The following is a 42,562-nucleotide window of genomic DNA, read 5'->3' on the forward strand; positions in this document are numbered from 1 at the left end:
GCGCCGTGCGGCCCATGTCGGGGCGCGACCGGGCGGCGCGCGTGCGCGAGCTGCTCGAGGCCGTCGAGCTGCCCGCCTCGTACGCGAGCCGCTTCCCGCACGAGCTGTCCGGCGGTCAGCGTCAGCGCATCGGCCTGGCCCGCGCGATCGCGCTCGAACCGGAGCTCATCATCGCCGACGAGCCGACCTCGGCGCTCGACGTCTCGGTGCAGGCCGCGGTGCTGAAGGTGCTCCGCGAGCTGCAGGAGCGCATGGACTTCGCCTGCCTCTTCATCAGCCACGACCTCGCCGTCGTGCACGAGTTCTCGCACCGCGTCGCGGTCATGCACGAGGGCCGCATCGTCGAGCTCGGCGCGACCGACGACGTGCTGCTGCGCCCGCAGCACCCGTACTCGCAGCGGCTGCTCGCCTCGGTGCCGGTGCCCGACCCGGTGGCGCAGCGCGAGCGCCGTATCGCCCGCCTCGCCGCCCGGAGCGCCGCATGAGCGCGGGGAACGCGGGGAACGCGGTCACGCTCGAGCTCATCGCCCAGGATGCCGCGGCGGTCCGCGTCGCGGCGTCGATCGGCGCCGCCCGGGTGGAACTCTGCCAGGCGCTCGCGCTCGGCGGGCTGACGCCCTCGCTCGGCACGATCGAGGCGGCGGTGCAGGCGGCGGCCGAAGCACCTGCGTCGTCCGAGGCATCCGCGTCGTCCGAGGCATCCGCGTCGTCCGGCGCCGACCGCGTCGGCGTGCACGTGCTCATCCGCCCGCGCGGCGGCGGCTTCCAGTACACGGCCGACGAGGTCGCCGTGATGGCGGCCGACGTGCGCGCCGCGGTGGCGGCGGGCGCGGCGGGCGTCGTCATCGGCTGCCTCGACGAGGCGGGCCGCTTCGACCTCGACGGCATGCGCCGACTGCGGGATGCCGCGGGCTCGGCCGGCGTCGCGGCGCACCGCGCGATCGACGTCTCGGCCGACCCGCTCGCGGCGCTCGACGCCCTCATCGGGCTCGGCGTCGAGCGGGTGCTCACCTCCGGCGCCGCGCCGACCGCGCTCGCGGGAGCCGACACCTTGCGCGCCTTCGTCGAGCGTGCCGAGGGCCGCATCGTCGTGATGGCCGGCGGCGGGGTCACCGCGGCGGATGCGGCCGGCATCCTCGCGTCCGGCGTACGCGATCTGCACTTCTCGGCCAAGCGCACGATCGCGGGCGATGCCGGCGGCGTGAGCATGGGCTCCGCCGGGAGCGGGGTCGGCGACTACGAGGTCGCGGATGCCGCGATCGCCCGCGAGATCGCCGAGGCCGCGCACGCGGCGGCGGCCTCCTTCGGCTCGACCACTGGCGGTGCCGCTCGATGATCGGCTCCACCGTGCTCGGGCTGGATGTCGGCGGCTCGAGCGTGAAGTACCGGCTTGCCTCGGCCGGCCAGGCGGACGGGATGCCGGACGCCGTCGCGGCGGGCGTCGCCCCCGCCCTCGCGGAAGAGCTGCCGGCGACCCTCGCCGAGCTCGCCCGCACCGTCTCCGCCGGGCACCGCCTCGCGGCCGTCGCGGTCGCGATCCCCGGGCTCGTGGACGAGGCGACGGGCACCGTCATCCGCTCCTCGAACGTGCCCGCCCTCGACGGCCGCGCCCTCGGCCCCGAGCTGTCGGCCCTCCTCGGAGTGCCGGTGACGATCCTGAACGACGGCCGCGCGGCGGCCGTCGCCGAGGCCCGCTGGGGTGCGGGCGCCGGCGAGCGCGACGTGTTCACGCTCGCGCTCGGCACGGGCATCGCCGGCTCGCACCTCGTCGACGGCGTGATCGCGGACGGCGCGCACGGCTCGGCCGGCGAACTCGGGCACGTCGTCGTCGAGCCCGGCGGGCGACGCTGCTCCTGCGGGCAGCGTGGATGCCTGGAGACCCTCCTCGGCGCGCCGGCGCTCCGCCGCGCGTGGAACGCTGCCGGCGGCGAGGGCTCGGCCCGCGAGCTGCTGGCCGCCTACGACGAGGGCGACCCCCGCGCCGTGCCGATCGTGCGCTCTGCGGCGCGGCACCTCGCCGACGCCGTGCTGACGCTACTCGCCCTCGTCGACCCCGGGGTCGTCATCGTCGGCGGCGGGCTCGCGAGCGCGCCGCACCGGCTGGTCGAGCTCGCGGCCGGGTACGTGGCCGAGCAGGCGACGTTCCACCGGGTGCCGCCGATCGTTCCCGCCGAGCTCGGCCGCTGGGCCGGGGCCGTGGGAACCGCCGCGGAGGCCCGGGCGCTCGCCGCCCGCGTGGTCGCCGCCTGAGCCGGCGGAGCGGCGCCGGGTGCCCACACACGCCCGGCGCCGCTTCCGTCTTCCCTCCGGCCTGCCTGCGCCGCCTGCGCGCCCGCGCCACTTCGCCCCGCCCTCCGGCCCCACCCCACGCGCCCGCGCCACTTCGCCCCGCCCTCCGGCCCCACCCCACGCGCCCGCGCCACTTCGCCCCGCCCTCCGGCCCCACCCCACGCGCCCGCGCCACTTCGCCCTCGTTGCGCCAGCAAAGATGGCGCGTTCGCGTGCAAGTGGCGCGGGCGCTGCCGCGTTCGGCGCCGGCTCGATCCCGCCACGAACGGAATGGTGCGCGCCACTTCCGCGTTGCCACCTGGCACGGGGCGCCGTGCGGGCGCCGGCATCGACGGGGAGGCGCATATGTCAGCACAGGGCGAGGGTCGGGTCAGGCAGCTTCGGCTCGTGGCATCCGTCCCCGAGGGCGAGGACTTCGAGGCGACGCTCGCCTTCTACCGCGACGTGCTCGGGATGCCGGTGCAGGAGTCGTACGAGGCCGAGGGCGACGCCCGGGTCGTGATCCTGGATGCCGGGCGCGCGACGCTCGAGCTGTCGAACGCCGCCCAGGTGCGCTTCATCGACCGGGTCGAGGCCGAGGGCAAGCCGAGCGCCGCGCTCCGGGTCGCCCTCGAGGTCGACGACTCCGTCGCTGCGACCGACGACGCGGTCGCGGGCGGCGCCGAGCTCGTCGCCGAGGCCCGCGAGACGCCCTGGCGCTCGATGAACGCTCGGTTGAACGGCCCGGCCGGTCTGCAGCTCACCCTGTTCCAGGAGCTGGGCGAGCCCGGCGAGGCGTAGCGCCGAGCGCGACCTCGCGCATCACGGGCGTGGCGCCGCGGAAGTCGCCGTGCCTCGCCCAGTCCAGCTCGACGCGCACGAGCACGACCGTGCCGGCCTCGAAGGAGCCCGCGAACTCGGGGAAGGCCGCGAGGTACTCCGCCGTGCAGCGCTCGAGCTCCGCCCCGGTCGGCAGCTCGGCGCGCCCCTCGGCCTGCAGCGTGGTGCCGTCGGCGCCGCCGACGACGACGGCGACCCGGCCGTCGCGGCCGAGGTTCGCGATCTTCCGCGAGTCCGGCTTCGCGTCGAACAGCAGCTCACCCCGGTCGCTCGCGGTGATCGCGAGATAGGCGGCCTGCGGCGAGGCATCCGGCCCGAGGGTCGAGACGACGCCCGCCCGCTGTACCCGGACGTACGCGATCAGCTCAGCCAGCTCCATCGCGCCAGCGTATCGGGCGCGATCCCGGCCGGCGCCTCAGCGCGACAGTTCCCGCGCCGGCGGCACGACCTCGCGGCCGGCGTCCCAGGGCTCGGCCCAGCCGAGTTCGTCGAACATGCGCGAGAGGATCAACGCCGTCACGCCCCACACCAGCCGCTCGCCCACCGTGAAGGCCGGCGAACGATGCACGAAGCCGTCGCGGCGCAGCACCGTCATCGCCCGGTTGGCGGGCGCGAGCAGCTCCGCGACGGGCACGCGGAACACGTCGACCGACTCGTCGTGGTCGACCGCGGCGACGCGCGACTCGTGCGTCCACCAGGCGGGCACGGGCGTCACGAGGTGGCGGCTGAGCGGCACCGGCATGGGCGGCAGCTCGCCGAGCGGCTCGATGCCGCCGGTCTCGACGCCGGTCTCCTCGCGCGCCTCGCGGAGCGCGGCGGCCACCGCGCCGGCATCGGATGCCTCGAGCCGCCCGCCGGGGAACGCGATCTGCCCGGCGTGCGTGCCGAGCGTCGCCGCCCGGCGCAGGAGCAGCACGTCGAGGTCGCGCGGCACGACGGTGGCCGCGGCATCCGCCGGCTCCGCCGGCACCTGGTCGAGCACGCCGAACAGCACGAGCACGGCGGCGGGCCGGAGCTCGGCGGGGTCGGGCATCGCGAGGCCCGGGATCCGGGTGGTCGGCGCATCCGGCCCCGAGAACCAGTCGAGACCGCGCTCGCAGAGCGCGAGAAGATCGGCACGGGCGTCCACGGCCCCAGCGTAGCGAAGCGACGCGTACCGTTCACCGGAATGCGGCGCAACCCTCAGCCGTCGTCCACGAAACCCCGCGTACGCTGTGGAGAATGCTGATCATCAGCTACAACCTGCGGAAGCACCGCGCGATCTCCGAGCTCGCGGCGCTCGACGAGCGCTACTCGCCCGACGCCATCTGCCTGCAAGAGGTCGACACGGCGGGCCTCGCCGAGGACATCGGGCGGATGCAGCTCGCGCACTCGACCACGGGCAACCGGCTCGGGCTCGCGATGTACTACCGGCCCGACCGGCTGCTCCCCCGCGACGTGCGCGCCTTCGCGCTGAAGAAGTCGCTGCACGACCGGGTGCTGCGCCCCGCGCACGAGCGGCTGCTCGCGGTGCGCTTCGACGACCTCGAGCACGACCGCGAGCTCACGATCGCCTCGTTCCACGCAGCCCCGCTCACCGCCCTGAACTCGCTGCGGCGCGCGCAGATCAACGCCGCCCTCGGCGAGCTGCAGCTGCTCGGCCCGAACCTCCCGGCACTCATGGTGGGCGACTACAACTACCCGGTCTTCAAGGACAACCTCGCCGAGAAGATCCGCGAGGCGGGCTACGAGCTGACCCTGAGCGACCGGCACACATACACCCGCTACCGCTACTTCCGTGGGCACTTCGACTTCGCCACCTCGGCGGGCCTCGACCTGCGCAGCATCGAGACGCTGCCTCGCGGCGAGTCCGACCACCTGCCGATCCTCGTCGACGCGCACTACACGGGCGCCGAGATCGAGTCCGATATCGACGTCGTCATCTAGACGACGCCCGCGCCGTCCGGCGCAGGGCGCGGATGCCTCGGCCCGCCCGTCGCCGGACGCCTCTTGCGTTATCGGCACCTATCTTCCTATAGTGGCGCCATGCCACGACGACGACCAGGCGCACTGCTCCCGCTCGAGCTCGACATCCTCGACGCGGGTTCGACCCTGCAGGCGGCCGAGGGATCCTTCTTCGGTTTCAGCCTCGCCCGAGCCATTGCCGACCGTGACGGCTCGACCCTGCTCGCCCACGGCACGCTCTATAAGGCGTTGACGCGGATGGCGACGGCAGGCCTCCTCGAATCCGAGTGGGAGGCGCCAGAGCCAGCCGAGGCCGAGGGCCGCCCGCGGCGGCGCCTCTACCGAGTCACGGCCGCGGGTGCGACGGCGCTCGAAATGGCGCGGCTCGAGGCATCCGCCCGCGCCGCCGCCGCGGCCGCCGCGAGCCGCGCGACCCGGCCGGTGACCGCATGAGCGGGGTGCTGCGCTCGGCCGAGTACCGCCTGGCCGCGCGCCACGTACTCCGCTGGACCGCGTGGTACACCCGTGGCCTCGACCCGGCCGTCGCCGGCGCCAGGCAAGACGAAATCGCCTCCGACCTGTACGAGCACGCACGCTGGGCCGAGGAGGCCGGGGTCGACGCCGACGAGCTCGCCCGCTCCATCCGGGGGCGAGCACTTCGCGGCGTCCCCGCCGACCTCGCCTGGCGCGCGGGCGCGCTGCAGCGCGTCGACCCGCGACTCCGCTCGGCGCGGCGCGCCGAGGCGTCGCTCCGCTCGCTCGTCGCGACGATCGGGATCGTGGATGCCGCCCTCGGCGCCTTCGTCGCCGTGCGAGTGGTGAGGGCCCTCCTCATCGGCGACGTCGCCCAGGTGCCCGGCCCCGCGATCGGGGCGATCGCCCTCGGGACGATCGCCCTCATCGCGACCTTCGCGCTCTCCGGCCCACGCCAGCGCGGTTGGGCCGCGCTGCTGCTCGCCGTGCCGACGACCCTGATCTTCGCCCAGACCGCGCTGGCGCTCTACTTCCTCAGCGCCACCGCGGTGCTGCTCGTCAACCGCGTGAGCTGGTGGCAGCCGGCCGCGCTCGCAGTCGGCCTCGCGCTCGCCGCCGTGTGCGTCACCGCCGCGGTGCACTGGCTCCGCCCGACCCGCGGCGCGGCGCGCGACATCCGCGCCGACGCATCCACACCGAACGAAGGAGTGCCGCATGCCTGAGCCCGAGTATGAGCCGCGCCGCGCCCGACGCGCCAAGATCGCACTCGCGGTCGCCGGAGCGCTGACCATCGCCGCCGTCGGCGGCGGCGCCGCGTTCGCAATGACCTCCGCGGCCGTCGTCGCCGAGCACGAGGCGGAGGCGGCGCAGCTCGTCGAGCTTCCCCCGGTGACGGCGGCCCCGCCGACCGAGGTCCCGCCGACGGATGGCGTCGAGGCCCCTGCCGGCGCGGGTGTGTCGGATGCGAGCTCGGACGCCGAGTTCCCCGTCTACGACGCCGACACCGACATCGCGACGATCCCGCGCCCCGCCGACGATCCGGATCCCGCGAACACCGAGATCTGGCTGACCCAGCAGCGCATCATCGCGCAGTGCATGCGGGAGCAGGGCTTCGAACATCGGTATGCGGCGTATTGGCTCGCTTCTGGCGATCCGGTCCTCATCCGGGATGCCCTCGGCAACCCGTCCAGCGACGAGTACCTGCTCGCCCTGTGGGGCGACACCGGAGCAGGCGACGACTATCACTGGGAGGAGGCGGGCTGTCACGGCTACGCGGTCCACGTCACCGGCATGGACGACGCGAACTAGCGGGGGTCAGCCGCCGAACGACCCGTCGAGCGCGCTGCCGACCGCACCCGCGAGCGCGCCGAGCACCACCGCCACGACCATGACGCCCATCGCCGCCGCCAACGGACGCCGACTGGGCCCGCGCCTGGCGAGCCGCACGATCGAGACGACCATGCCGACGATGAGCGCGACCGCCGTCGTGAGCATCGCGAACCAGCTGCCGGAGCGCTTCACGATGGCGCAGACTTCGCCGGCGCACCCCATCGCGTCCACGCCGACGAGGGCGCCCGCGATGAGCGCCGCCCCGGCGACCACGAACATCAGGATGAGCACGAAGACCGTGAGCAGCACGTTCGTCAGCTGATCGGTGGCGGGTCCGTCGTCGCGAGAGCTCATGCTCAGGAGCCTACGGGGGCGCCATCCGGGCCGACGACGCACGCCCCTCGCACGGGGGCGTGCCGCTCCTCCCGCTCGGCGCTACGCTGGCGCCGTTCGCGGGCAGCATTGCCGCGGCGCATCCGGTTCCACCCTACGAGGAGCACGATGATGACGACCACTGCGACGACCGACGCCGCCCTCGACCGCCCGCTGTACGGGGCGACGTTCGGGCAGGCGATCTCCCGCTTCTTCAAGAAGTACGCCACCTTCTCGGGCCGCGCGAGCCGCAGCGAGTTCTGGTGGTGGTACCTCGCCAGCGCGATCGTGAGCGGCGCGCTCTCGCTCGCCATGTCGCTCTCCGGCGGCTGGATGTACGACGCCGCGACGAACACGATGACCGCCCCGAGCGGCGGCTACGTGTTCTTCGCCTCCGTGCTCGGGCTCTGGGGGCTCGCGACGTTCATCCCCTGGGTCGCCCTCAGCTGGCGTCGCCTGCACGACTCGAACCGGCCGGGCCCCTGGTGGTTCATCGGCTTCATCCCGATCATCGGCGGCATCATCCTGCTGGTGTTCTTCCTGATGCCGAGCGATCCCGCCGGCGCGCGCTTCGACCGCTGAGCGCGGTCGGGCGCTGAGCGCGACGCTCAGCGCCCGAGCAGCCGGTTCAGCCAGCCCGGCCCCGCGATGAGCGCGGCCGGGTCGAGCCTCGCGCGCAGGCCCCGGTCGGCGGTGACGACGAGCGGTCGCAGGGATGCCTCGGCCGCGGCGAGCTCGACGATGGTCGTGTCGCCGTCGGCCGGTGCGGCCACGACGAGGATGCCGTCGGGCCCAGCGGCACCGCGCGCCGCGCCCTCGACGACGGCGGTGACCGCGTCGAGGCGGAGCAGCGCGCCCGCGGCCCGTCCGCCCGCCTCCGGTCCGCCCGCCTCCGGCGCTTCGACCTCGGCCCCGAGGAGCGCGGGGAGCCCGGCGATCAGCCGCGTCGCGGCGCCGCGCCGGTCGCGCCACCACCCGTCGGGGCGCGAGCCCATGACGTTCGCGACGTCGACGATGAGGCGGACGGGTTCGGCGGTCATGTTCCGATTCTGCACCCGCGCCTGTGGAGGGCGAACGCCGCTCGCCCGGTCCGCGCCGTAGGCTCCCCGGGAGGAGGCCCACTTATGCCGCAGGAGTACCGCTACGACATCGACCTCGTGCGCCTAATGTACGACTACACGGACTCGGTGGTATGGTTCCCCGACCCCGTCGACTACGACGCGAGCGCACTCAGCGCCGAGCTCGTCGCCGAGCTGCGCGCGTGGGGCGAACTCCACGAGAAGGGCCTCGACGAGGACTTCAACTGGCGCTCCCCCGACTATCCCGACCGAATCGACCGTGAGCGGCAGCAACTCGCGCATCGCCTCGGCGACGAACTCGGCGAGGCGTTCGAGGTGGAGTTCGACGTTCCGCACCGCGTGTGGTTCGGTCCGCGCACGGCCCACTACCGGTCGAACACTCCGGCGACGAACCCAGCGGCAGCAGCGTACTTCGCGAGCCTTGCGGTGGCTGCGGCGGAGGAGCGGGCGTCCTGGCAGGCGCAGGCGGCAGCCGGCCCCTGGTTCGCACATCAGCCGCTCAGCGGCGAGCTCTTCCTGCCCGACGACGGCGTTAACCCGGTGACACGCGAGCCAGCGGAGCGTATCGTCGCGAACGCCGGGGCATCCGCGTCGGCGGCATCAGCCGGGAGGGAGCGTGCCGGAATGGCACAGGGAGAGGTCGTGACCCGTTCGAACCGCGGACAGTGGGAGAACGAGGTCGAGGGCGAACCGGAGCGTTCGCAGAGCTTCGCCAGCCGCGAGGAGGCGATCACCGCAGGCCGGGAGCTCGCCGCCCTGCTCGGCACGAGCCACACCGTCATCGAGTCGGAGCCGACAGGCGTCATTACCGACGAGGGGCCCGAGGACTAGCCGCCTAGCCGGGCGGATCAGTCCAGCTCGTCGAACAGGATGGCGCGCGGTTCGATACCCGCCCGTCGGGCGATCTGCTGACGGGCCCGCCCTTCGGCAGCAGCAGCGCTCAGCCCCAGCACGCGGACGCCATGCTCGGGCGCGTCGAGGATGACGAGCGGACCCGAGCGCGATGTCCGCACCCGTACGAGCTCCGGGTCGAGGTCGGAGAGCGCGTAGGCGACCTTGTCGTCGGCGAAGCCCGCCGCCCGCAGGCCCGCCTCGACCCGGTCGGCCCGCGGCCGAGGTGCGGCCCGCCGCACCTCTGTCCGCGATCCGCGGAGCTCGAGCCAGCCCATCGTCGCCGCGAACGCGAAGACGAGGCCGAGCACCACGAGCCCGACGACGTTCATGCCCTCAGGCTAGGCGAATCCGCGGCGCTCCGGGCGGATGCGTTGTCCACAGCTCGGGCGCGCCCCCGGCCCGCGCAGTCGCTGGATCGCCAACAATCTGGGCGCACCGAGGACGCACAACGACGAGGGTCTTCGACAGCCGGAATCACTGAGAAGGCAACGCCTCCTACGCAGCGAATCCGGCTTGCGAGTGCAGCTCTGGCCTCGCCGCGACGGCCACCCCAACCCCATTGCGATCGCGAGGCCGAATAGCATCGCGTTGACATTCTCAGGAGCGATCCGCGCGCTCCACGAGTTTGCCGAGCTATCGCGTCTACGGGATGCCACGAATTCGGAGTGAGAAGCCTTTAAGAGTAGAGCACGAGCGTGCGAATCTCACGTCCTCACTTTGACTGACTGCGTTTGGTATACCAATGTGTTTGGCTCACTTCTTCAAGGCGGTGGTACATCACCGCAGTACGGAGAGGATCAACAATGAGAAAGAAGATCGCCGCGCTCATGACCGCGTCGCTCCTTGGCGCCGGCCTAGTTGTGGGCGCAGGCGCCCCATCGGCCGCTGAGGCGGCATCGGTCGAGCCGACACCCGCACAGGAAGCAGATCTGCGGAACCTCTTCACGCGGTTCTCCGTGCCAATGTCTCAGCAGGACTCTCTCATCGAGTCCGCTTCCGAAGGAACACCCTGGGACGTATACGACGCCACCGAAGCCCCCGCGACCGAGGAAACCGCGGTCATCGACGGCGTGAGATACACAATCCGACGCTACGCGGACGGTTCGTTTACGGCATCTGGGATGGAAATCCCGACGGTCCCCACAAGCGTTCAACCGCAGGGCATCAGCCAATGCTCGTACTCAACGGGAAGCGGATACTCGAATGCCACCGGTTGCCAAATCGACGGCGTCTGGGGTTCGGTGATTCTCGGACCGACAAACGTGAACTACACACTGGTGCAAGGCGGGCCTGATCGAATCACCAAATCTGGGATCGGCTTTCAACGTTGTGTTTGGCCAACCTCCTGCTCAACTCCAACGCTCGTGTACTCGAGCCTGACCGAGGGCACATTCCTCGCTCAAATCATGTGGCAAGGTGATGTCACCGCCAGCTGGGGCTCCTGGAACGCATGGGTGAGGCTGTTCGTCGGCAATGACACTGCCTACACCACAACCTCCTAGGCAGAATGAACACCGATCCGGTCATCCCGCTGTGGTTCAGCGGATACTCCACGCTCGTCGCCGTGCTCGCGGTCGCACTGCTGGTCGGAGCGTTCGTCAGTGTGCTGAGGTCGCCCGGTCTCAGCGCGGCGGCACGTGTCGTGTGGATCGTCGCGATCTGGCTCGTGCCGGTCCTCGGCCCGATCGCCTGGTTCGCGTGGCGCTGGTGGCGCCGCCGCGCCGACCCATCGAACCATCAACCGCCAGCACCCTCGCCGTAGACCCCCGCACACACGGAACGCCCGGCCCTCCGCGGAGGGCCGGGCGTTCCGGTCGATGGGGTTACGCGGCCTGCGGCATCCCGGTGGCGGGAACCGCGGATGCCACGACAGTGAAACTCAGCTTCGACCCCGAGGCGGACGCGGCGTACCTCACGCTCGGCGACGCCATCGCCCCCGGCTCGATCAGCCACACGGCCGAATTCGAGTCCCCGGCTGAGGGCACGATGCTGCTCGCCGACGTCGATGCGAACGGGCGCATCCTCGGCTTCGAGTTCATCGGCGCGCACCTCCTGCTCGACCCGACGCTCCACCGCAACGCGCCCCCGCCATGATCGAGCGCACGCTCGAGGCCGAGCACCACGAGCCCGACGACGTTCATGCCCTCCGGCTAGGCGAATCCGCGGCGCTACGGAGCCGCGGAACGGCTCGCTTCAGCGATCAACGCGCGCAGGACACTCGCGCTCTCGAGCGCACCGAGCACTCGGGCTGCGATGCGTCCTTCCTCGTCGAGAATGAGCGTCGATGGCACGGCATTGGGCGCGACCTCCCCGGCGAATGCCAGCTGCGCGGCCCCTGAATCGCGGTCGAGGATCGAGGGATAGGTGATTCCGTAGTCCCGCTCGAACGAAGCGACGTTCTCGGCCGAATCGCGCACATTGATCCCCACAAAGACCACTTCAGGCAACTCGGCTTGTACCTCGGCCAGGATCGGCGCTTCCGTGCGGCATGGCGCGCACGCAGCGAACCAGAAATTGACGACTGCAACTCGACCCGCAGTGTCGGCGGATGTGAAGGCGCCGCTCGCCGTCTCGCCCCCGAACTCCACCGGACTGGCGCGTTCCGCGAGCGGGAACTCGGTGATCGTCCCGTCGCCCGAGACGTACCCCTTCGGTTCTGAATCCGCGAGCCGCTCCGCCAGGGGCTCGGCAGCGCAGCCGACCAGCGACACGGCGATCGTCGCCGCAGAGATGATCACGAGACCCTGGCGGTATGGAACTTTGGGATGCCAAGAGTTCGCCATGCGTCAAATCTACCCCAGCACCCCGCCTGCCCCCAAGCGATAGGGCGCACCTCGCATCAGCCATTTGTACCCATGGGCCCATTCACCCCCACATGGCGGCGCCGTAGAAACGAGTCAATGCGCCGCCAACCTCGCGCAGAACACCCTCACCTCTGATGGACAGGAGAAGATGATGCGCAAGCTATCAAAGGGAATGGTCATCGTTGCGGTGGCCGCCGCCGTTCTAGCCGGAACCCCCGCTGGCCCGGCGGCCGCATACGGCTACGCGAGCGGGACTCGCGCCTGCCCAGCTTCATGGTACGGCTGGATCACCGTCACGGCCAAGGGGTCGGTGCGCGTCTATGCGCCAGGCGACCGCTCGACATATGGTGAGACAATGAACTCTACTGGATACCAGACTGCTACGTTCCGGGGGGCCCGCGGCGGTGGCCTTTGGGCTGTTGATGCGCTGGACTCGGCAGCGGACATCTCAAGTCAGACCACATTCTGTGCATAGCCCGCATGTCGAAACCCGTGCCCGGGTCAGAGCCCGTCCGCACACGCTTTGCGCTCGCGGTAATCTCGCCGCGTCGTTTGCTACGAGATTCCGTGCAGCTTGCCCTCGTACCCAACGGGGCAGTCCCGACCGGTTCGTTTGACTCCATCGCGCAGTTTGAAGCTGAGGCGAGAGCTTGCGCACCCGCAGTTCTCGTCGTCGACCTCGAGACCAACCATCAGCTCGACAACTCACTGGTGGTTGAGGCGCTCATCAAGTCATCCCAAGAGGCGGTCGTTGGACTTGCGACAGCTCGGTGCACGAGCGCTGAGATGCGATTCCGACAGGCCGCACTGAGACTGCAGCGTCGCCGCTGGCGTGTTGCAAATGGGGAAGCAGGCTTCGAAGAGCTGCGCTCCATCGTCAACTCGATCGTGCGATCGAAAGGAAACACTGGACCGATCCTGACCGACCGCCAACAGCAGGTTCTCCACCTCGTTGCTTCAGGAATGTCCAACTCTGAAATCGCCGAGCGCCTAGCGATCACCAACGGTACCGTCAAACGGCATGTTCACGACTGTCTCCAGAGGCTAGGGGCCCGCACTCGGCTGGAACTCATTGTCCGAGCCCACCGTCTCAGTATCGTTCAGACAATCCCTGAGTTCACGCAGCAGGAGATCTAGCTGCAACTGCGGAACGCCAGGCCCTCCGCGGAGGGCCTGGCGTTCCGGTCGATGGGGTTACGCGGCTTGCGGCATCCCGGTGGCGGGAACCGCGGATGCCACGACGAGCTCGTCGCCCGAGGCATCCACCCGCACGAGTCCGCCGTCGCCGAGCTCGCCGGAGACGAGCAGGTCGGAGATGCGGTCGTCGACCTCGCGCTGGATCAGCCGGCGCAGCGGCCGGGCCCCGAACTCGGGCTCGTAGCCGTGCTCGGCCATCCACGCGACGGCCGCGTCGGTCACCTCGAGGCCGATCTCGCGCGCGCCGAGGCGGGCGCGGGTGGCGCCGAGCATGAGCGACACGATCTCGGCGATCTCATCCTGCGTGAGCTTCTTGAACAGCACGATCTCGTCGATGCGGTTCAGGAACTCGGGACGCATCGCCTCGCGCAGCTTGCCCATGACGCGGTCGCGCAGGTCCTTCTCCGAGGAGAAGCCGCTGGCCGAGGCATCCGCCGACGCGACGAAGCCGAGCGCCCCCGAACGCGACGCGAGGAACTCCGAACCGAGGTTCGAGGTCATCACGACGACCGTGTTGCGGAAGTCGACCGTGCGGCCCTGCCCGTCGGTGAGGCGCCCGTCGTCGAGCACCTGCAACAGCAGGTTGAACACGTCGGGGTGCGCCTTCTCGATCTCGTCGAACAGCACGATCGAGTACGGGTTGCGACGCACGCGCTCGGTGAGCTGGCCCGCCTCGTCGTACCCGACGTACCCGGGAGGGGCGCCGACGAGCCGCGACACGGTGTGCCGCTCGCCGAACTCCGACATGTCGAAGCGGATGACGTTCTCGTTCGCTGAGCCCGTCGAAGCGCTCCCGGAGGGGAACAGCTGTGCGGCGAGCGCGCGGGCGAGCTCGGTCTTGCCGACGCCCGTCGGTCCGAGGAACAGGAACGACCCGACCGGCCGCTTCGCGTCGCCCATGCCGGTGCGGTTGCGGCGCACGGCCTTCGCGACGGCGGTGACCGCGTCGTCCTGCCCGATCACGCGGGCGTGCAGCTCGTCCTCGAGGGTCGCGAGGCGCTCGCGCTCCCCCTCGGTGAGGCGATTGACGGGGATGCCGGTGGCGCGCGAGATCACCGCGGCGATCTGCGCCTCATCCACGATGGCTCCCTGAGCCTGTCGAAGGGACTCCACGCTGGTCCCCTGAGCCTCAGTGGTTCCCTGAGCCTGTCGAAGGGAACTCGCCCCCACCTCATCCAGCTTCCCCTGCACCTTCGCGATCTCGTCGCGGATGCGGGATGCCTCCTCGTAGTGCTCCCCAGCAACGGCCGCGTTCTTCTCGGACTCGAGCTCGGCGAGCCGCGCCATGAGCGCGGGCACGTCGGTCTTCACGCCGAGGCGGAGGCGCAGGCGCGCACCGGCCTGGTCGATGAGGTCGATCGCCTTGTCGGGCAGCACCCGGTCGGGCAGGTAGCGGCTGCCGAGTTCGACGGCGGCGCGCAGCGCGTCGTCGGTGTACTCGTGCTCCTCGTAGGCGGGCTTGAGGCCCTGGAGGATGCGCACGGCGTCCTCGATCGACGGCTCGCCGACGCGCACCGGCTGGAAGCGGCGCTCGAGGGCGGGGTCCTTCTCGATCTGGCGGTACTCCTTGAGCGTGGTCGCCCCGATGAGGTGCAGCTCGCCGCGCGCGAGGCGCGGCTTCAGGATGTTGCCCGCGTCCATACCGCCGTCGCCCGCGCCTCCGGCGCCGACGACGGTGTGCACCTCGTCGATGAAGACGATCAGCTCGCCGCGGTGGGCGGCGATCTCCTCCATCGTCTTGGTGAGGCGCTCCTCGAAGTCGCCGCGGTAGCGGGTGCCGGCGAGCATGCCGGGCAGGTCGAGCGCGATGACGCGCTTGCCGAGCAGGGCTTCGGGCACCTGCTCGTCGACGATGGCCTGTGCGAGGCCCTCGACGATCGCGGTCTTGCCGACGCCCGCCTCGCCGACCAGCACGGGGTTGTTCTTCGTGCGGCGGGAGAGGATCTCGATGGTCTGCTCGATCTCGTCGGCGCGGCCGATCACGGGGTCGAGTTCGCCGTTGCGGGCGCGCTCGGTGAGGTCCATGCCGAACTTGTCGAGCGTCGGGGTCGTGGTCCCCTGAGCCTGTCGAAGGGAGTCCCCCTCGCCGGTTCCCTGAGCCTGTCGAAGGGATTCCTCATCGCTGGCCCCCTGAGCGTGTCCAAGGGCCTCATCCACCCCGTCCCGCATCGTCTGCGTCAGGGCCTCGGCGGTGACGCCCGCGCGGGCGAGCACCTGTCCGGCCGGGGCATCCTGACCCAGCACGAGCGCGAAGAAGAGGTGCTCGGGGTCGATGTACGTCGCGCCCGAGGAGCGCGCCACCTGGTAGCTGTGGAACAGCGCGCGGGATGCCGAGGGCGTGATGGTCGCGGCGTCGCGTCGCTCACCGAGCTCGTCGAAGGGCACGTCGCCGGATGCCGGCAGGCGCGCCTCGGTCGCGGTGATGATGTGCTCGGGGCTCGCGCCGACGCGGCGGATCGCCGCCTGCACGCTCTCGTCCTCGACGATGACGCGCAGGATGTGCAGCGCGTCGAGCTCGGTCTGGCCGCGCTCGAGGGCGAAGCGTCCCGCCTGCTGAAGAATGCTCTGGGTGCGGGCCGTCAGGAACCGGCTGAGGTCGATCGACCGCGCCTGACGGGCCTGCTCACCCGCGAGGTATCGGGCGAGGAACTCGTCGAACGAGCTCGCGCCGGCCTCGTTGAAGTCGTTGGGCACCTGGCCTCCTGGTTGAAGTTGAGTGTGGTTCGCTCAAGTTCAACGCAGCGGGGTGGGTAGTATTCCCACATTGCGGGATCTCGCAAGCCGCACACGATCCAGCCTGGCCGTGTTCACGGAGACCTGACCAGCCGCCGCCGCCGACCTCCGAACACCAAACAAACTGTCGGCAAATCCGAGGTCGCGACGCCGTATCGCCCCCCCTCGTGAGGATGACGATGCGCAATGAGAGCGTCAACCAGGGCACCGTCCCTCCTGATTGGGGGTTCTTGCACGGGCGCGCGATTGGCTAGCTTGAACGGGACCATGGAGGAAATTTGAGTCGTGACGTTGTGATTAACGCGTTCCTGCCGTCGGCTGGAATTGAGGATCCGCACCGGTTTGCCGGCCGGCGGAGCCAGATCAGGGATCTAACGAATGCTCTCTACTCAGAGGGCAGCGTTCCCCTGATTCTCGGGCAGCGCGGGCTCGGGAAATCAAGTCTCGCTCTCCAGATGAGCCGAATCGCCAAAGGAGATGTTGAACTCCTGGATGAGCTTGAACTGGCCCGGCTCGCCCTAGGGTCCGAGCGTCAATTCATGACGTTTTTCGTGTCTTGCACGGACGCGACCAAGAATCTGACCGGCTTGCTCCAATTGATGATCAACGCTGTCGAGGCCCAGAAATTTGAGCTCGCGAAAGAGCACCAAGACAAGTTTGCGCTGATCGACAAGACCACTCGGCGGAAGCTATCCCTGAAGCTGTTCACGTCCGAGACGACGAAGAAATTCGAAGTCGCCATGACTGAACTGAACACGAAGAAGTTCTCGAACACCGAGAAGCTTGTGCATCTGACGGAAACGCTGACCGACGTCTACGGACAGCCCGTGCTCTTCATCATTGATGAGATAGACCGCATCGCGCCGATCAAGGGACTCGCAAGTTTTCTAAAGTCACACTCGAGTTCGATACTAAAATTCGCGCTCGTGGGCATTGGGGCCAACCAAGGCGAATTGATAGCCGACCACGCCTCGATTCATCGCCAGCTAATGACCGTGATGGTAAAGCCTATGTCGCAGGAGGAACTCGAGAGCATCGTCGAGCGCACTGAAGAGTACCTCGCTGAGAACGACGAGCCCTTCGAGTTCTCTGCCGACGCGCGAACACGACTCGCGCGAGTTGCATCAGGATTCCCCTGGTTTGTGCACGTCATTGGGCAATCCGCGCTCTTGCTGGCAGACGAGCTAGGGACGCGGGATGTTGTGACGAAGACAATCAATGAGGCAATCATTGAGCTCGCATCCAACCGATTCGCGCGCATGTACTACGACCTGTATCAGCAAGCTGTTCGAGACTCACCGCAGCGTGAATACGTGCTACGGCTTTGTGCACTCTGGAGCGACGAAGACATCCCCACAAGCGAGATTTACCCCCGAGCCAAACGGCTGGGAGTGGCCGCACCGTCCAACTACTTGGGCCACCTAACTCAGGCGAATTGCGGAACTATATTAGTGCGATCTCACCAGCAGTCGCGAGCGCTCTATCGATTCAAGGACGACATGTTCAAGGTCTACGTCCGCGCGCGCCCGTCGCTCTACGAGGGTTTCAAGGAAGAGACTGAAGCCGCGATGCGCGCGTAGAAGGTTGCCGATTCCGCCACCCCAGTAACGTTCAACAGGATGCCGCCGGACGCCCCAACCGTGAATCGCACCTGTTCCATGACGGGTAGGACCGCGGGCCCGGGCATTCAACTCGCCGGCAGCTCCACCGACACGTATCCGCCGACCTGTTCGTCGCCGCCCGCGGCATCCGGTTCGAGCGTGGCGCGAAGGCCGGACGCGATCGTGACCTCGACCGGCGGCAGGGTGGAGCACCCGGTCGACCAGTCGTCATCGCTCGCGACGACCGTCAGGCAAACAGCGCTTCCCTGCGGGTCGTTCGCCTCCGAGGCGAAGTACTTCGTTCCGATCGAGTCCTCGCCGATGTAGCGAACGGTGTCCCGATAGATCGTGTCGGGAAGGTTGTCGAGCGAGGGCGGCAGGTCTGACGCCTGCTGCTCGCGGTCGAAGATCGCGAGGTCGAGCGGCGACAAGGAACATCCCGCCAGAACCGCGACGACCGAGAGCGCCGCGGCGGCACCGATGATCACGCGAACCGGGTGCAGAACGCACGTTCTCGACGACTGGGACATGCGAACCTCGCGCTCACAAACGGACGATGTTCAGCGATTCTGCTGGATCATCGACGCGGCCACAAGAGGCATCCCAGGTCCGAGCCAGGCAGCCGTGGCCACGTGAACCAACTTGGAAAATCAGTCACGCCTTGAAAGGCCCTGGAATCCCTACACGCTGCCACGCCCCGCCACCACCGCCCACACCCCCTCCAACACCACCTGCAGCGCCGGCGAGTCCGCCTGACTCCGCCGGTGCACGGCCGACACCCCCCTGGTCGACGCGGGCTGTGCCGTCGGGATCGCGACGAGCTCCGGATGCAGCTCCGGCCGCCCCATCCGCGGCACCAGCGCGACCCCGAGGCCGGCGCGCACGAGCTCCAGATGGTTCTCGAACTCCATCGACTCGTGGACGATGCGGGGCGCGTTCGAGACGCCGTCGAAGAGCCGCCGCAGCCACTGGCGGCAGATGGTCGAGTCGAAGGTCGCGATCCAGTCCTCGTCGGCGAGGTCGGCAGGAGTCAACGAAGAGGCGCCGGACAGCGCGAGTGGGTGGTCGCGGCGCAGGATCACGTCCGCGACATCCGTGAACAGCGGCGTCTCGACCAGGTGATCAGGCATCGCGAGCGCGACGCCGCCCCAGCGATGCACGATGCCGAGGTCGCGCTGCCCCGACGCGACGAGCGCGATCGTCTCCCACGGCTCGCTCTCGCGCAGCGGCACGCGCAGCTCGGGATGTTCCGCCCGCAGCTTCGGCAGCACGTCGACGAGCAGGCCGCGCACCGCGGTCGAGAACACGCCGATGCGCACCTCGCCGACGACGGGTCCACGATCGGCGGCGGGACCGCCCGCGAGGTGCAGGTCGGCTTCGATCCGCTCCAGCTCGGCGAGCACCGTCGCCGACGAGGTCACGAGCTGGCGACCGGCATCCGTCAGCACCACGCCGCGCCCCGCACGCTCGAGCAGGGCGACGCGCGTGCCGCGCTCGAGCCGCTTGATCTGCTGCGACACCGCGGACGGCGTGAAACCGAGCGCGTCCGCCGCCGCCGCGACGCTGCCGTTGGTGGCCACGGCGCGCAGCGCGACCACGGCTTCGAGATCGATCATGCACGGATGCTACCGAATCATCCGGCCGACCCGTCATCACCGCTTCCGATCACTGATGGAAGAGATGCGTTCCTTCACTGATGAATGGAACACTTTCGTTCCACGTCGGCCCGTTTCACGGTAATATGGAAGGAATTCGTTCCAACCATCCGCATGGGCTGAATTCGTTCCATAGGGAGGGACATGCTGGTCACCGACCTCGCCGAGCTCGGCGAACTCATCCGCCGCCGGCGCACCGAGCTCGGCCTGTCTCAAACCGCGCTCGCCGAACAGGTCGGCAGTACCCGGCAATGGGTCTCCCGGCTCGAGCTCGGCAAGAACGACATCAGCACGGCCCGACTCTTCGCCGTGCTCGACGCCCTCGAGCTGAACCTCGACCTTCGGCCACCGCGCGCGATGCATTCGATGCCGGGCTCGAGCACCTCGATGCGCTCGATCATCCCCGCAGAGAGCCTGAACGCGATCGCGCGATCGGTCTCGCAGCTCAAGCGGCCCGACCGAGACCAGATGCTCAAGAGCCTCACAGCGGTGGTGCAATCGATCACCCTTCCCGACCGCAGCGAGATGCTCAAGAACATGGAGGCGACGATCGAAGGCCTCCGCGCGAGCCAGCAGTTCGGCGCACGCCCCGAACGCCCCGAATCCTCTGAACTGGCCGCCGCCTCACCGGAGCAGCCCGATGCCCAGCCTTGACGTCTACCTCTACGGCGCGCACGTCGCCGAGCTCGAACTCCTCGGGCCGCAGCAGTATCGACTGAGCTACCGCAGCGAGTGGCTCGACGACGAAGCACGGATGCCGCTGAGTCTGTCGCTCCCCCTCGGCGCCGCGCCGATCACGGGCCCGACGCTCACCTCGTTCCTCGACAATCTGCTGCCAGACAACGCCGATGTTCGCGAGCGGTGGGCGCTCGAGGCGAGCCTCGTCACCACCGAGCCGTTCGAGCTGCTCCGCGTCTACGGCAGCGACGTCGCCGGCGCCATCCAGTTCGCCGAGACGGGCACCGACCCGAACGAGAACGGCGCGGCCGAACCCATCAGCGATCGCGAGATCGCGGCCCGGATCCGGGCGATCCGCGACGACGAGACCAGCTGGCAGGATGCCGAGCGGCACACCGGCTACTTCTCGCTCGGCGGCGCGCAGGGCAAGTTCTCGCTCGGCAACCTCGGCGAGGGATGGTACGAGCCGACCGGCAACCACCCGACGACGCACATCATGAAGCCGCGCGTCCGCGGCCAGCAGGACGGCGAGCTCATCGAGTACCTCACGATGACCATCGCCCAGGCTGCCGGGATCTCGACGGCGGTGGTGCAGCTCGGACAGTTCGAAGATGAGCACACACTGGTAGTAGAGCGGTTCGATCGCCTCGCCAAGGAGGACGGGAGCAACGTCGTCCGCCTGCACCAGGAGGATCTCGCCCAGGCGACCGGCGTCACCCGGCTGCAGAAGTACGAGTCCCGAGGCGGGCCCGGGTATCGCGACGTCCTGCGTCTCCTCGACGAGCACGGCCCCGACGAGCGGAAGGCCGCGTCCAAGCTGACCTTCGTGCAGGCTCTGGTGTTCTCGTGGATGGTGCTGAACACCGACGCGCACGCGAAGAACTACTCGGTGTTCATTCGCCCCGACGGGGTCGAGCTGACCCCGCTCTACGACGTCAGCAGCTTCGTGCCGTACGCCGGGCGGATCGAGCACACGCACCGGGAGCGCGCCGCAGCGTTCTCGAGGACGAAGCTCTCGATGCGGATCGCGGCCGACTACGAGGCCGGTGAGCAGTCGTGGTTCGAGTGGGAGGCGGTTGCGCGCGAAGCCGGCCTCGAGCGCGCCGCGATCACCGACTGGGCCACTGCCCTCGCCGACGCGTTGCCCACGCTCGCCGCGGCGGTCGCGACCACCTTGCCCGCGCATCTTCAGACGGATGTCGTTGCCCGCTTCGTCGAACGCCTGCCCATCCGTGCGGCGCAGGCCGCCGCGGCGGTCGCGAAACCCGTCCGAGCGTAACTCTGGCGACTCTGTACGAACGCTACCGAATCATCCACAGAAACCATCGCTGGTGTTTCCGGATGCCGTGCGCTGAACTCGGAGGATGACGCGACGGGACATGCTGCTGGCCGCCCTCGTGGCGACGATGTGGGGCTTCAACTTCGTCGTCATCGACTGGGGTATGACCGGCATCCCGCCACTGCTGTTCGTCGCGATCCGCTTCGCCGTCGTCGCCCTCGCGGTCATCGTCGTGCCCCGCCCACTCGCGAGCTGGAAGACCGTCGTCGGCGTCGGCCTCTTCATGAGCCTCGGCCAGTTCGCCCTGCTCTACACCTCGATGGCGCTCGGCCTGCAGCCGGGCATCGCCGCGCTGCTGCTGCAGGCGCACGTCGTGCTCACGATCGTGGTCGCGGCGCTCGCGCTCCGCGAGCGGCCGACGCGGATGCAGACCATCGGCGTGCTCGTCGGCACGATCGGGTTGGGGGTCGTCGCGTTCGGACGCGGCGGGGATGCCCCGGCCCTCGCCGTCGTGCTCGCCCTGCTCGCCGCGCTTTCGTGGGCGATCGGCAACGTCATCTCGCGGAAGGCCGGACCGGTCGCCCCCGCGAAGCCCCTCGGCGCCCTGTCGCTCACGGTGTGGTCGTCGCTCGTCGTGCCGCTGCCGGCGCTCGGGCTGTCGGCGCTCATCGAGGGGCCCGACGCGATCGTCGCGGGCCTCGCGGCGTTCGGCTGGCGACCGATCCTCTCGACGCTCTACACCGCCGGGCTCTGCACCCTCATCGGCTACGCGATCTTCAACGCCCTGCTCGCGCGCAACCGCGCCGCCTCGGTCGTGCCGTGGGTGCTGCTCGCGCCGGTCGTCGCGATGGCGTCGGCCGCGCTGCTGCTCGGCCAGGTGCCGAACGTGTGGGAGACGGTCGGCGGCGCGGTGCTCGTCGCCGGTGTCTTCATCGCGAACGCGCCGACGCGGCGACGCTCACAGCGCCCCGGTCGCCGGCTTCTCGACGACGCGGGCGTCGCCCTCGAAGGAGAGCAGCCGGTCGGCGAGCTTGTCGACGAAGAAGCGGTCGTGCGAGACCACGACGACGGCGCCGGGGAAGTGCGTCAGCGCCCGCTCCATCACCTGCGTCGAGGTGATGTCGAGGTGGTTGGTGGGCTCGTCGAGCACGATCACCGCGGCGCCTGAGAGCAGGCACTGCGCGATGGCGACGCGCGCCCGCTGGCCACCCGAAAGGGTGCCGATCTTCTGCTGCAGGTCGGCGTCCGAGAACTGCAGCATCGCGAGGAACCGCGCCACGCTCTTCTTCGTCGCCGTGAACGCGAGCGAGTCGGGGTACGCGTTCACCGCGTGGCCGACGGTGTCGGTCAGGTCGAGTTCGGCGTACACCTGGTTGTACGACACGAAGCGGGCGCCTTTCGCCCAGCGCACGGTGCCCGCATCGGGCGACGTCACCCCGGTGAGCACGTCGAGCAGGGTCGACTTGCCGGATCCGTTCGGTCCGATCACCGCGACCCGGTCGCCGCGCTGCAGGTCGAACGAGAGCCCGTCGAACACGGGAGCACCGCCGAACGACTTCGACAGCCCGGTGACAGTGAGCAGGTCGTTCGACACCTTCAGCCCGTCGTAGATCGAGGTGATGATCTGGTCGATCGGGCGCGGCGCCTGCCGCTTCTTGATGTCGGCCAGTCGGCGCGCGACGGCGTTCGAGGGGTTGCGCGCCGCTTCGCGACGGGCGGATGCCGCGGCCTGCTCGTAGGCGAGCAGCTCCTCCTCGTGCGCGAACTGCTTCTCGAGCATCTTCAGCCGGGACTGCTTCGCGTGCACGTACGCCGAGTAGTCGCCCTCGTACTCCTGCAGCCGGTAGTTCTCGATCTCGATGATGCGGTCGACGACGCCGTCGAGGAACTGCCGGTCGTGCGACACGACGAGCACCGCCCCGGCGAAGCCCTGCAGCCAGTTCTCGACCCACTTCACGCCGTCGAGGTCGAGGAAGTTCGTCGGCTCGTCGAGCAGCAGCACATCGGGCGCCTGCACGAGGATCAGCGCGAGCGCGGCGCGGTTGCGCCATCCGCCCGACAACCGGTCGACGGGCAGGTGCCGGCGCTCCTCGTCGAAGCCGAGCCGCGTGAGCACCGTGTCGATCGTGGTCTCGTACGTCCAGCCGCCGATGGCGTCCATCCGCTCGAACAGCGCGCCCTGCTCGGTGAGGAGCTTGTCCATGGCCGAGGCATCCATCGGCTCCGCGAGCTGCGCGCCGATCTCGTCGAGCCGCCTCTGCGTCTCGTGCACCTCGGTGAAGTGGTCGCTCAGCGTCTGCTGCACACTGCGCTCGCCGTCGAGCTCCGAGAACTGCGAGAAGTAGCCGATGGTCGTGCCCTGCGTGACGTCGACCGTGCCGCCGGTGGGCTCGCGCCGGCCGAGCACGATCTCGAGGAACGTGGACTTGCCGGTGCCGTTCTTGCCGATGAGGCCGACGCGGTCGCCCTTCCGGAGTTTCAGGAAGGTCTCCTTCAGCACCGGTCGCCCGTCGTAGTCCATGCTGACGTCGTTCAGGCGGATCAGGCTCACGGGTGTCCTCGCGTCGGGGGTCGGGAGCGGCGAGACGGATGCCTCAAGCCGCCAGTCGACTCTACCGAGCGCAGCTGTGCCGGAGCCGCGATGCGAATGGCCTAGTCATGACCTTCCTCGCGATCGATGTCCCGGACCATCGAGGTCAATCCCACGAGCAGGAAGGCTCCGCCAATGACGTAAAGAGCCGCCGGCAGACCTGGGAAGAAGCACAGAACGAGCAGGAGCACGAGGCCCACGCCACCTACCACACCGCCGTAGCTACTCATCGTCCGAACCTACCGGGAGAACTGCAGAGAGCTTGCGACGTTGCGGAAGCCTGCGAGGTCGGCGGTTCTACCGAGCTGGCCGGTTGTGCTTCCACCGGAGTTCGCGTCCGCCCAGAGCTGGATACGGCACGGCGAGAGCGGCGCCACGGACTCGATGTTGTCGTTCAGGATGTAAATCGCATCAAAGCTCCAGTAGGCATCGGGGTAATTTCCTGCCTGACTGCAAGGATTCGCACGGCTGGTCGTGAACGTGCGGCTGAATCCCGCGTAGTTCCGGTCGACCCACACCTGCCCGAGTACCCATGTCGCCATTGGCTGGACCTCACTAGAGCGTGCGGATTCCGAAGAAGCCACTGTCAGCTCTGTGGTGGTGCCCGAGCTGACGACCATGAGGTCGAAGTCGTCGAGTATCTTCTGGGCGAGCTCGCTCTCGGTCGCAGCGCACGCAGACTTGCCGGAACTGATCTCAGTCCAGCAGGTCGGGGACTCTGGTGTCGGCTGGACGATAGTGGCGCCAGATTCCGCTGACCCTTCATCGGCTGACGCAAGCGCGCCCGCAGTCGGACCGCTGCTGAGCGCCGCCCCCATCACAAGTCCCGAGACAAGAAGGATCCGTACTCGCTTCATTACCCATTCCCCGCTCTCTCCGGTATGCCGGATGAAGACTCACCCTTGCATGGGATGCCACCAGAGGGGGCAGAGTTGTCCACAACCCAAGAAGACCCGGTACCTGAGCATGGAAGCCCCCCTCGTCGATGGGCGCTGCCTCCTGGCCACGCAGTCCGGCCTCAGCGGAAGCCCCGGCTAGGCTCGCAGGGCAGGAGCGCGCGCAAGAGGGGGACACGTGTCAGGGGCCAAGCGAACCAAGATCGCGCGCGCGAAGCGCACGACGCACGAGGAGGCGCTGCCCACCCGGCGCGTGGTCGCGATCGAAGCCGTGCGCGCGAGTGTCGTCGCGGCACTCCTCGGCTGCGCCGTGCTGCTCATCCTCGACACCCTGTTCATGCTCGTGGCTGACGCGCTCGTCGGCGTGCTCGCCGGCGGCTCCGCAGACAACTTGGGCCGGCTCGGACGCGGGGTCGTCGCAGCCACCGCCGCGGCCATCGTCACCCTCGGCCTCCTCGCGGGATTCCTCGCGACCGCCGGGCGGTTCGCGCTGGCCGAGTTCCTCGCCCGACTCGATCCGAAGGACCGGCGTCTCCGGGACACGATGCGCGTGCGCGGCCAGGTCTCCCCGTCGCCGTTCGGCCCCGCGATCGTCAGCGTGCTCGTCATCGGCGGCCTGGCACTCCTGGCCGCGGTGCCTTGCATCGTGCTGGCCGCGGAGTACGGTGCGCGCCCCGACGACGAGCTCTCCCGGGCGGAGTTCGGGCCGTGGCTGGCCTGGTCCGTCGCGCTCGTCGCGGTCGTCCTGCTCGCGACCGCCGCAGTGTGGTGGCTCGCGGTGCGGAACCGCCGGTGGGCGGCGGCGACGGCGACCCGCTTCCCGCGCGGCGTGGTCGGCGACGCCGGCCCAGCGGTGCGCGTGACCTCCCGCGCGCAGCGGCGGGCGGCCCGCCGCGGCTGGACGTTCCGCGACTGGCTCGGCTGGTGCGGCACGGTCTTCGTGCTCGCCGGCGCCGGCCTCGTCTTCCTCGGCGTGTACCTGCACCAGCCCGGGCTCTATGCCGACCCGATCAGGTACGCCCCCGACGTGGAGCGGTTCATCGCGACGGGCACGACGGTCGGTGGTGTGGTGCTCGGGCTCGGTCTGCTGATCTTGCTCGCCACCGGTCTCGGCTCGGCGGGCCGGGTGGTCGCGGCGCTGCGCCGGGCGACCGCCGACCCCGCCGCGGTGACCGACGTCGACCGTCGCGAGGTCCGCAGCGCCACCACCTCCCTCGCCGGCACGCTCACCGCGGCGCAGGCGTTCTGGGCCGCGTTCGGTGCGCTCGCAGCTGGATGGTGGTTCGCCGCGACCGTCGAGACGCCGGCGGACGGCGCATCGGCGAGCGCGCCCGAGCTGCTCGCCGGATTCGGTGGCACGCTCCTCCTCATCGTGTGGCTGCTCTGCGGGATCGGCCTCGTCGCGGCGCAGTTCGCGCTCAACGCGAAGGGCCCGGCGCTGCGCAACCGCTTCGGCTACGAGCTGCCGAGCGAGGCCGACGACCGGGAGTTCCCCGATCTGCCGCTGTTCGGTCAGTGAGGCGATCGCACCGTCACCCTCGGGCGGTCACGCCTCCTCGCGCGGCGGATTGTGCATGAATTCGATGCGGATGCCGTTGTCGTCCTCGACGAACGAGGCGTAGTAGCGCTCATTGAAGCGGGGGTACAGCTTCGGCTCGCGCACGACGCTCCACCCGGCATCCGTCGCCACGGCATGCAGCCGGTCGACCTCGTCGCGTGAGTCGACCGCGAAGGCGAGGTGCTGCCAGCCGACCCGTCCGTGCTCGTGCGGGCCGGAGTCGGGCTCGCGCGCGGCGAAGACGATGAACTCCGTCTCGCCCTCCTTGTACCAGGCGACCGAGTCGGCGTGCTCGCCCTCCTTCTCGAAGCCGAGGGCGGTGAGCACGGCGTCGAACTGCGCGATGCCGCGGCGGAGGTCGGCGACGGAGACGCCGAGATGGTCGAGAACTGGCATGCGCACCAGTCTGGCGGATGCCGGCGACGCCCGGATGGGCAGCGCTCCCCATTCCCCGACGGCGAGCACGGGGATAGCTTGGCCGCACGCACGATCGAAGGGAACACCGATGCGCACCACCATCCGCACGAAGACGGCGGCTCTCGCCGCCGCAGCGAGCCTCGCCCTCGGCGGCGGCCTCGCGCTCGCCACCGCGGCCCCGGCGAACGCCGCGTACGAGCAGATGCAGACGTACAGCAACTACCCCACCAAGCAGCGCTGCCAGTCGGAGCAGACCTACGCCTTCCAGCGCATCGCCGCGACCGGCCACACGCGCACCGCGTACACGCCGTGCCACTACCAGGACTCGAAGCGGAAGTGGATGTTCCAGGTCTGGTTCATCTGAGCCTGCGGCTGAGCCGAACGAGCTGAGGGCCGCCCCGCACCGAGGCGGCCCTCGACTCATCCCCGCCGCACCGCCGCGACGACCCCGGCGACCGCGACGAGCGCCGCGCTGACGAGCAGCGGCCCGACCGCGCCGAGCGCGCTCGCGTACGCCGCACCGCCGAGCACCGGGCCGACGGCCGCGCCCACGTTGAGCGACGCGGTCGCGTACGAGCCCGACATGGTCGGCGCTCCGACCGCAGCACGGATCGACGCGGCGATGAGCGTGCTGCCCACCGCGAACGACAGCGCGCCCTGCACGAAGGTCAGCGCGAACAGCGCGGCCGGGTTCGCGGCGAGCAGCGCGAAGGCGCACCAGCCGGCGAGCAGCGCGACTCCCCCGAAGCGCAGGATGCCTCGCGCGTGCCGATCGCCGAAGCGCCCCGCCGCCCACACGCCGAGGAACGAGCCGAGCCCGAAGAGCGCGAGCACCAGCGGCACCGCCGACGCATCGCGTCCGGCCCGCTCGGTGACGAGCGGGGCCAGGAAGGTGAACGCGCAGAAGGTCGCGCCGTTCACGAGCGCGCCGAGCGCGAGTGGGCGCAGGAGCGCCGGGCGGCGGAGCTCCGCGAGTTCGGTGCGGAGCGACGGCGCGTGCGCGGCGGCCGGCGCGGGCGACGGGCGGGATGCCGTCGAGGCATCCGTCCGCGTCGGCACCGCGAGCGCGACGCCGAGGAGCGCCGGCAGCGAGAGGACCGCGACGCCCCAGAGCGTCGCCCGCCAGTCGAGCACCGCGCCGACGGCGGCACCGGCCGGCACCCCGACGATGAGGGCGAGCGTCGTTCCGCCGAGGATCACGGCGAGGGCGCGGGCGAGACGCTGCGGCGACACGAGCGCCGACACCGTCGACAGGGTGACGGCGAGGAACCCGGCGTTGCAGAGCGCCGCGACGACGCGCGTCGCGAGCAGCACACCGAAGCTGGCGGTCAGGGCGCCGACGACGTGCATCGCGATGAAGCCGACGAGCAGCGCCGACAGCGCGATCCGCGGCGACCAGCGCCGGGCGAGCGCGGCCATGAGCGGGGCGCCGACGACCATGCCGACGGCGAAGGCGGTGGTGAGCAGCGCCGCTTCGGGCACGGTGACGTCGAGATCCGCGGCGATCGCCGGCAGCAGGCCGGCGAGCATGAACTCCGAGGTGCCCTGCGCGAAGACCGCGACGGCGAGCAGCACGATGAGGATTGGCATGAGTGAACTCCGATGGGGGGTGACGGTCGGTCGATGACGGACCGGCACACCGGAGGCCCGAACCAGGGCTGAGTGCAGCGCCGAGGCGATGCAGCGAAGCGCGCGCCGCTCAGCGGACGCGATCGAGGTTCGAGCTACCGGCGGGCCGGCAGCTCGACTCTGGATGCTTCGGGAGAACTCACCCGGCCAGGCTAGCGGATGCCTCGGGGGCGAAGCTCGCGTCCGTTGATAGGGTGCCCTGGAGGCGCGTCGTGAACGGGAGCGGCGCCGAGTCCCGGGGGTACGTCAACGTGAGCGATTCTTCGAGCGAAGTCCGGACCGCGACCCCGTCCCCGCGTCTCGCGTTCCGGTACCTCGTCGTCGGGCTGGTGGCTGAGCTCGTCGCGCTCGGGTCGTGGTTCGGCGTCGCTCTCCTGGAGCAGGGTTCCGGGCCGGCGGTCGCGTTCACTGTCGTCGCCATCGTGCTGCACGCGTTCTCGCTCGCGTTCCTGCTCGCCGCGACGATCTTCGGCATCGTGAATCTTCGCCGGCGAGTGCAGCCCACCGCCCTCCAGGTGCTGGCGGCTCTCGCGCTCCCGATCGCCACCGTGCTCCTGGTGCCCGCCCTCGTGGTGTTCTTCTTCATCACCACGTAGTTCCCCGCCCGGGCGATCATCCGATCGGCTGCGCGGATGCCTCGACGACGAGCGTCTCGAAGCGGAACGGGCCCGGGCACTCGCCGAAGACGCCCGTGCGCTCGACGACCACCGGGATCTCGTACTCGCCGTCGACGAGGGACGCGCCGTCGCCGGCCTCGACGACCACGCGGAGCATCCGTTCGTTCCCGTCGCCGTACGCGCCCTCGCCGAGGTACGGCGCCTCCTGCGGCACCCGCCAGACGCCGCCCGGCATGGTCTGGCCGACGGTCGGCTCGGCGCCGCGCTCGACGGGCGCGGGTGCGCACCCGGCGCCGAAGCAGGCCGAGACGAGCGCCCCGTCGGGAAGTGCGGGGTCGAACCCGACGACCGCGGGTCCGTCGTAGAGGTACCCCACGGCCGGACACGCGACGACGCCGGGCCCGGCGCAGCCGGTCAGCGCGAGCGCGAGCCCGCCGACGAGTGCGGTCGCGGCGGCAGTCGTTCGGCAGAGGGGCATGCCTCGAGCCTGGCAGGGCCTCGCGACGCACACGGGCGCCCGCCGCATCCGTTGCCGAAGCGATGCGCGATCGTCGCCGAACCGAGGCCGGGCGCCCCCAACCTCGCGCGCCTTCCACTCGTCGGTGGCGCATGCGAGGATCGGCATATGAGCGCATCCGCCCTGACCACCGCCGACTGGCGCGCGCTCGAGGCGCACATCGCCGAACGCTACGCCGAGGCGGTCGACGCGTTCCTCGAGGAGCACGCCGGGGAGCGCGTCTACGGCGTCGCCGCGCACGTGTTCTACGGCGAGACGGGCGCAGTGGTGGCCTGGCCCGCGCTCGCGGTCGGCAGTGAAGAGTCGCTCGCCGCCACCGCAGCGGCGTCGCGCTTCACTCCGGACGAGCTGCGGTGGAGCCCTGCCGACTGGGCGTTCCAGCTCGATCCGAGCGAGGCCGACGATGCCTGGGCGGCCCGGGTCGAGGCGGCGGCCCGCGCCGGCGACGAGGCGCACTGGGAGGCCGTGTACGAGCGGTTCCTCCGCGCCTTCGCGAGCGCGGCCAAGCAGGCGAAGAAGCGGCTGCGCGGCGAGGGCGCGGTCGCCCGCGGCTTCATCGCGGTCGCGATGGACGAGGAGTGGGAGCTCGTCCCGCTGAGCCTCACGAACGCGGAGCTCGGACGGCACTTCCCGGAGCTCGGCGAAGAGGCGCAGGAGCTGGCCCGACTCGAGGCGCTCCCCGTGCCCGAGCGGGCCGCGGCCCTCGGCGAGCTCATCGACGCGTACACGCCGGGCATCGTCTCCACCGAGCAGGCGGAGCGGTTGCTGCTCGGGCTCGGCGAGGCATCCGTCGACGTCGCGCTCGAGCGCATGCCCCGCTCGCAGCGCCGCTGGCAGTGGGCGAAGCTGCTCGCCGATCTCGGCATCCCCCGCGACGGCGCGATCGAAGCGCTCGCGACCGTGCTGCGGGCGAAGAAGCTGCCGGAGCCCGACCGCGCCTGGGCGGCCGCCGCGCTCGCGCGGCTGGGCCGTCTCGACCTCGTGCTCGCCGAGGCCGAGCGGGTTCCTCGCACCGTGCTGCTGCGCGGGCTCGCCGCGCCGTACACCTCGTTCCGCGACCGGGCGGTCCGACACCTGCCGCTCGACTATGCGCCGCTCGAGGCCGCGCTGACCGCACATCCGGAGCTCGCCGAGGCGATGCTCGACGAACTCCGACCCGGCAGCGGGTTCTGCACGATCGACCCCGGCGAGGCGTCCACCGCCCGCGCGGCGCTCGACTCCCCGTTCGAGGTCGTGCGTCGGCACGCACGCCTGGTGCTCGACGATGCCGGGCGGTCAGCATGAGCCGAGCACCCGACACCGAGACCGGTGCCGCGCTGCTCCGCATCGCGGCCGAGGCATCCATCCCGTCCGGCGCGTTGCGCGACGCGGGGCTGATCGACGCCGTCCCAGAGCTCGCGGCGCTCGCCACCACGCCGCAGGACCCGCAGTGGCACCCGGAGGGCGACGTGCTCGTGCACTCCCTCGACGCAGCCGACCGGGCGGCCCGTCTCGCCGACGAGCTGAGCGCCGCGCCCGACCGGCGTCGTCTCCTCATGCTCGGAGCCCTGCTGCACGACGTCGGCAAGCCCGCGACGACGCGCGAGCGAGCGGGACGTATCACCTCGCTCGGGCATGCCGAGCACGGTGGCACGCTGGTTCGCGAACTGGGCGCACGCCTCGGCTGGCCGGGGTCGCTCGTCGAACCGCTCGCCGCCCTCGTCGAGACCCACATGGCGCACGTGTCCGTGCAGGGCGAGCCCACGCGGCGCGCCGTGCGCCGGTTGCGCACCCGGCTCGAGGCCGCAGGCACGACGCTCGCCGATTGGGCGGTCGTGGTGCGCTGCGACGGCGAGGCACGCGGGGCCGCGGCACGACCGGATGCCTCGATCCCCTGGCTGCGCGTCGCCGCCGAGCTCGACTGAGACCCGCCTGCCCGCCTACCCTGCCCGCCTGCCTCGCGCTCGCCCCTGCCTTCCCTCGCCCCGAACGACGGCGGTATGGCTGAGCGCTCACATGGGCAGCCCTGCCCATTCCTCCGGCGACCGCCCCTCGCTAGCCTGGGGCCACGCCACCGCGGGCGACCGCCCCGGTGGATCCTCGGGGAAGGAACGCAGATGCGTGCACGTGCAGCAAAGACCCTGGCGGCTCTCGGAGTCAGCCTCGCGATGGTGTTCGGCGGCTCGGCGGTCGCCGCGAACGCGGCACCCCAGACCTGGTACTACATCACGGGCTACAGCCAGACCGACTGCCAGCGCATCTCGAATCAGTACCGGGGGCTCGGGGCTCGCATCGTGACGGCATGCCACAAGCGTTCCTACGACCAGAAGTGGGCGTTCTCGTACTACTGGATCAACTGAGCCGGCGCCCGAGCCCGACGCATCGAGCTCTCCCTGGCCGCCGCGCAGCAGTAGGCTGACGGCATCCGAGGGAAGGACCGGGCATGTCGTTCGGCGAGGCGATCCAGACCGTGCTGCGCAAGTACGCGGAGTTCACCGGCCGCGCCGGGCGCCCCGAGCTCTGGTGGTGGATCCTGTTCTACGCGCTCGTCGCGAGCGCGCTGTCGGTGTTCAGTGTCGTGCCGTTCGGCGACGGCGGAAACCTCGGCACCGTGCTCTCGAGCCTCTGGAGCATCGGCATGCTGCTCCCCACGCTCGCCGTGATCGTGCGCCGGCTCCGCGACGTCGGCCTCGGCTGGGGACACGTGTTCTGGCTGCTCGTGCCGATCGCGGGGCTCATCGTGCTGGCGATCTTCCTGTCGCGCCCGGGCGTGCCCGCCGAGGCATCCGCCGACCTCCCGGCGTGACCCGGTCCTCCGCCGCCGCGCCTCCGCCCGGCTCGGCCCCGGCCGGCGCTGCCCAGCCCGGCTCTGCTCCGCCCGGCTCGGCCCCGCCCGGCTCTGGCCCGCGGGGAGCTTAGGCGACCACCCGGCTCCCGGCCGCGACGATGGCGGTGACGATGTGCTCGGCCACGGCCTCCGCGTCCAACTCGCGCACCACCCGCGTCGCGCCGCCGCCGGGGGTGAACACGCTCCGCCCCTCGCCCTCGCCGTCGCGCTCGATCGTCACGGTGCCGGGCTCGGAGAGCTCGAACAGCCCCGGCTCGGTCAGGGTGAGCACGGTCACGGGGTCGTGCGGCACGTTCCACTCGACGTTCCAATAGCGCCACCACTGCTCGATCTCGGCCACGATGACCCCGCCGAGCGGTCCGGCCGCGCCGATGCGGTCGAGCTGATCCCGGCGGATCTCCACGCGCCGGGTCACCTCGAGCCCGGTCACCGTCGTCGGGATGCCGGCGGCGAAGACGAGCTCGGCGGCGGCGGAGTCGCTGCGCAGGTTGTGCTCGGGCTCGTCGTCCGTGAAGGAGCCGCCCATGATCCAGAGGTGGCGCACGGCGCCGGCGAAGCGCTCGTCGGCCTCGATCGCGGCGGCGATGTTCGTGAGCGGCCCGATGGCGACGACGTCGATCTCGCCGGGGTTGCCGACGACCTGCGCGACGAGGAAGTCGACGGCGTCGCCCGGCTCGACGCGCTCGCCCTCGAGGTCTTCGTGCAGCGCCCCCTCGTGCCCCGCCCACCAGATCTCCCGGCCGGAGCGGGTCTCGGCGCGACCGGCGTAGACGGGCACGTCGCGACCGGCGAGCTCGACAATGCGGCGACTCATCCGGGCGCGCAGCAGAGTGTCGCCGTACACGGTCGTGACGCCGACGAGCTCGACGGCGGGAAGGCCCAGCAGCTGGCTGAGCGCCATGGCGTCGTCGACGTCGGAGCCGAGGTCGGTGTCGAGGATGACTCGGTGGGCAGCGCGCATCGGCGGTGCTCCTTTCGGGGTGGTACGAGTGGTGCGAGTGGTGCGAGTGGTGCGGGCGGCGGGTCGACTACTTGAGCCCGGTCGTGGAGACCGACTGGATGAAGTAGCGCTGGAAGCCGATGATGATCGCCAGCGGAATGAGGATGAGGATCACGGAGGCCGCGAACAGCACCCCGTAGTCGACGGCGAACTGCCCCTGCAGGTTCGACAGGGCGACCGGTCCGACGACGTGGTCGCGGTCGGTGCCCATGAGCAGCGGCCAGACGTAGGCCTGCCACTGGAACAGGAACAGCATGAGCCCGGCGCCGATGAGCGCCGGCACCGACAGCGGCAGGTAGATGCGGCGGAATACCCCCCACGGGCCGAGGCCGTCGAGGCGCGCGGCTTCCACGAGCTCCTCGGGGATCGCGAGGAAGAAGGTGCGCAGCAGGAAGATCGCCATGCCGTTGCCGAGCCCCGGCAGGATCAGGCCGAAGAAGGTGTTCTGCAGGTTCCAGTCGCGGAACATGTCGGCCAGCGGGATCGCGATCGCGTCGAACGGGATCAGGAACGACAGGATGATCACCGAGAACAGCAGTCCCTGACCGCGGAACTTGAACGCCGACAGCCCGTACGCCGCGGTCGCGCAGATCGCGAGGCCGACGACGACCGTCACGAGGCTGATGAACAGCGAGTTCAGGATGGCCCGGCCGAGGTCGGTGTCGAGCAGGGCGAAGTAGTTGTCGAGCGTCGGGGTGAGCGTGAAGAAGGTGCGCCACTCGAGCGGGTTCAGGTAACGGAACGTCTCGTCGCCGGGACGCAGCGAGTTCACGACCGTCCACCACAGCGGGATGAGGAACGCGAGGCCGATGACGGCGCCGAGCACGGAGGTGCCGACGGGGCCGAGGCGGCGGCGCGTCGAGCGCCGACGGCCGGCGGGCGCCTGAGACGGAGCGAGGGATGCGGTCATGTCAGTCCTCCGTCCGGAGCAGGCGGAACTGCAGGGCGACGATCACGAGCGTGATGAGCACGAGGATGACGACCTCGGCCTGCGCGGTGTTCAGATCGCCGAGCGTGTACGCCCTGGTGAAGATGTCGTACATGAGGAGGTTCGTCGACCCCTCCGGCCCGCCCTTCGTGAGGATCTGCACCGGCGCGAAGACGAGCAGGTTCGACACCGTGTCGGCGACGAGCACGAAGGCGAGCGGCCGGCGCACGAGCGGGAAGGTGATGGTCCACAGCTGCCGCCACCAGGAGGCGCCGTCGAGCGAGGCCGCCTCGTAGTAGGAGCGCGGGATGTCGTTGATGCCCGCGATGAGGAACATCATCCAGTAACCGACGCCGATCCACGACAGCAGCACCATGATCGACGCGAGCGCCTGCTGGGGCGAGGTGAGGAACGGCTGCGCGGGCAGCCCGAACAGTTCGAGGAATCCGTTCGCGAGGCCGTCGGGCCGGTAGATGACGCTCCAGATGACCGCGGACACGGCGGGCGGCACGGCGATCGGCAGGATGACGAGCGAACGCCAGATCTTCGACCCGGCCGCCTTCCGCGTGTAGAGCACCGCGAGCAGGAATGCGGTGGCGACCTGCAGCGGGTTGATCAGGATCGTGAAGACGACGGTGACGAGCAGCGCGTTCTGGAAGTCAGGGTTGCCGAACAGCTCCAGGTAGTTGCCGAGCGCGACGAACTGGGTGCCGCCGAGCAGGCTCGTGCGGAACAGGCTGTCCCAGAGCGCCACGGCGGCCGGCGCGAGCCGGAGCACGAGCAGCGCGACGAGCGCCGGGGCGAGGAAGGCGAGGGCGATGAGGGCGGGATGCCTCCGCCCGCGCCGTGTCGGGCGGGCCGGCGGCGCCGGCCGCACCGCCCGGCGGGCGCGGGGGTCCGCGCCCGCCCGGGTGGTGGGAGTGGTCATCGCAACTTCTTCCAGGCGTCCTGGATCTGCGTGGTCGCCTGCTCGAGGCGGGCGGCCGGGTCGGAGCCGTTGCGGATGTCGGCGAAGGCCGTGTTCATGGCCGACTCGAACTGCACGTAGCCGACCGAGACGGGCCGGGGCACGGCGGTCTCCTCGATCTCGTAGGTGATGAGGTCGGCGACGCCCGCAGCGTGCTCGCCGCCGAGCTCCTCGAGTCCGGGCAGGTACGTCGCGGCGGCTTCGGAGTTCGACGGGATGATCGTCGTCGCCTCGGTCGTGGTGAGGGCGCCGGCCGGGTCGAGCGCGGCGAACTCGATGAACTCGCGCGCCGCGTCCTTGTTCTTCGATGCCGTGTTCACGCCCCACGACCAGGAGCCGGTCGGGGTCGCGACCTCGCCGCCCTCGAAGTACGGCATCGGGGCCACGCCCCAGTCGAAGCTCGCGTCCGAGGCGAAGCGGCCGACGTCCCACGGGCCGCCGACGAAGAAGGCGACGTTGCCGTCGATGAAGACGGGCGCGGTCTGGAAGCCGCCGACGCCGCGGGGCGAGAGACCGCTCTCGAAGGTGTCGCCGTACCAGTCCATGGCCTTCACCCAGCCGTCGTTCGTGACGTCGACGGTGAGCATGTCGTCACCGATGATGCCCGATCCACCGCCGAGGGACTCGGCGAGGGGCTGCAGCTGATAGTACGCCTCGACCTGTTCGAGCAGCAGGCCGTACTGGGTGCCGGCGGCCTGGGCGGCGCGGCCGGCGTCGGCGGTCTGCTCCCACGTCCAGCGGGCGGCGGGGTCGGCGGTCGGGGCCTCGACGCCGGCCGCGGCGAGGGCGTCGCGGTTGAAGAACAGCATCTGGGTCGAGTTCCAGACGGAGAGGGCCCACATCTTGCCGTCGTACTGGTTGATCTCGAACTGCGCGGAGCTCGTGGCGGCCTTCGCCTCGTCGGAGAGGTCGCTGAGGTCCTCGAGGAAGCCCTGCGCGGCGAGCTGCGAGAGGTTCGGCTGGTCGACGGCGTAGACGTCGATCGTGTCGTCCTTCGCGCCGAGCCGCTGCTGCAGCGTGCTCGAGTACTGGTCGAACGGCACCTGGGTGTAGTCGATGGTGATCTCGGGGTGCTCGGCCTCGAACGCCTCGATGACCGGGGCGAAGGTCGCCGGGTCCTCGGGGCCGAGGAACCGGACCGTGCCGGATCCGTCGCCGGCCGAGCCGGAGTCGGCGGGGGCCGAACAGCCGGCGAGGAGCACGGCGCTCGCCGCGACTCCGGCGAGCAGCAACGCTCGTGAACGCTTCATTGGGTGCACCTTCCGTCGGGGGAATCGTCGCCTCCGTCGTCCGCGCCGGGCGGGTCTGCCGTGATCGCGCCTGCTGTCGACGTGATCTAAGCGGATAGACGAAGCGGTTAGATGGCACTCTAGGCTACCGCTTCCAGCGGCGCAAGACACCGCCGTCGAGGCATCCGGATGCACGCCGCCGGTACGGCGCACTGCTAGCATCCATGCAGGTCTAACCGCTTAGCAGGAGGGAGCCGCGATGGCCACCGGACGCGACGTCGCCCAGCTCGCCGGCACCTCGACGGCGGTCGTGAGCTACGTCTTCAACAACGGCCCGCGCAACGTCTCCCCCGCGACCCGCGAGCGCGTACTCGCCGCCGCGGCCGAGCTCAACTACCGCCCGAACGCCCTCGCCCGGGCGCTGAGCTTCGGTCGCACCTCCACGATCGGGCTCATCGTGCCCGACATCGCGAACCCCTACTTCGGCGAGCTCGCCCGGGCCCTCGAGGACGCGGCCATGGAGCGCGGCGAGCTCCTCCTCATCGGCGACTCGAGCCTCGACCCCGAACGCGAGCGGCGGCACATCGCCGCGTTCGTCGAGCGGCGCGTCGACTCCGTCGTCATGATCTCCCTCCTCGACGAGCCCGACTTCACCGCGTTCGAGCAGGCCTCGACCCCGGTCATCGCCCTCCACCCGATCGCCGACGACGCCCCGGCCGCCTCGCTGACGATCGACTACGAGCTCGCCGCACGGGCCGCCGCCGCGCACCTCGTGGCCCACGACTTCGACTCGATCGGCCTTTTGAACGGCCCCGCCCACTCGGTCGGGGCCGGCCAGCACCGCCGCGGCTTCCTGGCCGCGGTCGGGGCGGCCGGGCGCGAGCTCCGGCACGACGAGCGCAACAGCGGCACCTCCCGGGCGGATGCCTCGGCCGTCTCGCTGCGCTGGCTCGCCGAGCCCGACCGCCCGCGCGCGATCACCTGCGCCACCGACGAGCAGGCCTACGGCGTGCTGCACGCCGCCTACCTGCTCGGCCTGCGCGTGCCGGAAGACCTCGCCGTCATCGGCTTCGACGGCACCGAGCACTCCGAATACGCGGTGCCGCCGCTCACCACCGTGCGCCAGCCGATCCGCGCGATCGCCGCGCGCGCGATCGAGCTCGTCGCCGAGGCCGCCGCCGAGCCCGCCGACGGCGCGGACTTCACCCGCGTCCGCGAGCTGGCCGGCCACGAGCTCATCGTGCGCGCCTCCTGCGGCTGCGCGCGCGACTGACCACTCTTCGGCCGCCGGCGTGCCGCCGACGAGGCATCCGCCCGCACTGCGCCCCCTGCGCGCTGCGCCCCCTGCGCCGCGCCCCCTGCGCCGCGCTCCCTCCCCCGCGCTCCCTCCCCCGCGGAGGAGATCCTCGCCGCAGGAGGCCTCCGCGGCGCCGAACGCCCTCCTGCGGTGACGATCTCCTCCGCCGCCGCACCGCCGCAGGGCGAGGCGGCCACCCGCCCCCGGGCGGCCGCTCCCTTCCCGGGAGGGCCGGGACGGCGTAGCCTGTGCCCCGACGCGCACACGCCCCATTCGATCAAGGGAGACCGTCATGGCCGCACTCGCAGCGATCCAGCCCTGCCTCTGGTTCAACGACCAGGCGCGCGAGGCGATGGAGTACTACGTCGGGGTGTTCCCGAACTCTCGGATCAACTCGGTGGAGGCCTACCCCGATGAGTCCCTCGACGAGCACTTCGCGGGCATGGCCGGCAAGGTCCTCAACGGCAGCTTCACCCTGAACGGGGTCGACTTCGTCTGCCTCGACGGCGGCCCGCTGTTCACCTTCAACGAGTCGATCTCGTTCGTCGTCTCCTGCGCCGACCAGGCCGAGATCGACCGGTACTGGGCGGCGCTCTCGCACGTCCCCGAGTCGGAGCAGTGCGGCTGGTGCAAGGACCGCTTCGGCGTGAGCTGGCAGATCATCCCGGCGAACATGTCCGAGCTGACGCAGCGCCCCGCGCAGGTGCAGGTGATGATGGCGCAGAAGAAGATCGTCATCGCGGAGCTCGAGCAGGCCTGACCTCCCGCGCCCCGCGGCCCCGCGCGCCCGCGCGCCTGCGCCCCCGCGCCTGCGCCCGCACCACCTCGCCCCGCCCCGCGCCCCTGTGCCCGCGCCCTCGCGCGCCCCGGACCCGCCCGCTCAGCCCCACTCAACCCGCGAGGGGGTCGCATTCCGACATCCGCTGCGCGATGCACCCGTAGTGATGTCGCGAATTGACCCCCTCGCGGGTGGGGGCGGGGGGCGAGGGGCGAGGGGCGAGGGGCGAGGGGCGAGGGTACAGGCTGGTGGCGCGGGGCGAGGGTACAGGCGGACCGGGCGGGCGGATAGCCTGGGCCGATGGATGCCTCCGCCTACGCCGCCGCCCTCCGCACCCAGCTCGACCGGGTCGCCGACGCGGCCGCCGCGAAGCTCGAGCGGATCGTCGCCGCGGCACCGGATGCGGCCGAAGAGCTGCAGCTGCTCGTCCACCCGGACCAGGACGGCGAGGGCGGCTTCTCCATCGTCGCGACCCTCGCGGGGCCGGACGCCTTCGTGCTGAACCGCGCGATCGAGGCCGACCGGACGCTCTTCGAGGTGGTGCACGGTGCACAGGGCCCCATCCCGGCGGTGCCGATGTTCGCCCCCGGGCGGGCGGGCTTCGAGGTGCGCGACGCCATCGTCGACACGGCGAGCGGATGGCTCGTGGAGCTCTGGGACCGTGCGGCTCGCGGACGCAGCCCGATCCCCGGCTACGTCGCCGGCATCGACGGCTGGGGCACGGTCGCGCCGGTCGAGCTCGACGCCTGAGCTCAGTCGCCGTCCGGCACCCACTCGAGCAGGTCGCCCGGCTGGCACTCGAGCACCCGGCACATGGCGTCGAGCGTCGTGAAACGCACCGCCTTCGCCCGTCCGTTCTTCAGCACGGCGACGTTCGCGGGGGTGAGGCCGACCTGTTCGGCGAACTCGCCCACGCTGAGCTTCCGCTTCGCGAGCTGCACGTCGATCCGCACGACGATCGGCATCAGATGACCGCCTTCAGCTCGGTGTCGAGCGCGGTCGCCTGGGCGAGGAGCGCTCGCATGACCACGACCGTCAGCACGACCGCGGCGCCCACGCAGACCACGCCGAAGAGGAGCATCGGCATCCCCGGGTCGCGGAGTTCCGGGGTGAAGAAGATGACGCCGACGACCACGGCGGAGGCTGCGGCGAACGCCGCCCAGCCGATCACGAGCGCCCACACCATCACGTCCACCCAGCGCAGCGCGCCGGGGGTGAAGATGCGGTCGTCGTGCACCAGGCCGAGCAGGCGCCAGATGCAGACAATCACCAGCTGCACGACGAGCAGCACGACGATCGCGGCCGCGAAGAGGATGCCCGGCACCGCTCCCAGTCCGGGATTGCGATCAGCCAGGTGCGCGAGCGTGCCGGGCACGCTGAGGAACTGGCCGACGAGGGTGCCCGCGAAGAGCACCACGAGCACGATCCGGAGCGGCAGCACCACCGCACTGAGCGACTTCATACATCGATACTCGCTCGCTATCTATCGATTGTCAATCGATATGGCCGGATGACTGGACTCAGAGTTCTCTTGGATACAAGTTGTATCCTGGCCCGGATGTCCAAGACGCCGCCCGAGAATCCCGCTCAGCCCGCCGCCACCGCCACCGCGAAGTCCGCCACCGCGAAGTCCGCCACCGGCCCCGGTCACGCCACCTCGCACGCCGCGGGGCTCGAGCGGCGGCTGCGCCGCTCCCGCATCCTGAACGTCGTGCTCGGAGCGCTCGCCGCGTTCCTCGCCGTCGTCGTCATCGCGCAGGCCCTGCCGGGATCGACGGGAAGCGCCGCGGCCGGCCCGGCAGCGAGCAGCGACGCACCCGCGGCGGGCGCGCCCGCCGGCGGCCAGAACCCGGAGAACCCGGCGATCGCCAAGCGCGACCCCGACGACCCCTTCGCGATCGGCAGCGTCGACGCGCCGATCGTGCTCGTCGAATGGGCCGACTTCCGCTGCCCGTTCTGCGCCGTCTTCATGAACGACACGATGCCGGTCATCCTCGACGAGTACGTCGACGCCGGGCTCGTGCGCTACGAGTTCCGCGACGTCGCGTTCTTCGGCGACGAGTCGACCGACGCCGCCGTCGCCGCGCGCGCCGCCGGCGAACAGGGGCGCTTCCCCGAATACCTCACCGCCCTCTACGCCGCCGCGCCCGAGTCCGGCCACCCCGACATGCCCCGCGAGAAGCTCATCGGCTTCGCCGAGACCGCCGGCGTCCCCGACCTCGCCCGCTTCGAGGCCGACCTCGACCGACCGGAACTCCGCAAGGCCGTCGCGCAGAGCACCGCCGACGCGCAGGCGCTCGGCGTCACGAGCGTGCCCTTCTTCGTCGTGGGCAGCCAGGCGATGGCGGGCGCGCAGCCGGTCGACGCCTTCCGCCAGTTCCTCGACGCCCGGCTCGTCGAGGCCGGCGTCGACGCCCCCGGGGCCGGCCAGGCGCGCTGACCGTGGAACTCGGCCTCGCGGGTGCGCTCGTCGGCGGCATCCTGACCTTGCTGAGCCCCTGCTCGGTGATGCTGCTCCCCGCGTTCTTCGCGTACGCGTTCACCACGCCCGGTCGCTTGATGACCCGCACGGGCGTGTTCTACCTGGGGCTCGTGACCACGCTCGTGCCGATCGGGGTGCTCGCGGGCACGGTCGGCGCCTTCGTGAGCGCCAACCGGGTGCTGCTCGTGACGATCGCCGCGGTCGTCGTGATCGTGCTGGGCCTCGTGCAGCTCATCGGCATCCCGCTGCCCGCGTTCACCCGGGCGCAGCCGGGCGACGTCGGCTCGATCACGTCCGTGTACCTGCTCGGCACGGTCTACGGCGTCGCCGGGATCTGCGCCGGGCCGGTGCTCGGCTCGGTGCTCGCCCTCGCGGCGCTCGGCGGCAGCCCCCTGCAGGGCGGCGTCGCGCTCGCGGTGTTCGCGTTCGGCATGACGGTGCCGCTGTTCGTGCTCGCGTTCGCGTGGTCCCGGTCAGCATGGGTGCGCCGGCTCGTGCGGCCGCGCACGGTGCGCATCGGCCGCTGGACGAACACGTGGACGCAGATCGTCGCGGGCCTGCTCGGGATCGGCATCGGTGTGCTGCTGCTCGTCACCGACGGCACCGCCGCCCTCGGCGGCGTGCTCGGGGCGACCGCGCAGTTCGAGCTCGAGGCATCCGCGCTCCGGCTCACCTCCGCGGTGCCCGACCTCGCGGTCGCGGGCCTCGCGATCGCGGTACTCCTCGGCGCCTGGCTGCTGCACCGTCGGAATCGACGACGGGCGGATGCCTCGGCCGGCGCCCCGGCGAACGTCGTCGCCGCAGGAGACGACGGACCGCTCGACTGACGCATCCGCCCCGGACGGATGCATCGAACGCCCCCGCACGCGATGATGGGTGGATGCCCACCCCGGAGAGCGCCGCGCTCCGCGCCCACGCCGCCATCCGCGGAGCGATTCTCGACGGCCGGCATCGTCCGGGCGAGATGCTCAGCGAGAACGAGCTCGCTCAGCGGCTCGGCATGAGCCGCACCCCGGTGCGGTCCGCGCTCACCCGGCTGCAGGACGAGGGCTGGATCACGATCTACCCGAACCGCGGTGCACTCGTGAGGGCGCTCAGCGACCGTGAGATCGCCGAGCTCGCCGATGCCCGGCTGATCCTGGAGGCGATGGGCGTGCAACGGGCGACGTCCCAGGTGCGCCGGGCGCTGGCGGACCGCCTCGAGCCGGAGCTCGACGCGCAGCGTGCCGCGCTGCTCGCGCGCGACCTGGACGGCTTCGTGACGCTCACGATCGCCTTCCACCGCTCCTTCGTCGAGGCGTCGGGCAATGCGGTGCTCGCCGAGGTCGCCGGCCGGCTGACCGACCGGCAACGGCTGTTGCTGAGCGCGCACCGCGAGACGCTCTTCGAGCGGGTCGAGGAGACCGTGGCCGAGCATCGCGCGCTCGTCGAGCGGCTGCGGGCCGACGATCCGGCCGGCTTCGCGGCGGTGCTGCGCCGCCACCTCACGGACACGCACGGCCCCGAGCTCGGTCCGGTCTGACGCGCCCGCGCTCGCCCTCGCCTGCCCCGCTCGCGCTCGCCCGGCCCCGCTCGCGCTCGCCCTCGCCTGCCCCGCCTCGCGCTCGCCCCGCATCCCCCGTTCCCCGAGGGGGTCACTTTCCGACATTCGCTCCGCCTGAGAGCGCAGCGCATGTCGGAAAG

51 protein-coding genes and 1 pseudogene (1 of these 52 only partly in view) are annotated in these 42,562 nt (G+C 70.8%); 31 read left to right on the forward strand and 21 right to left on the reverse strand.

From position 1 onward, the window contains the following. The 4 genes from M3147_RS16300 to M3147_RS16315 all read left to right on the forward strand — a co-directional run. On the forward strand, positions 1–485 hold the 3' end of the coding sequence (locus tag M3147_RS16300; RefSeq protein ID WP_308201079.1) for an ABC transporter ATP-binding protein. 1,252 nt of this gene lie to the left of the window's left edge; only the last 485 of its 1,737 coding nucleotides appear in the window; its start codon lies off the left edge, out of view; its stop codon occupies positions 483–485. Further along, on the forward strand, positions 482–1,336 hold the full coding sequence (locus tag M3147_RS16305) for a copper homeostasis protein CutC (RefSeq protein WP_251204470.1): 855 nt from the start codon (positions 482–484) through the stop codon (positions 1,334–1,336). Before M3147_RS16300 ends, M3147_RS16305 begins: the two co-directional genes overlap by 4 nt. Then, on the forward strand, positions 1,333–2,250 hold the full coding sequence (locus M3147_RS16310; protein ID WP_251204471.1) for an ROK family protein: 918 nt from the start codon (positions 1,333–1,335) through the stop codon (positions 2,248–2,250). Before M3147_RS16305 ends, M3147_RS16310 begins: the two co-directional genes overlap by 4 nt. A 426-nt stretch (positions 2,251–2,676) precedes the next feature. Next, positions 2,677–3,069, forward strand: coding sequence for a VOC family protein (locus M3147_RS16315; protein WP_251204472.1), 393 nt, complete (start codon positions 2,677–2,679; stop codon positions 3,067–3,069). Here the strand turns inward: M3147_RS16315 and M3147_RS16320 are convergent. Together M3147_RS16320 and M3147_RS16325 are read right to left on the reverse strand one after the other, a co-directional pair. Further along, positions 3,029–3,487, reverse strand: coding sequence for a pyridoxamine 5'-phosphate oxidase family protein (locus M3147_RS16320; RefSeq protein ID WP_251204473.1), 459 nt, complete (start codon positions 3,485–3,487; stop codon positions 3,029–3,031). The genes M3147_RS16315 and M3147_RS16320 overlap by 41 nt on opposite strands. Positions 3,488–3,523: 36 nt before the next feature. Further along, complete coding sequence (locus M3147_RS16325) at positions 3,524–4,237, reverse strand: NUDIX hydrolase (protein ID WP_439954207.1); 714 nt, start codon at positions 4,235–4,237, stop codon at positions 3,524–3,526. A 92-nt stretch (positions 4,238–4,329) separates the two neighbouring features. Here M3147_RS16325 and M3147_RS16330 point away from each other — a divergent pair, with 92 nt between their 5' ends. From M3147_RS16330 to M3147_RS16345, 4 genes are all read left to right on the forward strand, one after another. Next, the gene (locus tag M3147_RS16330; RefSeq protein WP_251204474.1) at positions 4,330–5,034 is read left to right on the forward strand and encodes an endonuclease/exonuclease/phosphatase family protein; all 705 of its coding nucleotides are present in this window, start codon (positions 4,330–4,332) and stop codon (positions 5,032–5,034) included. 99 nt (positions 5,035–5,133) lie between these two features. Next, on the forward strand, positions 5,134–5,505 hold the full coding sequence (locus M3147_RS16335; protein ID WP_251204475.1) for a PadR family transcriptional regulator: 372 nt from the start codon (positions 5,134–5,136) through the stop codon (positions 5,503–5,505). Further along, complete coding sequence (locus tag M3147_RS16340) at positions 5,502–6,248, forward strand: hypothetical protein (RefSeq protein WP_251204476.1); 747 nt, start codon at positions 5,502–5,504, stop codon at positions 6,246–6,248. The genes M3147_RS16335 and M3147_RS16340 overlap by 4 nt, the downstream gene beginning before the upstream one ends. After that, on the forward strand, positions 6,241–6,834 hold the full coding sequence (locus tag M3147_RS16345) for a hypothetical protein (RefSeq protein WP_251204477.1): 594 nt from the start codon (positions 6,241–6,243) through the stop codon (positions 6,832–6,834). The genes M3147_RS16340 and M3147_RS16345 overlap by 8 nt, the downstream gene beginning before the upstream one ends. A 6-nt stretch (positions 6,835–6,840) precedes the next feature. Here M3147_RS16345 and M3147_RS16350 read toward each other — a convergent pair whose 3' ends face one another. After that, the gene (locus M3147_RS16350; protein WP_251204478.1) at positions 6,841–7,209 is read right to left on the reverse strand and encodes a hypothetical protein; all 369 of its coding nucleotides are present in this window, start codon (positions 7,207–7,209) and stop codon (positions 6,841–6,843) included. 150 nt (positions 7,210–7,359) lie between these two features. On the opposite strand from M3147_RS16350, the gene M3147_RS16355 reads away from it, so the two are divergent. Then, complete coding sequence (locus M3147_RS16355) at positions 7,360–7,809, forward strand: DUF805 domain-containing protein (RefSeq protein ID WP_251204479.1); 450 nt, start codon at positions 7,360–7,362, stop codon at positions 7,807–7,809. 26 nt (positions 7,810–7,835) lie between these two features. Here the strand turns inward: M3147_RS16355 and M3147_RS16360 are convergent, their stop codons facing one another. Beyond that, positions 7,836–8,267, reverse strand: a complete 432-nt coding sequence (locus tag M3147_RS16360; protein ID WP_251204480.1) for a hypothetical protein — start codon at positions 8,265–8,267, stop codon at positions 7,836–7,838. Positions 8,268–8,351: 84 nt separating this feature from the next. Between M3147_RS16360 and M3147_RS16365 the strand changes: the two genes are divergently transcribed. Then, positions 8,352–9,137 carry a DUF2188 domain-containing protein gene (locus M3147_RS16365; protein WP_251204481.1) on the forward strand — a complete coding sequence of 262 codons (786 nt, stop codon included), beginning with the start codon at positions 8,352–8,354 and terminating at the stop codon, positions 9,135–9,137. A gap of 17 nt (positions 9,138–9,154) precedes the next feature. Here M3147_RS16365 and M3147_RS16370 read toward each other — a convergent pair whose 3' ends face one another. After that, positions 9,155–9,529 carry a hypothetical protein gene (locus M3147_RS16370; protein ID WP_251204482.1) on the reverse strand — a complete coding sequence of 125 codons (375 nt, stop codon included), beginning with the start codon at positions 9,527–9,529 and terminating at the stop codon, positions 9,155–9,157. A gap of 474 nt (positions 9,530–10,003) precedes the next feature. Between M3147_RS16370 and M3147_RS16375 the strand changes: the two genes are divergently transcribed. The 3 genes from M3147_RS16375 (at position 10,004) to M3147_RS19585 (ending at position 11,294) form a co-directional block, all read left to right on the forward strand. Beyond that, positions 10,004–10,702, forward strand: a complete 699-nt coding sequence (locus M3147_RS16375; RefSeq protein ID WP_251204483.1) for a hypothetical protein — start codon at positions 10,004–10,006, stop codon at positions 10,700–10,702. Positions 10,703–10,707: 5 nt separating this feature from the next. Further along, entirely contained in the window at positions 10,708–10,962 is a 255-nt protein-coding gene (locus tag M3147_RS16380; RefSeq protein WP_251204484.1) for a PLDc N-terminal domain-containing protein, read from the forward strand. Positions 10,963–11,072: 110 nt separating this feature from the next. Beyond that, positions 11,073–11,294: a DUF2283 domain-containing protein gene (locus M3147_RS19585; RefSeq protein WP_251204485.1), complete on the forward strand. Its 222-nt coding sequence runs from the start codon at positions 11,073–11,075 to the stop codon at positions 11,292–11,294. Positions 11,295–11,368: 74 nt separating this feature from the next. Here the strand turns inward: M3147_RS19585 and M3147_RS16390 are convergent, their stop codons facing one another. Then, on the reverse strand, positions 11,369–11,983 hold the full coding sequence (locus M3147_RS16390; RefSeq protein ID WP_251204486.1) for a TlpA family protein disulfide reductase: 615 nt from the start codon (positions 11,981–11,983) through the stop codon (positions 11,369–11,371). A gap of 588 nt (positions 11,984–12,571) precedes the next feature. Between M3147_RS16390 and M3147_RS19590 the strand changes: the two genes are divergently transcribed. Then, positions 12,572–13,141 carry a helix-turn-helix transcriptional regulator gene (locus M3147_RS19590; RefSeq protein ID WP_251204487.1) on the forward strand — a complete coding sequence of 190 codons (570 nt, stop codon included), beginning with the start codon at positions 12,572–12,574 and terminating at the stop codon, positions 13,139–13,141. 57 nt (positions 13,142–13,198) lie between these two features. Here the strand turns inward: M3147_RS19590 and M3147_RS16400 are convergent, their stop codons facing one another. Further along, complete coding sequence (locus M3147_RS16400; RefSeq protein ID WP_251204488.1) at positions 13,199–15,895, reverse strand: ATP-dependent Clp protease ATP-binding subunit; 2,697 nt, start codon at positions 15,893–15,895, stop codon at positions 13,199–13,201. Positions 15,896–16,389: 494 nt separating this feature from the next. Between M3147_RS16400 and M3147_RS16405 the strand changes: the two genes are divergently transcribed. Continuing rightward, on the forward strand, positions 16,390–17,514 hold the full coding sequence (locus M3147_RS16405) for a hypothetical protein (protein WP_251204489.1): 1,125 nt from the start codon (positions 16,390–16,392) through the stop codon (positions 17,512–17,514). Positions 17,515–17,621: 107 nt separating this feature from the next. On the opposite strand, the gene M3147_RS16410 is transcribed toward M3147_RS16405, so the two are convergent. Together M3147_RS16410 and M3147_RS16415 are read right to left on the reverse strand one after the other, a co-directional pair. Further along, positions 17,622–18,023: a hypothetical protein gene (locus tag M3147_RS16410; RefSeq protein ID WP_251204490.1), complete on the reverse strand. Its 402-nt coding sequence runs from the start codon at positions 18,021–18,023 to the stop codon at positions 17,622–17,624. Positions 18,024–18,215: 192 nt separating this feature from the next. Continuing rightward, a complete protein-coding gene (locus M3147_RS16415; RefSeq protein ID WP_251204491.1) occupies positions 18,216–19,151 on the reverse strand; it encodes a LysR family transcriptional regulator in 936 nt (311 codons plus the stop codon). Between the two features lie 183 nt (positions 19,152–19,334). On the opposite strand from M3147_RS16415, the gene M3147_RS16420 reads away from it, so the two are divergent. The 3 genes and pseudogenes from M3147_RS16420 to M3147_RS16430 all read left to right on the forward strand — a co-directional run. Then, the gene (locus M3147_RS16420; protein ID WP_251204492.1) at positions 19,335–19,844 is read left to right on the forward strand and encodes a helix-turn-helix domain-containing protein; all 510 of its coding nucleotides are present in this window, start codon (positions 19,335–19,337) and stop codon (positions 19,842–19,844) included. Next, positions 19,831–21,147, forward strand: a complete 1,317-nt coding sequence (locus M3147_RS16425) for a type II toxin-antitoxin system HipA family toxin (protein WP_251204493.1) — start codon at positions 19,831–19,833, stop codon at positions 21,145–21,147. Before M3147_RS16420 ends, M3147_RS16425 begins: the two co-directional genes overlap by 14 nt. Before the next feature lie 100 nt (positions 21,148–21,247). Next, positions 21,248–22,075 (forward strand): annotated as a pseudogene (locus M3147_RS16430) (EamA family transporter); the annotation flags it as partial. 30 nt (positions 22,076–22,105) lie between these two features. Here the strand turns inward: M3147_RS16430 and M3147_RS16435 are convergent. The 3 genes from M3147_RS16435 to M3147_RS16445 all read right to left on the reverse strand — a co-directional run bounded on the left by M3147_RS16435 (position 22,106) and on the right by M3147_RS16445 (position 24,594). Then, positions 22,106–23,698, reverse strand: a complete 1,593-nt coding sequence (locus tag M3147_RS16435; RefSeq protein WP_251204494.1) for an ABC-F family ATP-binding cassette domain-containing protein — start codon at positions 23,696–23,698, stop codon at positions 22,106–22,108. Between the two features lie 101 nt (positions 23,699–23,799). Further along, entirely contained in the window at positions 23,800–23,967 is a 168-nt protein-coding gene (locus tag M3147_RS16440; protein ID WP_251204495.1) for a hypothetical protein, read from the reverse strand. 9 nt (positions 23,968–23,976) lie between these two features. Then, complete coding sequence (locus M3147_RS16445) at positions 23,977–24,594, reverse strand: hypothetical protein (protein ID WP_251204496.1); 618 nt, start codon at positions 24,592–24,594, stop codon at positions 23,977–23,979. Between the two features lie 217 nt (positions 24,595–24,811). On the opposite strand from M3147_RS16445, the gene M3147_RS16450 reads away from it, so the two are divergent. Next, positions 24,812–26,152 carry a hypothetical protein gene (locus M3147_RS16450; protein WP_251204497.1) on the forward strand — a complete coding sequence of 447 codons (1,341 nt, stop codon included), beginning with the start codon at positions 24,812–24,814 and terminating at the stop codon, positions 26,150–26,152. A 27-nt stretch (positions 26,153–26,179) separates the two neighbouring features. Here M3147_RS16450 and M3147_RS16455 read toward each other — a convergent pair whose 3' ends face one another. Continuing rightward, a complete protein-coding gene (locus M3147_RS16455; RefSeq protein ID WP_251204498.1) occupies positions 26,180–26,587 on the reverse strand; it encodes a VOC family protein in 408 nt (135 codons plus the stop codon). A gap of 109 nt (positions 26,588–26,696) precedes the next feature. Between M3147_RS16455 and M3147_RS16460 the strand changes: the two genes are divergently transcribed. After that, a complete protein-coding gene (locus M3147_RS16460; RefSeq protein ID WP_251204499.1) occupies positions 26,697–26,972 on the forward strand; it encodes a hypothetical protein in 276 nt (91 codons plus the stop codon). Positions 26,973–27,028: 56 nt separating this feature from the next. Here the strand turns inward: M3147_RS16460 and M3147_RS16465 are convergent, their stop codons facing one another. Further along, on the reverse strand, positions 27,029–28,198 hold the full coding sequence (locus M3147_RS16465) for a Cmx/CmrA family chloramphenicol efflux MFS transporter (protein WP_251204500.1): 1,170 nt from the start codon (positions 28,196–28,198) through the stop codon (positions 27,029–27,031). Positions 28,199–28,488: 290 nt separating this feature from the next. Between M3147_RS16465 and M3147_RS16470 the strand changes: the two genes are divergently transcribed. Beyond that, on the forward strand, positions 28,489–28,833 hold the full coding sequence (locus tag M3147_RS16470; protein ID WP_251204501.1) for a hypothetical protein: 345 nt from the start codon (positions 28,489–28,491) through the stop codon (positions 28,831–28,833). Between the two features lie 16 nt (positions 28,834–28,849). Here M3147_RS16470 and M3147_RS16475 read toward each other — a convergent pair whose 3' ends face one another. Next, positions 28,850–29,332 carry a hypothetical protein gene (locus M3147_RS16475; RefSeq protein WP_251204502.1) on the reverse strand — a complete coding sequence of 161 codons (483 nt, stop codon included), beginning with the start codon at positions 29,330–29,332 and terminating at the stop codon, positions 28,850–28,852. Between the two features lie 147 nt (positions 29,333–29,479). Between M3147_RS16475 and M3147_RS16480 the strand changes: the two genes are divergently transcribed. From M3147_RS16480 to M3147_RS16495, 4 genes are all read left to right on the forward strand, one after another. Then, positions 29,480–30,655, forward strand: a complete 1,176-nt coding sequence (locus M3147_RS16480; protein ID WP_251204503.1) for a DUF4303 domain-containing protein — start codon at positions 29,480–29,482, stop codon at positions 30,653–30,655. Continuing rightward, positions 30,652–31,275 carry an HD domain-containing protein gene (locus tag M3147_RS16485; protein ID WP_251204504.1) on the forward strand — a complete coding sequence of 208 codons (624 nt, stop codon included), beginning with the start codon at positions 30,652–30,654 and terminating at the stop codon, positions 31,273–31,275. Before M3147_RS16480 ends, M3147_RS16485 begins: the two co-directional genes overlap by 4 nt. 192 nt (positions 31,276–31,467) lie before the next feature. After that, complete coding sequence (locus tag M3147_RS16490) at positions 31,468–31,710, forward strand: hypothetical protein (protein ID WP_251204505.1); 243 nt, start codon at positions 31,468–31,470, stop codon at positions 31,708–31,710. A gap of 83 nt (positions 31,711–31,793) precedes the next feature. Continuing rightward, the gene (locus M3147_RS16495; RefSeq protein ID WP_251204506.1) at positions 31,794–32,156 is read left to right on the forward strand and encodes a DUF805 domain-containing protein; all 363 of its coding nucleotides are present in this window, start codon (positions 31,794–31,796) and stop codon (positions 32,154–32,156) included. Between the two features lie 109 nt (positions 32,157–32,265). Here the strand turns inward: M3147_RS16495 and M3147_RS16500 are convergent, their stop codons facing one another. From M3147_RS16500 to M3147_RS16515, 4 genes are all read right to left on the reverse strand, one after another. Next, positions 32,266–33,159: a nucleoside hydrolase gene (locus M3147_RS16500; RefSeq protein WP_251204507.1), complete on the reverse strand. Its 894-nt coding sequence runs from the start codon at positions 33,157–33,159 to the stop codon at positions 32,266–32,268. A 67-nt stretch (positions 33,160–33,226) separates the two neighbouring features. Continuing rightward, positions 33,227–34,108, reverse strand: a complete 882-nt coding sequence (locus M3147_RS16505; RefSeq protein WP_251204508.1) for a carbohydrate ABC transporter permease — start codon at positions 34,106–34,108, stop codon at positions 33,227–33,229. Between the two features lies 1 nt (position 34,109). Further along, positions 34,110–35,054 (reverse strand): carbohydrate ABC transporter permease, encoded by a 945-nt coding sequence (locus tag M3147_RS16510; RefSeq protein ID WP_251204509.1) that lies wholly within the window; start codon positions 35,052–35,054, stop codon positions 34,110–34,112. Continuing rightward, on the reverse strand, positions 35,051–36,343 hold the full coding sequence (locus tag M3147_RS16515) for a sugar ABC transporter substrate-binding protein (RefSeq protein WP_251204510.1): 1,293 nt from the start codon (positions 36,341–36,343) through the stop codon (positions 35,051–35,053). The genes M3147_RS16510 and M3147_RS16515 overlap by 4 nt, the downstream gene beginning before the upstream one ends. Before the next feature lie 238 nt (positions 36,344–36,581). Here M3147_RS16515 and M3147_RS16520 point away from each other — a divergent pair, with 238 nt between their 5' ends. From M3147_RS16520 to M3147_RS16530, 3 genes are all read left to right on the forward strand, one after another. Then, positions 36,582–37,595 carry a LacI family DNA-binding transcriptional regulator gene (locus tag M3147_RS16520; RefSeq protein ID WP_251204511.1) on the forward strand — a complete coding sequence of 338 codons (1,014 nt, stop codon included), beginning with the start codon at positions 36,582–36,584 and terminating at the stop codon, positions 37,593–37,595. A 316-nt stretch (positions 37,596–37,911) separates the two neighbouring features. Next, positions 37,912–38,379 carry a VOC family protein gene (locus tag M3147_RS16525; protein WP_251204512.1) on the forward strand — a complete coding sequence of 156 codons (468 nt, stop codon included), beginning with the start codon at positions 37,912–37,914 and terminating at the stop codon, positions 38,377–38,379. 318 nt (positions 38,380–38,697) lie between these two features. After that, positions 38,698–39,147, forward strand: coding sequence for a DUF6389 family protein (locus M3147_RS16530; RefSeq protein ID WP_251204513.1), 450 nt, complete (start codon positions 38,698–38,700; stop codon positions 39,145–39,147). A 2-nt stretch (positions 39,148–39,149) separates the two neighbouring features. Here M3147_RS16530 and M3147_RS16535 read toward each other — a convergent pair whose 3' ends face one another. Then, positions 39,150–39,362 carry a helix-turn-helix domain-containing protein gene (locus M3147_RS16535; RefSeq protein ID WP_251204514.1) on the reverse strand — a complete coding sequence of 71 codons (213 nt, stop codon included), beginning with the start codon at positions 39,360–39,362 and terminating at the stop codon, positions 39,150–39,152. Beyond that, positions 39,362–39,859: a DUF2975 domain-containing protein gene (locus M3147_RS16540; RefSeq protein WP_251204515.1), complete on the reverse strand. Its 498-nt coding sequence runs from the start codon at positions 39,857–39,859 to the stop codon at positions 39,362–39,364. Before M3147_RS16540 ends, M3147_RS16535 begins: the two co-directional genes overlap by 1 nt. A 96-nt stretch (positions 39,860–39,955) precedes the next feature. Between M3147_RS16540 and M3147_RS16545 the strand changes: the two genes are divergently transcribed. Genes M3147_RS16545 through M3147_RS16555 form a run of 3 tightly spaced genes read left to right on the forward strand, consistent with a single transcriptional unit; the run spans position 39,956 to position 42,401 of the window. Then, positions 39,956–40,837, forward strand: coding sequence for a DsbA family protein (locus M3147_RS16545; protein ID WP_251204516.1), 882 nt, complete (start codon positions 39,956–39,958; stop codon positions 40,835–40,837). Positions 40,838–40,839: 2 nt separating this feature from the next. Then, entirely contained in the window at positions 40,840–41,706 is an 867-nt protein-coding gene (locus M3147_RS16550; protein WP_251204517.1) for a cytochrome c biogenesis CcdA family protein, read from the forward strand. 53 nt (positions 41,707–41,759) lie between these two features. Then, complete coding sequence (locus M3147_RS16555; RefSeq protein ID WP_251204518.1) at positions 41,760–42,401, forward strand: GntR family transcriptional regulator; 642 nt, start codon at positions 41,760–41,762, stop codon at positions 42,399–42,401. The last annotated feature ends 161 nt before the right edge of the window (positions 42,402–42,562 follow it).

The organism is Agromyces mediolanus, from assembly GCF_023715325.1.
In the GTDB taxonomy this organism is placed as follows: Bacteria; Actinomycetota; Actinomycetes; order Actinomycetales; family Microbacteriaceae; genus Agromyces; species Agromyces mediolanus_A.

What these genes read in the sequence shown, in the direction of transcription:
- M3147_RS16440 (WP_251204495.1), bottom strand. Translation starts at nt 23,967, where the DNA reads ATGAGTAGCTACGGCGGTGTGGTAGGTGGCGTGGGCCTCGTGCTCCTG.
- M3147_RS16535 (WP_251204514.1), bottom strand. Translation starts at nt 39,362, where the DNA reads ATGCCGATCGTCGTGCGGATCGACGTGCAGCTCGCGAAGCGGAAGCTC.
- M3147_RS16465 (WP_251204500.1), bottom strand. Translation starts at nt 28,198, where the DNA reads ATGCCAATCCTCATCGTGCTGCTCGCCGTCGCGGTCTTCGCGCAGGGC.
- M3147_RS16420 (WP_251204492.1), top strand. Translation starts at nt 19,335, where the DNA reads ATGCTGGTCACCGACCTCGCCGAGCTCGGCGAACTCATCCGCCGCCGG.
- M3147_RS16375 (WP_251204483.1), top strand. Translation starts at nt 10,004, where the DNA reads ATGAGAAAGAAGATCGCCGCGCTCATGACCGCGTCGCTCCTTGGCGCC.
- M3147_RS16425 (WP_251204493.1), top strand. Translation starts at nt 19,831, where the DNA reads ATGCCCAGCCTTGACGTCTACCTCTACGGCGCGCACGTCGCCGAGCTC.
- M3147_RS16545 (WP_251204516.1), top strand. Translation starts at nt 39,956, where the DNA reads ATGTCCAAGACGCCGCCCGAGAATCCCGCTCAGCCCGCCGCCACCGCC.
- M3147_RS16370 (WP_251204482.1), bottom strand. Translation starts at nt 9,529, where the DNA reads ATGAACGTCGTCGGGCTCGTGGTGCTCGGCCTCGTCTTCGCGTTCGCG.
- M3147_RS16520 (WP_251204511.1), top strand. Translation starts at nt 36,582, where the DNA reads ATGGCCACCGGACGCGACGTCGCCCAGCTCGCCGGCACCTCGACGGCG.
- M3147_RS16455 (WP_251204498.1), bottom strand. Translation starts at nt 26,587, where the DNA reads ATGCCAGTTCTCGACCATCTCGGCGTCTCCGTCGCCGACCTCCGCCGC.
- M3147_RS16305 (WP_251204470.1), top strand. Translation starts at nt 482, where the DNA reads ATGAGCGCGGGGAACGCGGGGAACGCGGTCACGCTCGAGCTCATCGCC.
- M3147_RS16310 (WP_251204471.1), top strand. Translation starts at nt 1,333, where the DNA reads ATGATCGGCTCCACCGTGCTCGGGCTGGATGTCGGCGGCTCGAGCGTG.
- M3147_RS16320 (WP_251204473.1), bottom strand. Translation starts at nt 3,487, where the DNA reads ATGGAGCTGGCTGAGCTGATCGCGTACGTCCGGGTACAGCGGGCGGGC.
- M3147_RS16460 (WP_251204499.1), top strand. Translation starts at nt 26,697, where the DNA reads ATGCGCACCACCATCCGCACGAAGACGGCGGCTCTCGCCGCCGCAGCG.
- M3147_RS16555 (WP_251204518.1), top strand. Translation starts at nt 41,760, where the DNA reads ATGCCCACCCCGGAGAGCGCCGCGCTCCGCGCCCACGCCGCCATCCGC.
- M3147_RS16350 (WP_251204478.1), bottom strand. Translation starts at nt 7,209, where the DNA reads ATGAGCTCTCGCGACGACGGACCCGCCACCGATCAGCTGACGAACGTG.
- M3147_RS16345 (WP_251204477.1), top strand. Translation starts at nt 6,241, where the DNA reads ATGCCTGAGCCCGAGTATGAGCCGCGCCGCGCCCGACGCGCCAAGATC.
- M3147_RS16540 (WP_251204515.1), bottom strand. Translation starts at nt 39,859, where the DNA reads ATGAAGTCGCTCAGTGCGGTGGTGCTGCCGCTCCGGATCGTGCTCGTG.
- M3147_RS16390 (WP_251204486.1), bottom strand. Translation starts at nt 11,983, where the DNA reads ATGGCGAACTCTTGGCATCCCAAAGTTCCATACCGCCAGGGTCTCGTG.
- M3147_RS16330 (WP_251204474.1), top strand. Translation starts at nt 4,330, where the DNA reads ATGCTGATCATCAGCTACAACCTGCGGAAGCACCGCGCGATCTCCGAG.
- M3147_RS16445 (WP_251204496.1), bottom strand. Translation starts at nt 24,594, where the DNA reads ATGAAGCGAGTACGGATCCTTCTTGTCTCGGGACTTGTGATGGGGGCG.
- M3147_RS16360 (WP_251204480.1), bottom strand. Translation starts at nt 8,267, where the DNA reads ATGACCGCCGAACCCGTCCGCCTCATCGTCGACGTCGCGAACGTCATG.
- M3147_RS16530 (WP_251204513.1), top strand. Translation starts at nt 38,698, where the DNA reads ATGGATGCCTCCGCCTACGCCGCCGCCCTCCGCACCCAGCTCGACCGG.
- M3147_RS16490 (WP_251204505.1), top strand. Translation starts at nt 31,468, where the DNA reads ATGCGTGCACGTGCAGCAAAGACCCTGGCGGCTCTCGGAGTCAGCCTC.
- M3147_RS16365 (WP_251204481.1), top strand. Translation starts at nt 8,352, where the DNA reads ATGCCGCAGGAGTACCGCTACGACATCGACCTCGTGCGCCTAATGTAC.
- M3147_RS16380 (WP_251204484.1), top strand. Translation starts at nt 10,708, where the DNA reads ATGAACACCGATCCGGTCATCCCGCTGTGGTTCAGCGGATACTCCACG.
- M3147_RS16355 (WP_251204479.1), top strand. Translation starts at nt 7,360, where the DNA reads ATGACGACCACTGCGACGACCGACGCCGCCCTCGACCGCCCGCTGTAC.
- M3147_RS16500 (WP_251204507.1), bottom strand. Translation starts at nt 33,159, where the DNA reads ATGCGCGCTGCCCACCGAGTCATCCTCGACACCGACCTCGGCTCCGAC.
- M3147_RS16505 (WP_251204508.1), bottom strand. Translation starts at nt 34,108, where the DNA reads ATGACCGCATCCCTCGCTCCGTCTCAGGCGCCCGCCGGCCGTCGGCGC.
- M3147_RS16485 (WP_251204504.1), top strand. Translation starts at nt 30,652, where the DNA reads ATGAGCCGAGCACCCGACACCGAGACCGGTGCCGCGCTGCTCCGCATC.
- M3147_RS16415 (WP_251204491.1), bottom strand. Translation starts at nt 19,151, where the DNA reads ATGATCGATCTCGAAGCCGTGGTCGCGCTGCGCGCCGTGGCCACCAAC.
- M3147_RS16475 (WP_251204502.1), bottom strand. Translation starts at nt 29,332, where the DNA reads ATGCCCCTCTGCCGAACGACTGCCGCCGCGACCGCACTCGTCGGCGGG.
- M3147_RS16335 (WP_251204475.1), top strand. Translation starts at nt 5,134, where the DNA reads ATGCCACGACGACGACCAGGCGCACTGCTCCCGCTCGAGCTCGACATC.
- M3147_RS16405 (WP_251204489.1), top strand. Translation starts at nt 16,390, where the DNA reads ATGAGCCGAATCGCCAAAGGAGATGTTGAACTCCTGGATGAGCTTGAA.
- M3147_RS16525 (WP_251204512.1), top strand. Translation starts at nt 37,912, where the DNA reads ATGGCCGCACTCGCAGCGATCCAGCCCTGCCTCTGGTTCAACGACCAG.
- M3147_RS16480 (WP_251204503.1), top strand. Translation starts at nt 29,480, where the DNA reads ATGAGCGCATCCGCCCTGACCACCGCCGACTGGCGCGCGCTCGAGGCG.
- M3147_RS16510 (WP_251204509.1), bottom strand. Translation starts at nt 35,054, where the DNA reads ATGACCACTCCCACCACCCGGGCGGGCGCGGACCCCCGCGCCCGCCGG.
- M3147_RS16515 (WP_251204510.1), bottom strand. Translation starts at nt 36,343, where the DNA reads ATGAAGCGTTCACGAGCGTTGCTGCTCGCCGGAGTCGCGGCGAGCGCC.
- M3147_RS16340 (WP_251204476.1), top strand. Translation starts at nt 5,502, where the DNA reads ATGAGCGGGGTGCTGCGCTCGGCCGAGTACCGCCTGGCCGCGCGCCAC.
- M3147_RS16495 (WP_251204506.1), top strand. Translation starts at nt 31,794, where the DNA reads ATGTCGTTCGGCGAGGCGATCCAGACCGTGCTGCGCAAGTACGCGGAG.